Here is a 56,453-nt window from a genome sequence, read left to right as displayed (position 1 = left end):
GCGCGATCCGCGGCCATGCGTGATCATGCTCATCGGAGAGTCGTCCGATTCGAGCGTGCCCAGGGAGTGGCCCGATGAGCGAGCTGCACGTGCTGCTGGTGCCGGGCGGCTCGAAAACCGGTCCGTGGCACTGGCAGCAGTGGCTGGCCGCGCGGCTGCCCGATTCGGGCGCGGTCGTGACCACCTGCCCGTCGCCCGCGGAATCGCACGATCCGCTCGCCGCGCTGCGCGTCCGGCTGGCCCGCACACCCCCGGAAGCGGAGCTCGCGGTCGTCGCCCACCGCCGCGGCGCCGCGTTGTGGCTGCGGCACGCGGCTACGCTGGGGGCGCGGCGGTCGGCGGCCGACGGAGTCCGCCGGGCCGATCGGGTGCTGCTGGTCGCGCCGGACGACCAGGTGCGGGCGCCGGGATCGCGGGCGGACGTGCTCGGGGAACCGGACGCGCCGGCGCTGCGCGAAGCGGGTGGTCCGACCCGGCTGGTCGTCGGAGCCGACGACCCGGCGTCGCCGGTGGGCGCGGCGCACGCGTTGGCCCACCGGTTGCGGGTCGAACTCGACGTTCTCGCCGAGGGCCGAGGGCTGGACACGGCCGCGGGTTACGGGCCGTGGCCCGCGCTGCTGCGCTGGGTGCTGTACGGCTCGGTGCCGGTGGCCGACCGGTTCGATTCCGCGCCGTGCGCGGCGGGCTGGTCGCCGGTTCCGGAGGGCGTGCGCTGATCCGTCCACCGCGGACGGGCGGCGGCCACCGAGCCGGAGCGCTCACCGTCCACCGGAGACTCCTGGTGCGAGGCGGGTGAGCTCTCCGTGGCGCAGGGGGCTTCCGGTAGCGCCGACGGCCATTGGCACGATGAACGGTTCGGGGAGAACGAAGCGGAGGTGCCATGCAGCGCGGGGAGCCGCGGAAAGTCCCGATGCCAGACAGGCGGACCTTGCTCACTTCCGGCCTGGTCGGAGCAGGTGCGTTGGGGCTGGGGCTGAGCAGCGACTCCGGGGGCGCGGTGGTGCCGCCGCAGCCCGTTCCGCTGGCGAAGCAGACCAACGTGTCGGTCGAGACCGTGCACTCGCAGGCGCGCAACCGCGAAGTGGACCTGGTCACGATGTATCCGAGCGGGGTGCCCCGCGCCGGGCTCCCGGTGTGCCTGCTGCTGCACGGCCGGTTCGGTGACGCCCGCAGGTCCTCCGGTGGGGTGCCGGCGTGGTTGACCGCGTCGGTCAAGGCGGGCAAGGTGCCGCCGTTCGCGATCCTCGCCGTCGACGGCGGCGGCAACAGCTACTGGCACCAGCGTTCCGGTGACGATCCGATGTGGATGTTGCTGGACGAGGTGCCGCGCTGGCTGGGGGAGCGCGGACTCGGTGGGAGGGACGGCCAGCCGTTCGCCGTGGCGGGCATCTCGATGGGCGGTTTCGGGGCGCTGCTCTACACCCGCCGCCGCAACGAGCTCGACAGCCCGGTCAACGCGACGGCGGTGGTGTCGCCCGCGCTGATCACCAGCTGGCCGGAGATGGCGCGGCGGCGCGCGTTCGTCGACGAGGCCGAGTGGAGCGCGATCGACCCGATGCGCCACGTCGCCGCGTTGGAGGACGTGCCGCTGGGGGTGTGGTGCGGCACGCGGGACAGGTTCATCAGCGGGACGCGCAAGTTCGTGCGCAAGGCCAAGCCCGAGGTGGCATCGGTGCGGACTCCCGGAGGCCACAACAGCCGCTACTACCGGTTCGCGCTGCCGGAGGTCGTCGACTTCATCGGCGGCTACGCCCCCGACATCGCCGACCACGGCTGACCGCTCGTCGTCCGACTCCTGTTGCGGTGGGGGTCGGCAGCGGAACCTCAGCGGCTTCCTCGCTGCAGGATCGGCTGCCCGACCGGCGGAGCGGATCGTTCGGCGAGGACTCCTACGAGACCGAGGTCGGGGTTCGTTCGATGATGCGGTGGGCCCCGGTGTAGACGTTCATCGAGGTCCCCCGCAGGAAGCCGACGAGCGTCATGCCCTGCTCCTCGGCCAGTTCGACCGCCAGCGAGGACGGCGCGGAGACCGCGGCCAGTGCGGGGACTCCGGCCATGGCGGCCTTCTGGACCAGTTCGAACGAGGCCCGGCCGGAGACCATGAGGACGCAGCTCTCCAGCGGCACGCGGCGTTCCAGCACGGCCCAGCCGAGGACCTTGTCGACGGCGTTGTGCCTGCCCACGTCCTCCCGGCACACCAGCAGCCGGCCCTCGGCGTCGAACAGCGCGGCGCCGTGCAGCCCGCCGGTGGAGTCGAACACCTTCTGCGCCGCGCGCAGCCGGTCCGGCAGGTCCGCGAGCGTCTGGGGGCTGATCAGCAGCGGATCGTGGGCGGGGGAGTGGCGGGTGCTCAGCCGCACCGAGTCCAGCGCCGCCTTCCCGCACACCCCGCAGGACGAGGTGGTGTAGAAGTTGCGCTCGATCGAGGTGTCGGGCGGTTCGACGCCGGGTGCGAGCAGCACGTCGAGCACGTTGTAGGTGTTGCGCCCGTCCGGTCCGGGGCTGTCGCAGTAGCGGGCGCTGCGCACGTCCTCCCGGTCGGCGATGACGCTCTCGGTGAGCAGGAATCCGTGGGCGAGCTCGATGTCGTTGCCGGGGGTGCGCATCGTGACCGACAACGCCCGGCCGTCGATGCGGATCTCCAGCGGCTCCTCGGCGGCCAGTGTGTCCGGCCGGGTGCGGGACCCGTTCTCGGTCACGCGGAGCACTGGTCGGCGGACGGTGACTCGTCCCATCGCGGCCTCCTGGGTCGGCGCTGCTCGGATGCCGTGAACCAGTATGCGCCGCTTGCGATGGCCTCCCGCGGGTGCGGTCCACCAGGTGCGCGTCGTCGGATCGGTGCGGTGGGCTGATCGGGTCGTGCTGCTCCATTCGGGTGTGAGGTGGGTGTGCTCGCGCGGAACCTTCCGGTTCGGTCGGTGCGGGTCGCTAGGGTCTCGCCCGGAAAGCCGGATGCGCGCGGTGCGCCCGCGCAACCCCGCCAGCAACAGCAAGGACCTCGATGCCCGACAGCAGTGCACAACCCCGCCTGAGCCTCCGCTTCGTCGAGTCGGACGTGCCCATCCAGGAACCCGTCACGAAGTTCGGCGGCCAACCGGTGTGGCTGCAAGCCCCGGCGTGGCCGATGTCCGCGGCCCTCGGCAGGCCGATGCGCTTCCTCGGGCAGATCCGGCTGCCGGGTGAGCAGGTGCGGCTGGCCTACCTGTTCCTGACCGAGGACTACCCGGAGGACTACGAGGACGTCGTGGACACCTTCGAGCCGGACGGCGGGGAGAACGCGTTCTTCGCGCAGCCCGGTGAGCCCGCGGAGTTCTACCCGGTCGCGACGATCGCGAAGGGGCCGACGTTCGGACCGGACCACCGGGTGGAGACCGAGCCGTTCGACGGCGAGGTCGACGTGGACGACTTCGCCACCAGGCTGTTCGGGGCGCCGCAGTGGTTGCAGGGCGACGAGTCGCCCGGCGAGCCGTTCCGGTTCATCGGGCAGTTCGACACCGCGGGCGACCTGCCGTTCGACGTGAACTTCGGCGATGCCGGGGTGGGGTACGCGTTCCTCGACGAGTCCACCGGGCAGGGACGTTTCCTCTGGCAGTGCAGCTGATCGCTGCGGTTCGGACGGCCGGAGCCGCCGGGTGTGGTCGGCTGTGGCGCCGGGTACGGCTCCGGCATGGCACGAGACCGGCTCGACGAGTACCGGGGCAAGCGGGACCTGGCGAAGTCCGGCGAACCGTCCGGCGGGTCCGCGGCAGCGCGCTCCCGCTTCGTGGTGCAGCGCCACGAAGCGTCGACGACGCACTTCGACTTCCGGTTGGAGGTCGGTGACGTCCTCAAGTCGTGGGCGGTGCCGAAGGGGCCGTCGACGGACCCGGGGCAGAAGCGGCTGGCCACGCCCACCGAAGACCACCCGCTGGACTACGCGTCCTTCGAAGGCGTCATCCCGGAGGGGGACGGGGCGGGCACCGTCGTGGTGTGGGACACCGGGCCGTATCGGAACCTGACCGAGCACCGCGGCGCGCCGATCGACGTGGACGACGCGCTCGAACGCGGGCACGTGAAGGTGTGGCTGGAGGGCGCGAAGCTCACCGGCGCTTTCGCCTTGACCCGCACGCCGATGCGCGGCCGGGAGCAGTGGCTGCTGGTGAAGGTGGACGACGAGGGCGCCGACCGCGGCGGCGATCCGGCTCGCGGACGCCCGGAATCGGTGCTCAGCGGGCGCACCAACGACGACGTGGCCGCCGACGCCGACCGGGAGCGCTGAGCGCGGTGGCCGACGCGGAACTGCTGGAGGTCGGGGGCAGGAGAGTCGACCTCACCCACCCGGACAAGGTGCTGTACCCCGGCGAGGGCTACCGCAAGCGGGACGTCGCCGACCACTACCGGCGGATCGCCGACCGGATGCTGCCGCACCTGCGCGGGAAACCGCTGACGCTGCGGCGTTTCCCGGACGGGGTGGGTTCGGAGGGCTTCTTCCAGAAGGAGGCTTCGCGCCACTTCCCGGACTGGGTGCGGGTGGAGTCCGTCCCGCGGCGCGGCTCGGCGGAACCGGTGCACCACGTCGTTTGCGACGACGCCCCGACCTTGGTCTACCTGGCGGCGCAGGCCTGCTTGGAGTTCCACGTGGGTTTGGCGCCGGTGGACGACCTGGACCGGCCGCTGCTGGTCGTGGTGGACCTCGACCCGCCGCCCGGTTTCGACGTGGGTGAGCTGCGCGCCGTGGTGCGCGTATTCCGGGACCGGTTCACCGACGCCGGCCTGGAGCCGTACCTGCAGGCGACGGGAGGCAAGGGCTTCCACGTGGTGGCACCGCTGGCCGGGCGGCGCGCTTTCGACGAGGTCCGCGCGGCGGTGCGGGAACTGGCGCAGGACGCGGTGCGCGACGACCCCGGCCGGTTGACCACCGAGCAGCGCAAGGACCGCCGTGGGGACCGCCTCTTCCTCGACGTCGGCCGCAACGCCTACGGGCAGACGATGATCGCGCCGTATTCGCTGCGGGCCCGCGACGGCGCACCGGCTGCGACGCCGCTGGAGTTCGCGGAGTTGTCCAAGGCCGCTCCTCAGACCTACGGGCTCGGGAACCTGCCGCGCCGGGTGGCGCGGAAAGCCGATCCCTGGGCGGATGTCCACGACGACGGCGCCGACTTCGGGCGACTGCCGAAGTCGGCCGGTTAAGACCGGGGTTCGGCGCCCGGCGCCTCCGATCATTCGACGTAGGAGGTGCGTTCCGAGTGCAGGGCGTGCTGCGCCCGTCGTAGCCGGTCGTACATGTCGGGCCGCAGCAACGCCCTGGCCTGCACGGCCGGGACGAACCGGAAGCGGGTGATCTCCGGGTCCGAGATCCGCAGCGCCTCGACGCTGTCCGGGTGCAACCGTCCGCCGTCGAAGATGAACAGCAGCTGGTCGTCCCACGGGCCGTGCGGGCGCACCCAGTCGATCAGCAGCGGGCGACCCACCGACAGGCTCAGGCCCAGCTCCTCGTTCACCTCGCGCACCGCGGCGCGGCGGGGCGACTCGTTGGCCTCGGCCATGCCGCCGGGCAGGTCCCAGTAGTCCTTGTAGCTCGGGTCGACAAGCAGCACGTGGTCGTGCCGGTCGCGCACCAGCACGTCGGCGGCGACCCGCTTGCGGGCCTGCCGGGCGTTGCCTTGCGCGAGGTGGGCGTCCTGCGCGGAACTCGGCTCCAGACGGTCCTCCTCAAGCGGAGTCGCGGAGCGGGTACGCGGCGCGTGCGGCGAAGAAGTCGGCCACGCCGGGAACCCGGTGGTGCGGCAGCAGCGAGGTCGCCAGCTCGTCGAGCCTGCCGTGCACGCGCGCCGACGACAGCGCGCTCGCCTCGACGAGCACGGTGGTCCCGGTGTCCGCGGCCTCGTCGTGGCGGCCGGCGTCGGAGAGCACCTGCGCCAGCGCCAGCAGGCTCAGCGCCCGGCTGCGCACCCGCTCGGACGGCCGCAGCTGCACGGCTTCGCGCGCGTGCAGCTCACCTCGGCGCAGGTCGCCGAGGCTGCGCCAGCACTCGGTGGTCTCGCTGGCCAGCGAAGCGTGGTCGAACGGGGCGATCCAGGGACATGCGTCGTCGTTGCGCGCCAGGCGTTCCTGGGCGAAGGCGAGCTGGTGCTCGGTGCCCGCCCGGTCGCCCTGCAGGGCTAAGGCCCTGGCGTGCAGCGCGTGCAGCCGCGTCACGAGACGGCCGGTGCCCTCCGTGTTCATGGTGTGGGTGAGCCCGTTGAGCGCGTAGTCCGCGGCGGCCTTCGACTGGCGCATCTCGGTGGACAGGTGGGACAGCGACGCGCAGACGTTCGCCACCAGCGCGTGGTTGGCGGCGGCGGAGGCGAGCCGGTACGCGGTGAGGAAGTGCTCCCGCGCGGGCACGTCGTTGCCGCTGTCGTGCGCCATCCACCCGGCGAGTTCGATCATCGAGGCCGCCGCGGACAGCACGTCCGCGTTGTCCTGCTTCTGCTGCACCAGCGGCATGACGACGGTGTTGAAGTAGTGCCGCACGGTCTCGTAGAGGTTGCCGCCCCCGACGCGCCGGTCAGCGGACTGGAACGAGGCCGACACGACTCGGATCGCCTCGACGCTGGTGGCGGGCATCCCGGTGCCCGGAGTCGACGGCGGGGCGAGCGAGCCTCTGGGGCGGAATCCGAGGGTGGCGTCGTCGGCCGCGCCCAGCACCGCGCGCAACGCGGCGCGGTAGGCGGCGGTCGGCCAGCGCACCGCGCCGCGTTCCCACTTGGCCACGTGGTGCGCGTCGAGGTCGTAGCGCTTGCCCGTCGTCTCCAGCAGGTAGCCGTTGACCGCGGCGGCGAGTTCGGCGCGGGACAGCGGTTCGCCGGGCGCCAGGCGTGAGGGCTGCGCTTCGCGGGCGCGGCGAAGCCGCTCGTTGCGCTCCGGTCGGCGCCGGTCGTGGGGGGTGCGGGACATGTTGATCAGCCTCCCAACGGATACAGAGTGTATCCACTCAATTCCACACAGTCGCCGATCTTGCCCCAAGTTGCCCTGAACGGCCCCGGCGGGTAGGCCAATCGCCGAGGCCACCGGATGTTTCGGCACGTTCCCCGGGTTGCCCCGAGGTGTTCCCTGTTGCGCCGGCGCGGCGGTGCCGATGCTGTGGGTATGCGGCGACGAGGTGATCGGCCGGTCCGGGTGACCGATGTCCACGATGGACGTGACCACTTCGTGGGGGATGTCGAGATGGCCGAGGGGTTGGCCAGGGGACGAGGGCTGTACCGGGCGCTGTGCGGCCTGGTCGTGCTGACCGCGGAGATGTCGCGGCCACTGGCCCGCCCGTGCCCCTGGTGCCTCGCGACGCTTCCGCGTCCCGCTCGCCGCACCACCGGTGTCCTGAGCGTTCTGCTGGGGCACCGGATGCCGGTCCGAGCGTCGTGCCGCGGCACGTTGTCCCCCCGTGGGACGGCGATCGGGCCCGATCGGCACGGGCGGTGACCTCGGACGCGCGCCCCGCCCGTGCCGATCCCTTGCTTGGACGGCTCGTTCTGCTCGGGTGGTTCCGTGGCGGAACTTCAGCGTCCTTCTCGCTGCGGGATCTTTTTCCCGAGTGGCTCCGCCACGAGGGAAAAAGCCGTCCTGGCGAGAAGACAGCTGAGAACCCGCGGGTGAGCGGCTTTTCGACGTGGGCTAAAGCGCTTCGCGCTTTACAGGCACGGCCTTCGGCCGCAAGGCAGGCTTTGCTTCGCTCGCCCACTGCACGGCTTCGCCGCAAAGGCACGGCCTTCGGCCGTGATGCGCGGGTTCGCGATCGCCGTGGGGGCGAGTCGATCTCCGGCAGGTCGCGCGGTGGTGGGCGGTCGAGGTGCCACCGCGCGACCTGCCGGGGTGTCAGTCGGTGACCCGTTCCAGGCGGATGATGATCGCCTTGGAGACCGGGGTGTTGGACTTCTCCGCCACCGAACCCAGCGGTACCAGCGGGTTCGCCTCCGGGTAGTAGGCGGCGGCGCAGTCACGAGCCGTGGGGTAGGCGACGATGCGGAACCGCCCCGCGCGCCGTTCCTCCACAGTGGACTCTCCGGTGGGGCCGGGCTCGCCGGGCCACTCGGAGACGAGGTTCACCAGGTCGCCGTCGGCGAAACCGAGCGCGGCGATGTCCTTCTCGTTGACCATGACCACGCGGCGGGCGTCCTCGATGCCGCGGTAGCGGTCCGAGAGCCCGTAGATCGTGGTGTTGTACTGGTCGTGGCTGCGCAGCGTCTGCAGCAGCAGCCTGCCCTCCGGCAGCACCAGCGGCTGCGGCTCGTTCACCGTGAAGTTCGCCTTGCCGGTGGTGGTGGTGAACGTGCGGCTGTCCCGCGGCGGGTGCGGCAGCACGAAGCCGTCCGGTTCGCGGACCTTCGCGTTGTAGTCGGTGCAGCCGGGCACCACCTCGGCGATGTGCCTGCGCACCGCGTCGTAGTCCTTCTCGAACTCCTCCCAGCGCACCGGGTGCCCGTCGCCGAGCAGCTTCCGGGCCAGCCGGGAGATGATCGCGACCTCGGAGAGCAGGGCGTCCGACGCCGGTTCGAGCCTGCCTCGGGAGGCGTGCACGACCGACATCGAGTCCTCGACGGTGACGAACTGCGGCCCGGACGCCTGCACGTCGCGCTCGGTGCGGCCCAGCGTCGGCAGGATCAGCGCCGTGTCGCCCACGACCGCGTGCGAGCGGTTGAGCTTCGTGGAGACCTGCACGGTGAGCCCGCAGCCGCGCAGCGCCCGCTCGGTGCCCGCGGTGTCCGGGGTGGCGGACACGAAGTTGCCGCCCACGGCGAAGAACGCCTTCACCTCACCGGCCTGCATGGCGTGCAGCGCGTCCACGGTGTCGTAGCCGTGCTTGCGCGGCATGGGGATGCCGAACTCGGCTTCCATCGCGGCCATGAACGGCTCCGGCATCTTCTCCCAGATGCCCATCGTCCGGTCGCCTTGCACGTTGGAGTGGCCGCGGACCGGGCACACGCCCGCACCCGGCTTGCCGATCATGCCGCGCAGCAGCAGCAGGTTGACGGCTTCGCGGATCGTCGGCACGGCCTTCTTCTGCTGGGTGAGGCCCATCGCCCAGCAGATCACGGTCCGCTCGGATTCGATGAGCATCCGCGCGATCGTCTCGATCTGCTCGCGGGACAGCGCGGTGGCCGTGAGCGTCGCGTCCCAGTCGATGTCGGTGGCCTGCGCGAAGAACTCGTCGAAGCCGTGGGTGTGCTGCTCGATGAACTCGCGGTCCAGCACGGTGCCTGGGGCGTCCTGCTCGGCCTGCGCCAGCAGCGCGGTCAGCGCCTTGAACAGCGCGAGGTCGCCGCCGATGCGGATCTGGGCGAACTCGTCGCACAGAGCGGTGCCCTTGCCGGCGACGCCGCGCACGTTCTGCGGGTTCTTGAACCGCATCAGCCCGGCCTCGGGCAGCGGGTTCACCGCGATGATCTTGCCGCCGTGGCCCTTGACCTTCTCCAAGGTGGAGAGCATCCGCGGGTGGTTGGTGCCCGGGTTCTGCCCCACCACCATGACCAGGTCGGCGTGCTCGACGTCGGCCAGCGACACCGAGCCCTTGCCGATGCCGATGGTCTCGGTCAGCGCCGAACCGGAGGACTCGTGGCACATGTTCGAGCAGTCCGGCAGGTTGTTCGTGCCGAAGCTGCGCACCAGCAGTTGGTACAGGAACGCGGCCTCGTTGCTGGTGCGCCCGGAGGTGTAGAAGGCCGCCTCGTCCGGGGAGTTCAGCTCGCGCAGCCCCTCCGCGACGACGTCGAGCGCCCCGTCCCAGCCGATCGGCCGGTAGTGGGTGTCGCCGGACTGCTTGATCATCGGCTGGGTCAGGCGCCCCTGCTGCCCGAGCCAGTACTCCGACTTGCCCGCGAGCTCCTCGATCGAATGCCGCGCGAAGAAGTCCGCGTCGACCCGCCGGGTGGTGGCCTCCTCGGCCACTGCCTTCGCGCCGTTCTCGCAGAACTCGGCGACGCTGCGCTTGTCCCCGTCGGCCTCGCGCGGGTCCGGCCACGCGCAGCCCGGGCAGTCGAAGCCGGAACGCTGGTTGAGCAGCGGCAACGTCTTGATCGTGCGACCCGCGCCCATCTGTTCCCAGCTGCGGCGCAGCGACACCATCACCGCCTTGACGCCTGCGGCGTGGTCCTTCGGGTCGTGGGTGGACAGCGCCGACTCGTCGATGTCCTGTTCGGGGGCTTTGCGCGACATGGCCACCAGGGTCCTCCTTCATGGTCGCGGGAGCACTCCCCGCGTGGCGTGGTTCACACGGCCGGCGCAACGCGGGAGGTGAGGCCCGGTAAGTCGGCTGAAGGCGGTTCGTAGAATCGGTGCGTGACACAAACCAGCGCCCCTCTCCCGGAGACCTCCTCCGGGACCGCACAGCCCCGTGAACTTCCGTCGAGCTGGAACCCGGCCGACGTCGAGGCCGAGCTGTACCAGCGCTGGGTAGCCGCCGAGTACTTCACCGCCGACGCGACCAGCGACAAGCCGCCGTTCTCGATCGTGATCCCGCCGCCGAACGTGACCGGCAGCCTGCACATCGGCCACGCGTTCGAGCACACCCTGATGGACGTGCTCACGCGGCGTCGCCGGATGCAGGGCTACGAAGCGCTGTGGCTGCCCGGCATGGACCACGCCAGCATCGCCGTCCAAGCTCTGGTGGAGCGGGAGCTCCGCGAGGAGGGCGTCGACCACCGCGAGCTCGGCCGGGAGAAGTTCCTGGAGCGGGTCTGGGAGTGGAAGGAGCAGCACGGCGGCTCGATCCTGTCCCAGATGCGCCGCCTCGGGGACAGCGTCGACTGGAGCCGCGAGCGCTTCACGATGGACTCGGGGCTGTCCCGCGCGGTTCAGACGATCTTCAAGAAGCTCTTCGACGACGGCCTGATCTACCGGGCGGAGCGTCTGGTGAACTGGTCGCCCGCGATGCGTTCGGCGATCTCCGACATCGAGGTGGAGCACCGCGAGGTCGAGGGCGAGCTCGTCTCGATGCGCTACGGCTCCGGCGACTCCGAGATCATCGTGGCCACGACCCGCGTGGAGACGATGCTCGGTGACACCGCCATCGCGGTGCACCCGGACGACGAGCGCTACCGGAACCTGGTCGGCACTCGGGTCGAGCTGCCGCTGACCGGCCGCACCATCCCGGTCGTCGCCGACGAGCACGTGGACCCCGAGTTCGGCACCGGCGCGGTCAAGGTGACCCCCGCCCACGACCCGAACGACTTCGAGATCGGCCAGCGCCACGACCTGCCGATGCTCACCGTGATGGACGAGCAGGGCCGCATCGCCCACACCGGCACCGAGTTCGACGGCATGGACCGCTTCGAGGCCCGCGTCGCCGTCCGCGAGGCGCTGCGCGAGCAGGACCGCATCGTCGCGGAGAAGCGCCCCTACCTGCACAGCGTCGGCCACAGCTCGCGTTCCAAGGAGCCGATCGAGCCGCGGCTGTCGTTGCAGTGGTTCGTCAAGGTCGGTCCGCTGGCGCAGGCCGCGGGCGACGCGGTCCGCGACGGCCGGGTCGCGGTGCACCCGCCGGAGATGGCCAAGCGCTACTTCGACTGGGTCGACAACCTGCACGACTGGGCCATCTCGCGGCAGCTGTGGTGGGGCCACCGGATCCCGATCTGGTACGGCCCGAACGGCGAGGTCGTCTGCGTCGGCCCCGACGAGGAGCCGCCCTCGGGCGACGGCTGGCGCCAGGACGAGGACGTGCTCGACACGTGGTTCTCGTCGGGCCTGTGGCCGTTCTCCACGATGGGCTGGCCGGAGCAGACCGCGGACCTGGCGAAGTTCTACCCGACGAGCGTGCTCGTCACGGGCTACGACATCTTGTTCTTCTGGGTCGCCCGGATGATGATGTTCGGCCTGTACGCGATGGACGGCGTGGCGCCGTTCAACGTGATCGCGCTGCACGGCATGGTCCGCGACGCGCACGGCAAGAAGATGTCGAAGTCCGCGGGCAACACGGTCGATCCGCTGGAGTGGATGGACACCTACGGCACCGACGCGCTGCGGTTCACCTTGGCGCGCGGCGCGAACCCGGGTGCGGACGCGCCGATCAGCGAGGAGTGGGTCGCGGGGTCGCGCAGCTTCTGCACGAAGCTGTTCAACGCCACCAAGTTCGCGCTGATGAACGGTGCCCGCGTGCCGTCGGCGCTGCCGGACCGCGCGGAGCTCACCGACGCGGACCGCTGGATCCTGGACCGCACCGACCAGCTCACGTCCGACGTGGACGAACTGCTGGAGGACTTCCAGTTCGCGAAGTCCACCGAGGCGCTCTACCACTTCACCTGGGACGAGTTCTGCGACTGGTACGTGGAGCTGTCGAAGGTCCAGATGGACGGCTGCGGGGACCGCGCCGAGCGCACCCGCGAAGTCCTCGGTCACGTGCTCGACGTGCTGCTGCGCCTGCTGCACCCGACGATCCCGTTCGTCACCGAGACGCTGTGGACCACGCTGACCGGACGTGAGTCCGTGGTCATCGCGGACTGGCCGAAGGCCGCGGGCACGCCCGCGGACGAGGGCGCCGCGCAGCGCATCGTCTCGGCCCAGAAGCTGATCACCGAGATCCGCCGGTTCCGCTCCGACCAGGGCTTGAAGCCCGGTCAGCGGGTGGCCGCGCGCCTCGGCGGGCTGGACGAGCTGGAGCTGTCCGGGCACCTGCCCGCGGTGCGGTCGCTGGCGAAGCTCAACGAGCCGGGGGAGGACTTCACGTCCTCGGCGTCGCTGGAGATCGGCCTGACCGGCGGGACCGCGACGGTCGAGCTGGACCTCTCCGGCGCGGTTGACATCGCGGCCGAGCGCAAGCGGCTGGAGAAGGACCTCGCGGCGGCCCGCAAGGAGCTGGAGGGCACCGAGAAGAAGCTCGGCAACCCGTCCTTCACCGACAAGGCGCCCGCCGACGTGGTCGAGAAGATCAAGGTCCGCCGCGACACGGCGCAGACCGACATCGCCCGGATCGAATCCCGCCTGGCGGCCCTGCCCCCGGCGTGAGGTGGTTTGAGTGAACGGCCCGTTCGTCCAATCCCGTTGGGCGAACGGGCCGTTCGCTTCTGGGGGCATCGGCGGGGGAGCGGATCATTCTTCCGAGACGGCTGCCGCGGAGAGCTGCGCCAGCGCTCGCCTTCCCGCCTCGACGACGCACTCTAGTGTTTCGCGGCCGAGCAGCAGGACGAACTCGTCCCGGCCGAAGACCAGCGTGATCCGGTCGTTGAGCTCGTCCACCTCGTGCCGCAGCGTCACATCCGCCTCCATGTCCACAAAGGACTCGACGGACACCTTGGTGTCGAAGTACAGGGACATGCTGCGCCTCCGGGGTTCTGGTCCGATATCGGAGTTAAGCTTAAAGTCCGATATCGGACTTGTGTATCAACTGATCGAATGAGATCCTTTGATCTCGCGAGGAGGTCGGCTGATGGGCCGAGTTCGACAGACGTTGGAGCGCCGCCAACTGGGACTCGCGTTGCGGAGGCTCAGGTCGGAAGCTCAGCGGACGAGGCAGGAAGCATCGGAGGTTCTGGGCAAGGTCCGATCGCGGGTTGCTGAGCTGGAGGACGGCAAGAGCACGATCACCCCGGGCGATCTCGACTCACTGCTCGATCTTTACGGCGTAAAGGGCGATGAGCGCTCAGCGGTCCTTGCACTGGCCGCAGAGGCGCGCAAGCGACAGCCTCGACGGCCCTACACCGACGCATTGCCGCGCTCGTTCCAGCGTTTCGTCGACCTGGAAGCGAGCGCTGTGGGCATGTGCAGCTACGAGGCGGCGATCGTTCCGGGCTTGCTCCAGTGTCCCGACTACATTAGGGCGCTCATGGCGGACGGTGACGGCGTGTGGTGGGACGCGTCGGATGACGAGGTCGAGCGACGGACTGATGCACGTCTGAACCGGCAAGAGAAGGCGTTCGGTGCTGAAGCTGCGAAGGCCCTGCACTTCATAGTGACCGAAGAGGCGCTTCGGACGGTCGTTGGTTCGGAGGAGGTCATGCGTGCCCAGCTTCGGCACCTCCGTGAGCTCTTGGAATTGCACGATGACCTCACCGTCCAGGTTCTGCCGTTCGGCACGCGGAATCCGGCACGGGGTGGCGGCTTCACCGTGTTCGAGTTCGGAGACAAGGGCGGGCCGGTGGGGTTCTCCTCCGCCACTTTCGGCCCGTCCACCTACTTCGACGGTGACTCGGACGTCTCTCTGCTGCGACATGCGTTCAAGGGCCTCGCTGAACTGGCGGTCACGAGGGACGAAGCGCCGAAGTTGATCGAGCGGCTGGAAGAGGAGCTGTGGCTGTGACACGTGGTGCGGATAGCGGATGGTTCAAGAGATCCCGAAGCTCTGGAGCGAGCGATAACTGCGTGGAGGTGCGGATCTCCCCCACACGGTCGGTGTGCGGGATTCCAAGGAGCGTTCAGGCCCGGCGTTCGCGTTCTCGCTATCGACCTGGGGTGCGTTCCTCGCCGAGGCGAAGGCGGCGCGCTTCGATCGGTGATCATTTCTAGCGGCATTCGAGGAGGCGTGATGGACACGGGTTGGTTCAAGAGCAGCAGGAGTGCGGCTGCCAGTGACAATTGCGTTGAGGTGCGGATTTCCAGCAACGGGGCGGGTGTCCGGGATTCCAAGGAGCGTTCGGGCCCGGCGTTCGCGTTCCGGTTATCGGTCTGGGGTGCGTTTCTCGTCGAGGCGAAGGCGGGGCGCTTCGATCGCTGACCTGCGTTCGACGGCGTCCATCGAGGAGGCGTGATGGACACGGGTTGGTTCAAGAGCAGCAGGAGCTCCGGCGGAAGCGACAACTGCGTGGAGGTGCGTCTTCCGGCACGGGCGGTCAGCGTGCGGGACTCGAAGGAGGCAGGTGGCCCAGTGCTCGCCTTCTCCTCGATGTCGTGGGCGGTGCTCTTGGACGCGGCCAAGGCGGGGAGATTAGACGTGCCTCGGTGATCGGGGTAGTTGCTCAGCCGGGCTTTCCGGTAGATCGGTCAGTCGGTGCGTTGCTGACGGCGAACGTGCCGTCAGCGGTGGTCCCACGCAGCAAGTCGCACACGACGGGCAGTCGTGCGCGCGTGACGCTCGGCGCGCTCGTCGTCGGTCAGCTCGGCCGCCAATCGCCGGTATGAATCGTCGATGGTTTGGACGCTGTTGGACTCGGTAAGCCGGAATCGAGTGCCCAGCGTGCCGGTGCAGAGGTCGTGCGCGTCGCTCATCACGTGATCCTAGATCGGCAAGCTCTGACTGCTGATCACGATGATCCCCCATGGGCGTGGCGGCCAGGCGTCCAGCTCTCTAGCACGTTCCTCGCCGAGGCCAAGGCGGGGCGCTTCGACCTCCCGGCGTGACGGGAGTGGTGGTTGAGGTGAACGGCCCGTTCGTCCAACGGGATTGGACGAACGGTCCGTTCACTCCCAACCTCCTGGGGGCGCGGGCCCGGGATGTGCACCCTCCGACGTAGACTTGAGCTGGACGTTTGTCGTCGGGGTAGGGGAGTGTGCCAGTTGTCCGGCACCGAGTCCGGTGCGCTGCACGAGCTGCGCGTCGTGGAGGCCGAGCTCAACGAGCGCTGGCCGGAGACGAAGATCGAGCCGTCGTTGGATCGGATCAGGGCGCTCACCGACCTGCTGGCCGATCCGCAGCGCAACTACCAGGTCGTGCACATCGGCGGCACGAACGGGAAGTCGTCCGTCTCGCGGATGGTCGACGCGCTGCTCACGCGCATCGGCCTGCGCGTCGGGCGTTACACCAGCCCGCACCTGCAGCTCGCCACCGAGCGCATCAGCATCGACGGCGCGCCGATCAGCCCGGACGCCTACGTCGAGGCCTACCGCGACATCGCGCCCTACGTCTCCATCGTGGACTCGAACCACGACGTGAAGATGTCGAAGTTCGAGGTGCTGACCGGCATGGCGTTCGCCGCGTTCGCCGACGCCCCGGTCGAAGCGGCGGTCCTGGAAGTCGGCCTCGGCGGCGGCTGGGACGCCACCAACGTCGCCGACGCGCACATCGCGGTGCTCTGCCCGATCGCGCTGGACCACGCCGACTACCTCGGCACCGATCTCGCGGGCATCGCGAGGGAGAAGGCCGGGATCATCAAACCCGAGTCGGTGGTGGTGCTCGCCGCGCAGACCGCCGAGGTGCAGACGCCGATCATGGAGCGGATCGCCGAGGTCGACGCCACCGTGGCCCGCGAAGGCAACGAGTTCGGCGTGCTCTCGCGGACCGTCGCCGTCGGCGGGCAGATGCTCAAGCTGCAAGGGCTCGGCGGCACCTACGACGAGATCTTCCTGCCGCTGCACGGGGAGCACCAAGCCCGCAACGCCGCGCTGGCGCTGGCGACCGTGGAGGCGTTCTTCGGGGCCGGAGCCGACCAGCAGCTCGACGTCGAAGCCGTCCAGGAGGCGTTCGCCGGTGTGATCACGCCCGGTCGCCTGGAGCGGGTCCGCGCCGCCCCGGCCGTGCTCGTCGACGCCGCGCACAACCCGCACGGCGCCCGCGCGCTCGCGGACGCGCTGAGCTCCGAGTTCTCCTTCCGCCGCCTCGTCGCCGTGATCGGCGTGCTGTCCGACAAGGACGTGCGCGGAGTGCTGCGGGAACTCGAACCCGTCGTGGAAGAAGTCGTGCTCACCAAGAACTCCTCGCCGCGCGCGATGGATCCCGACGAGCTCGCGGCCCTGGCCAAGGACATCTTCGGCCCGGACCGCATCGTCGTGGAACAGCGCTTGGACGACGCCGTGGAGACCGCCATCCAGATGGCGGAGGAGACCACCGGCGACTCCGACACCGTCTCCGGTGGCGGCGTGGTGATCACCGGGTCCGTGGTGACCGCCGGTGAAGGGCGAGCACTGTTCGGCAAGGAGCCATTGTGACCGAGTCCGGATCCGAGCCCCAGTCCTTCTGGTCGCTGCCCACCGCGCCCGAAGGCGTGCGCGACCCGTGGAAGGGGCTGCGCGGCATCATGGCGGGCACCCTGGTGATGGAGTTCATCACCTTCGGGCTCGCACTTCCCGTCGTGTGGCAGTTCGGCGGTGGCGTCACCGGCATCGGGTTCGCCGTGGTCGGCGCGCTCACCGTGCTCATGCTGATCGCCGGGTTCACCCAGCGGAAGCCGTGGGGGCTCGGGTTCGCGCTGGTGCTGCAGGTCGCGATGATCGCCTGCTACCTGGTGCACCCCGCCGTGGGAATCATGGGACTGCTGTTCGCGGCGGTGTGGGGCTACATGCTGTACCTGCGCCACGACGTCGCGAAGCGGATGCGCGAAGGCCGCTTGTTCGACCAGCTCGGCCACCCCGAGGGGTATCCGCCGGAGCAGTGATCGAGCACCCGCCGAACCGGTCGCCGTTCGGCGACGGCACCTGATCGTGTCCTTGGCAGCCGTGTTGATCATCGGTATCCATGGCGTATGGAGATCAACAACGATGTGGTGGCGAATCAGATTCCTCAACTGGTGACGCGGAAATTCCAGCTCTCGACGTTCGAACTGGGCGAGCCGCGCGCCGGGATCGACGTCAACGACAACGCCGCGCTGCTGGAATGCCTCGACACCGATCAGTGGAGCTGATCACGCGATGTCGATGACCGCCCGGCCCTGGATCTCGCGGCGGTTCAGCGCGTCGTAGGCGTCCTGCACCTCGTCGAACGCGAAGCGGCGGCTCACCGCGTCCTGCGGGCGCAGCTGCCCGCGGGCCACCATGTCCAGCAGCACCGGCATGTCCCGCTGCGGTTTCGCGCCGTAGGAGCCTTTGATCTGCAGCTTCCGGCGCGCGATGGTGGCCAGGTCGAACTCGCCGACGCTGCCCTTCGGGGCGATGCCGACGACCACCACCTGACCGCCCTCCACCACCGAATCGCGGGCCACGCCGAACGTGGCCGTGCTCCCCAGCGCCTCGAAGGCCACATCGACCCCGCGGCCACCGGTCAGCTCGCGGATCGCCTCCGGAGCGTCCACATCGGACGAATTCACGGTGTGCGTGGCGCCTAGCTTGCGGGCCGCTTCGAGCTTGTCGTCGGCGATGTCCACCGCGACGATCATCGAGGCGCCGAACAGCGCCGCCAGCTGGATCAGCGAACTGCCCACGCCGCCGGCCGCGACCACCGCGACCGCGTCGCCCACCCGCACGTCGGCGGCGTGGCGCAGCGCCCCGTAGGCGGTCATCGTCGAACAGCCCACCGAGGCCACATCGGCCAGTTCCACCTCGTCCGGCACCTTGTACACCGACGTCGCGGGCGTCACCGAACGCTGCGCGAGCCCGCCCATCGAGTACATCCACACCGGCTCGCCGCCAGGCCGGAACAACCGGGTCTGCCCGTCGTAGAGCAGGCCCTTCGCCCGGTTGTGCGCGAAGAACTCCAGGCAGATCTCCGAATTCCCGCGCGTGCACTGGGCGCAACGGCCGCACGGCATGATGAAGCTGGTCACCACCCGGTCGCCGACGCGCACCCCGCTCACCTCCGGCCCGACCTCGGAGATCACCCCCGCGACCTCGTGCCCGAGCACCGCCGGAGTGGGGAACGGCAGCTCTCCCTTGAGCACGTGCAGATCCGAGTGGCAGGCGCCGCACGAGAGCACGTCGATGGCGACCTCGCCGGCCTTCGGATGCGGGTCGGCGATCTCCTCGATGGTCATCGGCTCGTTCACGGCGGTGTGCACGGCTGCGCGCATCCGGACCTCCTCGTTCGGACCGGCCGGTCGGTACGGCCGCAGCCGAACCTAGTCGGCGAGCTCGGGCCGCACCAGGGACCGGAGGTTCAACTGTTCGTCGCCCGCAGGTCGCCGGATGGCCGCCTGACTCGGCTAAAACCGGCACATGAGTGCGATGAATCGACGTGACCTGCTGCGACGGGCGATCACCGGAACCGGTCTGGCGGGCGCCGGACTGCTGCTGCCGTCGACGGCCGGTGCCGCCCCGGCGTTCGTGCGCGGCGGACGGCCGGTGCTCACGCACGGCGTGCAGCTCGGCGATCCGCGGCCGGACGGGGTCGTGGTGTGGACCCGCGCGGACCGGCCCTCCCGGATGGTCGTGGAGGTCGCGCGGGACGCGGGCTTCCGCGACGCGCGGCGGGTCCGCGGGCCGCTGCTCACCCCGGAGACCGACGGCACGGGGAAGCTGCTGCTCGACCGGCTCGCCCCGGGGCAGCGGTTCCACTACCGCGTCAGCGCCGAAGACCTCGACGGCCGCGTCACCGGCGAACCGCTCACCGGGCACTTCCGCACCGCCGCGCGCGGACGCGAGGACGTGCGGTTCCTGTGGTCCGGTGACGTCGTCGGCCAAGGCTGGGGCATCAACCCCGATGTGGGCGGCATGACCATCTACTCGGCGATGGCCCGTCGTGACCCGGACTTCTTCCTGCACAGCGGCGACACCGTCTACTCCGACGGCCCGCTGGAGGAGACCGTGGCGCTGCCGGACGGGGGGACGTGGCGCAACCTCGTCACCCCGGAGAAGTCCAAGGTCGCCGAAACGCTCGCCGAATACCGCGGGCAGTTCGCCTACAACCTGCTCGACGAGAACGTGCGCCGCTTCGCCGCCGACGTCCCCCAGCTGGTCCAGTGGGACGACCACGAGGTCACCAACAACTGGTACCCCGGCGAAATCCTCGATTCCGAGAAGTACGCGGAGAAGCGCGTCGACGTGCTGGCGCGGCGCGCGTTCCAGGCGTTCCACGAGTGGCAGCCCGCCCGCCGCGTCGACGCCGTCGACGGGCGCGTGTACCGGAAGGTCTCGCACGGGCCGCTGCTGGACGTGTTCGTGCTGGACATGCGCAGCTACCGGGACGCGAACTCGCCCGGCACCACGCCGGAGCGGATCCTCGGCGAGCAGCAGGCCCGGTGGTTCGTCGACGAACTCGCCCGCTCCCGCGCCACCTGGAAGGTCGTCGCCGCGGACATGCCCCTCGGGATCGTGGTGCCCGACGGCGACACCGACGTCGAAGCCATCGCCAACGGCGCGCCCGGTGCGCCCGGCGGCAGGGAAGCCGAGATCGCCTGGGTGCTGCGGGAGGTCAGCCGCAGGCGGGTGCGCAACGTGGTGTGGCTGACCGCGGACGTGCACTACACCGCCGCCAACCACTACTCGCCGGAGCGCGCCGCGTTCACCTCGTTCGACCCGTTCTGGGAGTTCGTCTCCGGGCCGCTACACGCCGGGGCGGGCCCGCCGAACGACCTCGACCCGACGTTCGGGCCGGAGACGGTGTTCGTCAACGCGCCCGCGGCCACCGGAGGGTCCCCGCTGGAAGGGTTCCAGCACTTCGGCGAAGTCAACATCGACGGCGGCAGCGGCAGGCTCACCGTGGACCTGCGCGACTCCTCCGGTGCATCGCTGTGGTCCGCGGAGCTGGACCCGCAGCGCTGAACCCGATGGCGCGGTGCTCGGCTCGCCGGACTCGGCCCGAGGCGGTGCCGGTGATCACCACCGTCGAGGTCACCGGCCTTCCCGGTGCCGCTCGGCCGCCCCGGGCCCGATCGGTTCACCTGCGCCGATACCCTTTTGCGCAACACGGGCGCGGCGACTCGGGACAGGCCCGCGCCCCCATCCGAAGGAGAAAATCGTGAGCGAGCGCACCCTGGTCCTGGTCAAGCCCGACGGGGTCGAGCGCGGCCTGGTCGGCGAGGTCATCGGCCGGATCGAACGCAAGGGGCTCAAGCTGGTCGCGCTGGAGCTGCGCCAGGTCGGCGAGGAACTCGCCAAGCAGCACTACGCCGAGCACGACGGCAAGCCGTTCTTCGGCTCGCTGCTGGAGTTCATCACCTCCGGCAAGGTGCTGGCCGCCGTCGTCGAAGGCCCCCGCGCCATCTCGGCGTTCCGCCAGCTCGCCGGCGGCACCGACCCGGTGGACAAGGCCGCGCCGGGCAGCATCCGCGGCGACTTCGGCCTGGAGGTCCAGTTCAACCTCGTGCACGGTTCCGACTCGCCCGAGTCCGCCGAGCGCGAGATCAAGCTCTGGTTCCCGGAGGTCTGATCACTCCCGGCGGTGCGGCCCCCGGCCCCGCAGCGGGTCGAGGCCGCACCGCATCCGCCTCCACCGGGACCTCTACCCTGGGCGGTGTGAGTGTGGAGTCCGTGTTCGACCGCCTGGAGCCGCTGCTGCCCCGCGTCTCCAAACCCGTGCAATACGTGGGCGGGGAACTCAACGCGACCGTCAAGGAGTGGGACGCCACCTCCGTGCGGTGGGCGTTGATGTACCCCGATGCCTACGAGGTCGGTCTGCCCAACCAGGGCGTCATGATCCTCTACGAGATCCTCAACGAGCTCACCGACGTGCTCGCCGAACGCACCTACGCGGTGTGGCCGGACCTCGAAGAGCTCATGCGGGAGAACGGGATCCCCCAGTTCACCGTGGACGGGCACCGCCCGGTCGGCGCGTTCGACGTGCTCGGCGTCAGCTTCGCCACCGAACTCGGCTACACGAACCTGCTCAGCGCGCTCGACCTCGCGGGAATCCCGCTGCACGCCGTCGACCGCACCGAGGAGAACCCCGTGGTGCTCGCGGGTGGGCACGCCGCGTTCAACCCGGAACCCATCGCCGACTTCGTCGACGCAGCGGTGCTCGGGGACGGTGAGGAATCCGTCCTGGAGATCACCGACGCCATCCGGCGCTGGAAGGACGAAGGCCGCCCCGGCGGACGCGACGAGCTGCTGCTGCGCCTCGCCGAGAGCGGCGGCGTGTACGTGCCGAAGTTCTACGACGTGCGCTACGCCGAGGACGGCACCATCGCCGAAGTCGTGCCGAACCACGAGCGCGTGCCCTACCGGGTCTTCAAGCGCACCACCATGGAACTCGACGAGTGGCCGTACCCGAAGCAGCCGCTGGTGCCGCTCGCCGAGAGCGTGCACGAGCGGATGAGCGTCGAGATCTTCCGCGGCTGCACCCGCGGCTGCCGCTTCTGCCAAGCAGGGATGATCACCCGCCCGGTGCGGGAGCGCTCGCCCCAGGGCATCGGTGAAATGGTGCAGAAGGGCTTGGAAGCGACCGGTTTCGAAGAGGTCGGGCTGCTCTCGCTGAGCTCCGCCGACCACTCCGAGATCGCCGACGTCACCAAGGGCCTCGCCGACCGCTACGAAGGCTCCAACACGAGCCTGTCGCTGCCCTCTACCCGCGTCGACGCGTTCAACGTGGACCTCGCCAACGAGCTGTCCCGCAACGGCCGCCGTTCCGGGCTCACCTTCGCACCCGAAGGCGGCAGCGAACGGATCCGCCGCGTCATCAACAAGATGGTGTCCGAAGAGGACCTGATCCGGACCGTGTCCGCCGCGTTCGCCAACGGCTGGCGGCAGGTCAAGCTCTACTTCATGTGCGGCCTGCCCACCGAAGAGGACGAGGACGTGCTGCAGATCGCCGAGATGGCCAAGGAGGTCATCCGCGCCGGTCGGCAGGTCAGCGGGCGCAAGGACATCCGCTGCACCATCTCCATCGGCGGATTCGTGCCGAAACCGCACACCCCGTTCCAATGGGCCTCGCAGTGCGACCCGGACACGGTGGACGAGCGGCTGCGCAAACTCCGGCAAGCGGTCAACTCCGACCGCAGCCTCGGCCGCAACATCGGCATGCGCTACCACGACGGCAAGCCCTCGCTGGTCGAAGGACTGCTCTCCCGCGGAGACCGCCGCCTGGGCAAGGTCATCGAACGGGTGTGGCGCGAAGGCGGCCGGTTCGACGGCTGGAACGAGTACTTCTCCTACGAGCGCTGGACGACCTGCGCGGCCGAAGAACTCGCCGAGCTCGGCGTGGACGTCGCCTGGTACACCACCCGCGAACGCACCGAGCACGAGATCCTGCCGTGGGACCACCTGGACTCCGGGCTGGACAAGGAATGGCTCTGGGCGGACTGGCAGGACGCACTGGAAGCGCGGGAACAAGACGACTGCCGGTGGACGCCGTGCTTCGACTGCGGGGTGTGCCCGACGATGGGGACCGATATCGAGGTCGGGCCTTCTGGGCGGGTTTTGCTGCCGATCAGCCCGGTGGGGCAGGGCTCCCCAATCCAAAACCCGGCTTTTACTGAGTGAGCTTTTCGGCTCGTTTTGCTCGGGTGGTCGGGTGGCGGAACCTCAGCGGCTTCCTCGCTGCGGGATCTTTTTCCCTCGTGGCTCCGCCACGAGGGAAAAAGCTGTCCTCGCGAGGAAGCCGCTGAGAACCCGCGGGTGGGCGGCTTTTCGACGTGGGCTATGCGCTGGCGCGCATACGAGCACGGCCTTCGGCCGCCAGGCAGGCGGGCTTCGCCGCCTACAGCACGGCCTTCGGCCGCTAGGTGCGGATTCGCTTGTGCTTTGGGGTTTGGCGTTCGGCGGCTTGCGGGGGCTCAGTTGGTCACTGCGGTGAGGGCGTCCACCAGGCCGTGGCCGTAGAAGCCGTTGTAGGCGGCGTAGCCGCGGCAGAGGGCGTCTTGGGCGCCGTCGGTGTTGAGGTCGTAGTCGCGGGGGCAGGTCAGGGGGCGTGCCGCCTCTTGCAGCATGCGGCTCAAGTCCGCTGCGCCCGCCTGCGGATGGCGTGCCGCCAGCAGCGCCGCCACTCCGGCGACGTGCGGGGCCGCCATCGAGGTGCCGCAGGTCGAGCGGTACTCGCTCGGGACCGTGGAACGCACGCATCCGCCGACGTGCTGCTCACCGCCCGGGGCGGCGACGTCCACCGCGCCTAAGCCGTACGAGCTGTAGCCGGCCTTCACCGCGTCCGGGCCGACCGCGGCGACCGACACCACCCCGTCCAGATCCGTGGGCACCGCGTCGCACACCGCTCGCTGCTGCGGCGGGACCGCGGTGAGGTCGGTCCGCTCGTTGCCCACCGCGGCGACGGTGAGCACGTCCCGCTCGGTCGCGTAGTCCACCGCCCGGCGCACCGCCTCCCGCGGCACCGGCGACCCGGCGCGGGTGCAGCCCAGCTGCGCGGACTCCACCAAGAAGCTGCTGTTGACCACGTCGATGCCGTGCTCGGCGGCCCACACGAACCCGCACACCGCCGACTCCGGGTGCACGTAACCATCACCGTTGACCACGCGGACCGACGCGATCCGCGACGCCGGTGCCACCCCGGTGACGCCGTGGCCGTCGTCGGCGGCGGCGATGATGCCCGCGACGTGCGTGCCGTGCGCATCGCCCTCCGGCGGGTCGGTCAGCTCCGGGTCCTCCGGGGTGAGGCAGTTCGCCGACCGCTCCGGGTCCAGCGCCGCCGCCAGCTCGGGGTGCGCCGCGTCGACCCCGGAGTCCAGCACGCCGACGACCACGTCCGAGCTGCCGCGGGTGATGACGTGCGCCTCCTGCGCGCGGATCTGGCGCAGGTTCCACTGATCGTCCTGAGCGGGCCGCTCCCCGGGCTCGGCGTTCTGGCTCTCACCTGCCTCGATCCGGTCGGCGCGCACCTGCCGCTCGGCGCTGTAGGCGCGGTCCGGTCCCATCCGGATCCCGAAACCGGGATCCGCCGAGTCGACGATGCCGACACCGATCTGCCCGTAGTACGCCGCGATCGAGCCGCACTGCGCCGCGGTCTCAGCAGCGGCCGACGCGCGGGGGAGACCTGGTTCGAACAGCACGACGTAGCGCGTGTCGAGGCCGTCCTCAGCGCAGGACCCGGCGGGGTCCGCGACGGCTGAAGGACCGGAACCCGCCAGCAAGCCAGCGATCAAGAGGCTCGTGGCCGCGGCGCCGGCCCGCCGGACGAAGGGCACGTCCAACCTCCAACGTGGCCGGGCGAACGCCCGATGCTCGCGACGGTAGCCACCGCGCACCGGGAGGAACAAGGGCCGGACGAACATACCGCGCGGTGCTCGGCGGCCGGAGCGGAACCAGGCGGTACCGTCGTGGCACGGCTGGGCCCGTCGGATCGGGGCGGATCCGGCCGGTGCGGATCAACGATCGGCCGACTCGTGCGGCCACCTCCGGGAGGAGCCTGGTGAGTCGTCGCGACCACCCCAACCCGTCGGCGGCGCCGGTGCAGAAGCTGCGCCTGCGCTACGCCAAGCGGGGACGTCTGCGGTTCAGCTCGCATCGCGACCTGGCTCGGGTCTTCGAGCGGGCGTTGCGCCGCGCCGGTGTGCCGATGGCGTACTCGCAGGGCTTCAGCCCGCACCCCAAGGTCTCCTGGGCCGGTGCGGTGCCGACGGGCGTGGGCAGCGAAGCCGAGTACGTCGAGCTGCAGCTGGTGCGGCAGGTGGACCCGGAAGTGCTGCGCGAGGAGCTGAACCGGGTGCTGCCGCCCGGCATGGAGCTGGTCGAGGTCGTGCAGGCGGGGCCGGGAGCGTTGGCGGAACGGCTGGAAGCGAGCCGTTGGGGGATCGAACTGCCCGGTGTCGCGGTGGAGCCGCTGCGCTCCGCGGTGGCGAACCTGCTCGCCGCCGAATCGGTGGAAGTGGAACGCATGACCAAGGACGGGCGCCGCACTCTGGACGCCCGTGCGGCCATCGTGTCGGCGGAAGTCCTGGACAGTGCAGATCCGGATGCGCTGCGTGACCGATTTCCCGCTTGCGTCGCCCAAGTGGACGATTGGCCCGAGGGCCGTGCACCGTATGGGATACTCGTAACGGTCGTGCGGCAGACAACACCCGTCGTTCGACCCGACGATGTGCTGAACGCCTTGCGCGTCGTCGCCGATCTGGACCCGTCGACGGCCGCGCGAGCGACCCGGTGGGAACAAGGTCGGCTCGACGACGAGGGAGGGCTCGCCGACCCGTTGACCCTGGACAGGGCGACGGCCGGAGCTCACCGGGGGACACTCCCGGCCGGGTGACGGGCGAAGGCGCGGACACCGTCGGACCCGCCGTGGGACTTCCCGGTTCACCCAGAGCCGGGACGGAGGGGACCAACAGAATTGCCGTCGCCCACGGGCGACGGAGACCGCAGAACGCACATGCTCCTGTGCGGCCGCGTCCACGGACGCGCCCGGGGGCGGAGGAGTTGAATGTCGAACAGGGAAACGCCCGCTGGGAACACCAGCGGGCCATCGTCCACATCCACGCAGGAAAGCGGCTCGGGCACTTTCGAGTTGCCCGCGAAGCTGCGGGTGCACGCGCTGGCGAAGTTGCTGGGGGCGAGCAGCAGGGAGGTCATCACCACCCTGGACGCGCTCGGCGAACCGGTGCGCAGCGCCCAATCCAACATCACGCGCGAGGTCGCGCTGCAGGTGGTGCAGGACCTGCGCCCGGAGCAGATCGCCGACGGCGAACCGGCGGACTCGGACGCGGCGATGCCGCAGGCCGAGCAGTCCGGTCGCGCCGACCAGCAGGAGACCGCCGCGGCTGAACCCGCCGCCGAGCCCGAACGCCAGGAGGGCGCCGAGGCCGCCGGGTTGAACCCGGTGTTCGCGGCCCCGCAGGCGATGTTCCTCGCTCCGGAGCCCGTCGCCGCACGTCCGGCGCCCGCCGCGGCGAAGCCCGCCGTCGAGCAGCCCGCCGAGGCGCCCGTCGAGCAGCACGACGCCGACTCGGAAACCGCCGACGTCGACGAGTCCGCCGACGCCGACACCGACGGTGACGACGACGACCAGGGCGGTAGGCGCCGACGCCGTCGTGGCCGTCGTGGCCGGGGCCGCGGCAAGGGCGGCGACGGCGACCAGTCCGACTCCGGCGAGGAGCAGGACGACGAAGGCGGTCGCGACAACGCCGACAAGCAGGGCAAGCAGGACAAGCCCGCCAAGCAGTCCCGCAAGGAGGCGCGCAAGGAGGCCGGTCGCAAGGGCTCCGGCGACGACTCCGCCGAGACCACCGACGGCAACCAGGACGCGAAGCCCGCCGACGCGCCCGCCGGCGACTCCGACGGGGACTCCGGCGACGACGGCAACCGCCGTCGCCGTCGTCGCCGTCGCCGCAAGGGCTCCGGGGACGACGACGGCCAGAACCGGGACGACGACCCGCCGAACACCGTCGTGCACGTCCGCGAGGAGCGGCAGGACAACGGTCGCCAGGAGAGCAGCGACGACGAGGTCCGCGCGATCAAGGGCTCCACTCGGCTGGAGGCCAAGCGCCAGCGCCGCCGGGACGGCCGCGAAGCCGGTCGCCGCCGCGCGCCGGTGCTGTCCGAGTCGGAGTTCCTCGCCCGCCGCGAGTCGGTGGACCGCCGCATGGTGGTACGCGAGAACGGCGACCAGACGCAGATCGCGGTCCTCGAGGACAACGTCCTCGTCGAGAACTTCGTGACCGCCTCCGGTTCCGGGTCGCTCGTCGGCAACGTGTACCTGGGCCGGGTGCAGAACGTGCTGCCCAGCATGGAGGCCGCGTTCGTCGACATCGGCCGGGGCCGCAACGCCGTGCTCTACGCCGGTGAGGTCGACTGGGACGCCGCCGGGCTCGCAGGCAAGGCGCGCCGCATCGAGCAGGCGCTGTCCACCGGTGACAGCGTGCTCGTGCAGGTCACCAAGGACCCCGTCGGGCACAAGGGCGCGCGGCTGACCACGCAGATCAGCCTGCCGGGCCGATTCCTGGTGTACGTGCCGGGCGGCGGCGCCACCGGCATCAGCCGGAAGCTTCCGGACAACGAGCGCAAGCGGCTCAAGGAGATCCTCAAGCGGATCGTCCCGGACAACGCCGGCGTGATCATCCGCACCGCGTCCGAGGGGACCTCCGAGGAGGCCCTGGACCGCGACGTGCGCCGCCTGCAGGCGCAGTGGGAGATCATCAAGGAGAAGGCCGACACGCCGAAGGCCCAGGCTCCGCAGCTGCTCTACGAAGAGCCGGACCTGCTGATCAAGGTCGTGCGGGACCTGTTCACCGAGGACTTCTCGTCGCTGGTCGTCCAGGGCGGCGACGCCTGGGACACCATCGAAGCCTACGTGCAGCACGTGGCGCCGGACCTGATGAGCAGGCTCACCAGGCACGTCGGCAAGAACGACGTGTTCACCGAGCAGCGGATCAGCGAGCAGATCGCCAAGGCGCTGGACCGCAAGGTGTGGCTGCCCTCCGGCGGTTACCTGGTGATCGACCGCACCGAGGCGATGACCGTCATCGACGTCAACACCGGCAAGTTCACCGGCTCGGGCGGCAACCTCGAGGAGACGGTCACCCGGAACAACCTGGAAGCGGCCGAGGAGATCGTGCGCCAGCTGCGGCTGCGCGACATCGGCGGCATCATCGTGATCGACTTCATCGACATGGTGCTGGAGTCGAACCGGGACCTGGTGCTGCGTCGCCTCACCGAATGCCTCGGGCGGGACCGCACCCGGCACCAGGTGGCCGAGGTGACCTCGCTCGGGCTGGTGCAGATGACGCGCAAGCGGGTCGGCACCGGTCTGCTCGAGGCCTACAGCAGCACCTGCGAGCACTGCCGCGGCCGGGGCCTGCTGGTCTCGACGGACCCGGCCGTGCACCAGCACGCTCAGGGCGGCGGCAACTCCGGTTCCGGCAACGGCGGCGGTGGCGGCGGTTCGCGCCGGAACCGCAACCGCGGCAAGCAGGAGACGCCGGAGTCGGACGGCTCGCAGCACGCCGAGCGCAACGGCGTCGTGCAGGACCAGGCGGCGAAGGACTCGCAGGCGGGCAAGCAGGACTCGGAGAAGTCGGACTCCGGTAAGCAGGAGTCGGGCAAGCAGGACTCCGGTAAGCAGGAGTCGGGCAAGCAGGAGTCGGGCAAGCAGGAGTCGGGCAAGCAGGACTCCGGTAAGCAGGACTCCGGTAAGCAGGAGTCGGGCAAGCAGGACTCCGACAAGCGCGGCTCCGGCAAGCAGGAGCGGGAGGCTCAGCCGTCAGTTCCCGCAGCGGCGTCCGCGGATCGCACGGCGGAGCCGCAGCAGCCCGCTCCCGCGAAGCCCGAGAGCACGCCTGCTCCGCAGTCGGCACCCGCGCGGCCCGCGGCGTTGGCCGAGCCGGAATCCGCCGCGACCGGCGAGACCAACGGCCGCTCCCGGCGGCGCAAGGTCAGCCGCCCTGCCGGTAGCGCGGGCACCCCGGTGGAGCCGGTGGTGATGACGGTGGCGGAGAAGCCGAGCGAGCCCGCGACGAACGGGGTTCCGGAGGTGCCCGCCCCGGCGACCGCCTCGGTTGCCCGGCGCCCGCGCCGTCGTGCGGCGTCGCGTCCCGCGGGTCCGCCGCCGGACGACGCCGTCCCCGGCAACGCCGAGGACGCCACCGCAGGAGCGAACTCCGAGAGCTGAGCACCACCCACGCCGCGGGCGGGCCGGGATTTCCCGGCCCGCCCGCGGTCGTTCCGGCCGGGGCGGCCGGAACCGCTCGCCCCAGTGCCGAGCCGCGCGGCGGCCGATTCGTTCAAGACAGGTGACCACGACCGGTTTAGCGTCCGGGTATGAGTGATGGCGCAACGGACACGCATCGGCTGGCGGCGGCGGAGCGGTTCATCTGGCTGACCGCCCGGGTGCTGGAGCAGCGCCGCTTCGAGTACCTGTTCGGCGCGGGCACCGCGGAGCGGGTGGCGGCGGCGCTGGAGCCCTACCGCTGCTCCGACGGCGGCTTCGGCTACGCCCTGGATCCGGACATGCGGGGGCCGGTGAGCCAGCCGCTCGGTGCGCACGCCGCGCTGAGCGTGCTCGGCGAGATCGGTCGCTGCACCCCGGAACACGCCGCGGGCATCGTCGACCAGCTGGTCTCCATCACCGGCGCGGACGGCGGCGTGCCCGTCGTCGACCCGTCGCTGCGCGACCAGCCGCACCCGCCGTTCATGCCGGTCGAGGACGAGCCGTTGAGCGAGCTGCTGTCCACCGCGCTGCTCGCGGGCGAACTGCACCGGAACTCCTTCGAGCACCCGTGGCTGCCGGGCGCGACCGAGTTCTGCTGGCGGCGGATCGACGCGCTCACCGAGACGCACCCCTACGAGGCGCACGCCGCGGTCGCGTTCCTCGACCACGTGCCGGACCGGGATCGCGCCGTCGCGGCGGCGGCCCGGCTCGGCGAGCTGGTGCGAGAGCAGCGCATCGTGGCGCTCGACCCGGCGAACCCCGAGCGGTCCCACCTGATGCCGGGCTACGCGCCCGGTGAGTGGCACTTCGCGCACGACTACGCGCCCCGCCCGGACGGAGTGGCGCGCTCGTGGTTCTCCGACGAGGAGATCGCGGTGAGCCTCGACGCGCTGGCGGCGGCGCAGCAGGACGACGGCGGGTGGCAGATCCGCTGGCGGCGGTGGGCGCCCGGCACCGAGCTGGAATCCCGCCCGCGGGTCACGATCGACGTGCTGCGGACCCTGCGCGCGTACGGCTGCTGAGCAGTTCGGCGGCGGTGAGCCCGGACAACCGCCGCACCTGCCTGCTCAAGTGGGCTTGGTCGGCGTACCCGGCGGTGGCGGCGAGCTCGGTGAGCCGAGCGGCGTCGAGGGAACGGGCGCGCTGGAAGCGGAGCACGCTCACCAAGGTGCTCGGCCCGTAGCCGACGGCCGCGGTGAACCGCCGCCGGAGATGCCGGGGAGAGAGGCCGAGGTGTTCGGACAACGCCGCCACGCTCGGTGGTCCCGGAGCACCGAGCAGCCGCACCGCCTCCGCGACGGCCGCGTCGTGCCGGTACTCGGGCAGCCGGGTGCGGGCGAGGTGCACCAGCAGGTCCGAGGCTTCAGCGGCCCGCGCGGTCGCCGCGAGCCGTTCCAGCACCGGCCGGGCTCTCGGCCCCCACAGCTCGCCCAGCTCGACCCGCCGGTCGCGGAGTTCGGCGGCGGGCACCTCGCCGAGCAGCAGCCGCGCCGCGCCGGGGCGCATCCGGAGCCCGGCGATCCCGCCAGCGGCCAGCGGCACGAGCCGTGGTCCGGTGTCGGGTCCCGCCATTTCGAGCACGCCGTCGCGCCAGATCAGGTCGAGGCACCCGTCCGGCAGGACGCGCTGCACGTGGCCACCGGACGGCACTTCCTGCATCCATCCGCAGCTGACCGCCTCGTGCAGGGCACCGGGAACAGGGTGCTCGACGTAGGGGGCCACGACCTCATGCTGCCGTAGGCATGTCGCGCACCGGGCCGCAGGCGGTCGTCGCGCTGCGGGACCGCATGCGCCGGGAACGAGCCGCTGCTCACCCGGTCGTTGCGAAGCGCACGAGGTCGAGCTCCGTGGCCCCGGTCAGGCCGGGGTAGTGCGCGTCGAGCGCGGTGCGCAGCTCGGCCAGGTTCGCGAAGCCGTCGAGCACGGCGTCCTGCTCTGTCAGCTCGGCGACGGTCCTGTGCTCGACCTCGGTCACCTCGGCCGCCAGCGTGGTCGCGGACCCGCCGTCGTGCTCGAAGATCAGCCGGATCGGTCCCGGCACGACGGGGTCGTGCACCCGGACCGTGCTGCGCTTGGTGCCGTTGCGGACCGCGTCCAGGTAGCCGTCCCACAGGTGCAGCGCGATCGGCGGGGCGTCCGGTTCGTAGTCCTGGTAGTCGTACGGGAACGGGAGGAGGTCGGTGATCGGCACCGATTCCAGCCCGTTCTCGCCCCGGATGATTGCCCGCGCGTCCGGGTAGTAGTCGAACAGCTGCTGCCTGCACCGGCCGCAGGGCGGGATGACCCGCATGCCGCGCGCCAGCACCGCGACGATCGTCGTCAGCGGTGCCGCACCGGAGGCCGCGGCCTGTCCGATCACCACCGGTTCCGCGCACGGGCCTCCGGTGAAGTGCGAGACGTTCATCCCCGTGAACACCGCGCCCGTGGCGTCGTAGGCGGCGGCCGAGACCTGGTGGTTCTCGTTCAGCGTCGCGCCGTCGAGCACCGCCGTCGCCCGCCGCACCAGTTCGAGCTCCCGATCGGTCAGCATGGACCGGATACTAGGTCGCGTGACGAGCGCTGTCCGCTCGTTCTCCGGTGTGCGGCGGGGAATCGGCGGACGGAGTCGGACGGATCAGGCCGCGGAGCGCACGGCCGTCGTGGTGTCCGCGACGAGGTCGGTGACGTCCTCATCGCGCCCGGTGCGGTGCAGCACGAGCTCGGCGAGCAGCCCGGTGGAGATCATCTGCACCGAGAAGATCTCCAGCAGGATGCCCAGCGTCAGCAGCGGCCGGGTGCCGATCGAGTTCTCGGTGAACACCCACACCCCGGTCAGGTACAGCAGGATCAGGGTGCCGAGCGAGCCCGCGACCACGCCCAGCCCGCCGAACAGGTGCGCGGGCCGGCGCCCGTAGCGGGTCAGCGCCACCACCGTCAGCAGGTCCAGCGCGCCGCGCACGTAGCGCTCCAGCCCGTACTTCGACGTGCCGTGCTCGCGCGCCCGGTGGTGCACCGGCAGCTCCCGCACCCGGTACCCCAGCTGGTGGGCCAGCGCCGGGATGTAGCGGTGCAGCTCGCCGTACAGCGGCACCCGCCGGTACACCTCGGTCCGGGCCGCCTTGAGCCCGCAGTTGTGGTCGGACAACCGCAGGCCGGTGATCACGCCGGTCATCCAGTTGAAGAACTTCGACGGCAACCGCTTGCCCAGCGGATCCTTGCGCTGCGCCTTGTGCCCGCTGACCAGGTCGGCTCCCGCGTCGAGCTCCGCGAGCAGCCGCGGCACCTCCGCCGGGTCGTCCTGCAGGTCCGCGTCGAGGGTGACCAGCAGCCGCCCGCGCACCTCGGCCACCCCGGCGGCCAGCGCGGCGGCCTTGCCGAAGTTGCGCCGCAACAGCAGTCCCCGCACCCGCGGGTCCACCGCGGTGTGCTCGGTGATGACGCGCCAGCTGTCATCGGTGCTGCCGTCGTCGACGATCAGCAGTTCCCAGCTGCGCGACTGGGCCTCCATCGCCGCGGTGATCTCGGAGAACAGCTTCGGCAGGCTCTCACCCTCGTTCTTCGCCGGGGCCAGCAACGACACCTCGACGTCCGCAGTGCGTTCGCTCATGACGCCACCTTCGGGTTCTCGGTGAGGGGACGGGCCCACCAGCCGTCCGGGAAGCGGAACGCGACGCGCAGCGGGCCGGTGCTCGTCGCCGGGGCCACCGCGCGGTAGCCGAGACCGATCTCGATGCCGACGGTCTGGCTTTCGGCGTCGGACCGAGGGATGTCCACGACACCGCCTCCGACGACGCGACCGGCCTGGTCCAGCACCGCGACGCACTCGGCCCGTTCGATGCCGGAGATCGCCCAGCCCTTGAGCATCCGCGCGCCGCCCTGGATCTGGTCGGTCTCCACGTTCAGGATCACGTCCCACCCGGCCGGGCGGGGTTCGCGGTAGCTGCCGACGCTCGGCACCCGCCAGCCGGAGGTGTCCACCCGCGAGCCGATCTCGGTGCCGTCGCCGCAGCCCAGCGTGAACTCCTCGGAGAACGGGTAGTGCCCCAGCGCCCGCATCCGCGGCAGCAGCCGTTCGGGGGAGGGGAAGCGATCGGTGAACGCGTCGGTGGCGCCGACCTTGGCGGCGACCGCGAGCAGCTGCTGGTTCGGCGCGTCCTCGCGCACGGTCTGCGCCATCGGGGCGCCCAGCGCCACGGTGCTCAGCACGGTGGTGAACACCGCTACCGACCGCACCGCGGGCCAGCGGGCCCACGCCACGGTGATCACGAGCACCGCGATCCACAGCGCGGCGGTCATGCTGTTGTAGCGGCTCTGCAAGCCCGCGGACTCGCCGAACGCGGCCCGCGAACCGGAGATCATCACCGCGCAGCCCGCGGCGTACACCGCCAGGCCCCACCAGGGAGCGCTCGCCGAGCGGTGCTCGGGACGCAGGCAACCGGGCAGGTGCACGGCCAGCAGCGCCAGCCCGGCGACCCCGGCGACCAGCGCGAGCGAGGGCTCGGTGCCCGTCCACACCATGCCGAGCATGCTCAGCCCGGCCAGCAGCGCCTGCGCCGGGTCGTCGGTCGGGGAAGCGCCCCCGCCGCCCTGCGGGCCGCGCAGCACCAGCCAGGTAGCGACCACGACAACCCCGACGATCATCGGCGTGGCGACGCGCGCACGCCGTTCGCCGCGCAACCACGCCACCAGCGACAGCGCCGGCCACACCGCGAACGAGGTGCCGTAGCTGATCGAGGCCAGCAACCCCAGCACCACGGCGATCGGAAGCCGTCCTCGCTGCATCGCCAGCAGCGCACCGAGCACCAGCAGCATCGCCAAGATCCACGAGGCGCCGCTCATCGAGCGCACGAAGTTGTGGATGCCGTGCGGGTTGAACACCAGCGTCGAGGTCGCCAGCACCAGCGCGGCGCGCTGCCACCGGCCGAGCGAAGCGGGCAGCATCGCCCACACCAGCAGCACGCAACCCACGCCGAAGGCCAGCACCACCAGTCCCAGCGGATGGTTCAGGCCGTGCCCGAACCGGGCGCTGAGCCAGAACAGCAGGCTCGGCAGCACGAACGGGTGCTCGTTGCGGAAGCCGAACAGCGCTTCCGGCCGCAGCGAGCCGTCCTCACCGGTGATGTCCAGCAGGACCCACCAGTAGTCGTAGAAGTGCAGCTGAGGTGAGCGCAGCACTTCCCGGAGCATCATCAACGGCGGTACCAGGGCCGACAGCAGCAGCAGCCGAGGGCCGAGCGGTCCTTCGCGGAGCCGCTGGAAGCGGTCGCGCGGCAGGTCGTCGACGTCCCCGGACGATGCGTGCTCGCCCCGCCCCGAAATGGACTCGGATGCGATCTCGGTCACGCGCTTTCCCCATGTCACGGTCGAACGGCGACTCACCGTAGCAAGCGGCGTGCGCGCGTTCGGGCGTTTGTCCGGACATCGCCGGTGACGGTCTTCTCCCGCGCCTTCCGGCTGGTGCGCGGCCTTTCCCGATGATCGTCGAGCCACCGGCGAGGCGCCGTTGCCCCACCCGGTTCTCCGGTGGTGCGGTGGTGTGGAATAAGCTGACCACCTGCCCGCTCCCGGCGGCTCGGACCCCTAGCGGCCGGGCGTCATCGGGCGGTCTGTATGCTGTGTGAGCACTTCTCGCCGCCGGACGGGCGGAGAGGCAAAACGCCTGTGGAACCCGGTGTGCCCCTCGTGGGGACGAGGGTCGCGACACAGGAACCCCCCGAAGCCCGGCCTGGCCGGGCGGTAGGAACTCCGGCTCGCCGGAGAGGGCGTCAACGGGTGAACCAAGCGAACCGAGTAGCAGGAGACTTCCGACTCATGTACGCGATCGTCAAGACCGGCGGCAAGCAGTACAAAGTGGCGGTCGGGGACGTCGTCGAGGTCGAGAAGCTCGAAGGCGACGCCGGCACCGAGGTCACCTTCCCGGCTGTTCTGGTCGTCGACGGCACCGACGTCACCGCCGACGCCAACGCACTGGCGAAGGTCTCGGTGACCGGGAAGCTGGTCGAGCAGACCAAGGGCCCCAAGATCCGCATCCACAAGTTCAAGAACAAGACCGGATACCAGAAGCGCCAGGGTCACCGTCAGAAGTTGACTCGCGTTGAGGTCACCGGCATCACCAAGTGAGGACCTGAGTAGTCATGGCACATAAGAAGGGCGCATCCAGCTCTCGTAACGGCCGCGACTCGAACGCTCAGTATCTGGGCGTGAAGCGCTACGGCGGCCAGGTCGTCAAGGCCGGCGAGATCCTGCTTCGGCAGCGCGGCACGAAGTTCCACCCCGGCCTGAACGTGGGCCGCGGCAAGGACGACACGCTGTTCGCTCTCTCGGCCGGCGAGGTCGAGTTCGGCAGCAAGCGCGGTCGCAAGACCGTGAACATCGTGCCGGCCGAGGTCGTCTGACCCGGCTCTCGGCACAGCACTTTCCCGACGAGGGGCGGGTCCGGTTCGCAAACCGGTCCCGCCCCTCGTTCGCGTTCGCGTTCGCGGGCGCTCTGATGTCCGCACTGTCTGTACCTGGAGGGACTCGTGTCGCGGTTCGTTGACCGCGTGACCATCCACATCGCCGCGGGCGATGGGGGCAATGGCTGCGCCTCGGTCCACCGGGAGAAGTTCAAACCGCTCGGCGGCCCCGACGGCGGCAACGGCGGCCGGGGCGGCGACGTGCGGCTCGTCGTCGACTCGGGCGTGCACACGCTGCTCGACTTCCACCACCGGCCGCACGCGAGCGCGTCCAACGGCAAGCCGGGCAAGGGCGGCCACCGCAACGGTGCGATCGGCGAGGACCTGATCCTGCCGGTGCCGGACGGGACCGTGGTGCTCACCGAGGACGGCGAGGTGCTGGCGGACCTGATCGGCCCCGGCACCACGTTCGTGGCCGCCGAAGCCGGCCGGGGCGGTCTCGGCAACGCCGCGCTGGCCTCGAAGGCCCGCAAGGCCCCCGGTTTCGCGTTGCTCGGGGAGCCGGGTGAGCAGCTCGACCTGGTCCTGGAGCTGAAGTCCGTCGCCGACGCCGGTCTGCTCGGATTCCCCTCGGCGGGCAAGTCCTCGCTGATCTCGGTCGTGTCCGCCGCGAAGCCGAAGATCGCGGACTACCCGTTCACCACGCTGGCGCCGAACCTCGGCGTGGTCACCGCGGGCGAGACGGTGTTCACCCTGGCCGACGTGCCCGGTCTGATCCCCGGCGCGAGCGAAGGCCGCGGGCTGGGCCTCGACTTCCTGCGCCACATCGAGCGGTGCGCGGTGCTGGTGCACGTCGTGGACTGCGCGACGATGGAGCCGGGGCGCGATCCGCTGTCCGACGTGGACGCGCTGGAATCGGAACTGGCCCGCTACACGCCCGCGCTGCAGGGCGAGCACGGCGACCTCGCCGACCGGCCACGGCTGGTGGTGCTGAACAAGATCGACGTGCCGGAGGCGCGCGAGCTCGCCGACTTGATCCGGCCGGACCTGGAAGCCCGCGGCCTGCGCGTGTTCGAGGTCTCCACGGCCAGCCACGAAGGCCTCCGCGAGCTGACCTTCGCGCTGGCCGAGGAGGTCGAGCGCTACCGGGCGTCGCTGCCCGAACCCGAACCGGCGCGGGTCGTGGTGCGTCCGCACGCCATCGGCGACTCCGGATTCACCATCGAAACCGACCCGGAGGACGACGCGGCGTTCGTCGTGCGCGGAGAGAAGCCGGAGCGGTGGGTGCGCCAGACCCAGTTCGACAACGACGAGGCGGTGGGCTTCCTCGCCGACAGGCTCGCGAAGCTCGGGGTGGAGGAGGCGCTGGGCCGCGCCGGCGCGGAGCCGGGCAGCCAGGTCACCATCGGCAGCGTGACCTTCGACTGGGAGCCGTCCACCCCGGCCGGCGTCGCCGCGATGCTCAGCGGGCGAGGCACCGACAACCGCTTGGACTCGACCGATCGCGTGGGTGCTTCTGAGCGCAAGGCGGCGAAGAAGGCACGTCGTTCGCACCTCGACGAAGAAGGCGGCTACATCGGCGATGCGGGAGCCGAGGAGGACGCATGACCGACGAGGTGGAGCTGTCGCCGACCCGCAAGTCGATCGCGGCGGCGCACCGCCTCGTCGTCAAGGTCGGATCGTCCTCGCTGACCACGTCGAAGGGCGCGTTGGACCAGGCGCGCCTCGCCGCGCTGGTGGACGCCGTCGCCGCCCGCGTCGATGCGGGCGGCCAGGTGGTCGTGGTGTCCTCCGGGGCCATCGCGGCCGGGATCGCACCGCTGGGACTGCGCCGCAGGCCGCGTGACCTGGCCACGAAGCAGGCCGCGGCCAGCGTGGGGCAGCAGGCGCTGGCGCACGCCTACGCCGAGTCCTTCGCCCGCTACCGCCGCACCGTCGGGCAGGTGCTGCTCACCGCCGACGACGTGGTGCGGCGGGCGCACTACCGCAACGCGCAGCGCACGCTGAACCGCCTGCTCACGCTGGGCGTGGTGCCGGTGGTCAACGAGAACGACACGGTCGCCACCGCGGAGATCAGGTTCGGCGACAACGACCGGCTGGCCGCGCTCGTCTCGCACCTCGTCGGCGCGGACGCGCTGCTGCTGCTGTCCGATGTGGACGCCCTCTACGACGGGGATCCGCGTGGTGGGGGCGCATCGGTGATCCGCGAGGTCACCGGTGCGGGCGATCTCGACGGGGTGGACGCGGGCGGCTCGGGGACCGGGGTCGGCACCGGCGGCATGGCCTCCAAGGTCGAGGCCGCCAGGGTCGCGTGCACCGCGGGCATCCCGGTGCTGCTGACCTCCGCCGCGCAGGCCGGTCGGGCGCTCGGCGACGCCGACGTGGGCACCGCGTTCGCGGCCACCGGCACCCGGCTCTCGGCCCGCCGGTTCTGGCTCGCGCACGCCGCGGGCGCCCGCGGCCGGTTGTGGCTGGACGACGGGGCGGTCGCGGCCGTGGTCCGGCGGCGGCGTTCGCTGCTCGCGGCCGGGATCACCGCGGTGGAGGGCGCGTTCGACGGCGGTGACGTGGTCGAGCTGCTCGATCCGTCCGGGATCGTGGTGGCGCGTGGTGTGGTCGCCTACGACGCGGGCGAACTGCCCGACCTCATCGGCCGCTCGACCCACGAACTGCCCGCGGAGCAGCGCCGCGAGGTCGTCCACGCCGACGACCTGGTCGCACTGCGCTGACGACGCGCGCGCTCAGCGGAGTTCGGTGCCCTTGGTCTCCGGCAAGGTGCGGATCACCAGGAACGCGACGACGGCGCTGACTGCGATGTACCAGAAGAACGCGGTGGACGCGTTGACCGCGGCCAGCCCCTGGATCACCAGCGGAGCGGTGCCGCCGAAGACGGCGACCGTCAGGTTGTACCAAGCCCCGATGCCCAGGCCGCGCAGCTCCGTCGGGAACAGCTCCGACATGATCGCCGGGGCGATCGACGTCATCGCCGTGTAGAGGCCGACGCCGATGCAGAAGACCACCAGCAGACTGCCGAGCCCGGGGCGGACCAGGGCCGACAGCGGCACGATCAGCACCGCCGTCGCAGCCGACCACGCCAGCAGCTGCGGTTTGCGCCCGAAGCGGTCCGAGAGCACTCCCATCGGGTACTGCAGGGCGATGAACAGCGCGGTGGCCACCGACAGCGCCAGGAAGACGTCCGTGGCGTCCGCGCCGCGGGTCTTCACCGCGAACGGGGTCAGCGCGCTGAAGAACGTGTAGTAGCAGAGCGTCGAGAGCATGCTGAAGCCGATCAGCTGGCCCACCGCCTTGGGGTGCAACCGCAACGTCGTCCGCAGCGGTTTCGCGAGGGCGCGGGCCTTCTCCCGGTTGTCCTCGAACTGCTCGGTCTCCTCCAGCGAGCGGCGCAACCACACGCCGATCAGCCCCAGCACGCCGCCGATCACGAACGGGATGCGCCAGCCGAAGTCGGTGAGCTGCTGCTCGCTGAGCACCGAGGTCAGCAGGAAACCCAGCAACGAGGCGATGAGCAGCGCGGTGCCGGTGGAGATGTAGAAGAAGGCGGAGTAGCGCCCGCGCCTGCTCGCCGGGGCGATCTCGGCCAGGTAGGCCGACGCGTTCGACACCTCACCGCCCAGCGACAGGCCCTGCCCGATCCGGGCCAGCACGAGCAGCGCGGGTGCCGCCCAGCCGATCAGGTCGAAGGTCGGCAGCACCCCGATCAGCAGCGAACCGCCCGCCATCAGCGCGATCGTCAGCAGCATCGCCGTCTTCCGGCCGCGCAGGTCGGCGAACCGGCCGAGCAGCCAGCCGCCGAGCGGGCGGAAGAAGAACGCCAGCGCGAACGTGGCGAGCGTGTTCACCAGCGCCAGCTCACCGGGGAAGAAGCGGCTCGCGAAGTACACGCTGAACGCGCTGTAGATCGTCCAGTCGTACCACTCGATGGCATTGCCGATGCTGGCCGCGACGAGCTTGCGCATCGGCAGCCGATGCCGCTCGGGCACGGATGTAGCCGTCACCGTCCGCCCCTCCCCGAATCGATCCCCCACACGGGCTAGTGGGTCGGATCACACTAAAGCGCTCGGTGCCCGCCTGGAAACCCTTCCCACCAACCGGACCCACCGTTTCGCGTGAAACACCCCGATCGCCACCCACCCCCAGCGATCTCCCGGCGAACGTCCGAGGGGACACCGCCCGTCCGCGACATCGCAGCGAGGCGGTGACGTCCGTGGCATAGGTGGTGGTGCGAGGGAGCGGGAGGTAGGGGAGGGGTTCAGCCGGTGGAGGCGAGGGTGAACGGCAGCACCGCCGGGGCGCCCGCGAGCCGCAAGGTGCGGGCGACGATCGCCGAGGTCCAGCCGGTGTCGGTGTAGTCGTCCATCAGCAGCACCGGGCCGTCCAGCTCGGCGACCTTCGGGGCCAGGTCCTCCGGCACCTTGAACTGCCCGCGCAGCGAACCGACGCGCTGCGCGCTGTTGCCGCGCTTCGGCGTCGTCGCCGGATTCGTCGCCACCTCGCCCAGCAGCGGCAACCGGCCGATCGTGGCGATGCGCTGCGCGAGGGTGCGCACCAGCAGCGGCCTGCTGTTCGAGCCGATCGAGATGACGCCCACCGGCCGCTGCTCCCACTCCCAGGACGCCAGCACCTTCACGCAAGCCTGGAACAGGTCCTCGGGCAGCTCCTGGTCCGCAACACCGGTGCCGAGCAGTTCGCGCAGCCGGTTGCCCCAGCCGATGTCGGTCAACCGGCCCACGGCCCGGCCCGGTTCGGCGCGTTCCCCGGCGGGCAGCCTCCCGGAGACCGCCAGGCCCAGCGCCTCCATCCCGCTCGGCCACATCTTGCGCGGTTCGAACTCCACGCCCGGCCGGTGCAGCCGCTCCTGCGCCTGCTGGACCACCTGCTCGTCGACGTCGGCGGAGCGGTTCTCCCCGGTGCAGTTGTCGCAGCGCCCGCACGGTTCGGCGTACGGGTCGTCGAGCTGGCGGCGCAGGAACTCCATCCTGCATTCGGTGGTGGCCAGGTAGTCCAGCATCGCCTGCTGCTCGGAGGCCCGTTCCGCGGCGATGCGCCCGTAGCGTTCGGCGTCGTAGCTCCACGGTTCCCCGGTCGCTTCCCAGCCGCCCTTGACCCGCCGCACGGCGCCGTCCACGTCGAGGACCTTGAGCACCATCTCCAGCCGGGACCGGCCCAGTTCGACGCGGGGCTCCAGCCCGGCCGTGGACAAGGTGCCCCCTTCGGCAAGGGCGTCCAAGATCGAGCGGACGGTGCCCTCTGGCGGGAACGCCAGCGACGCGAAGTAGCGCCAGATCTCCTGGTCCTCCGGCCCGGGAAGCAGCAGTGCCTCCGCGCGCCGCACACCACGACCGGCGCGGCCGATCTGCTGGTAGTAGGCGATCGGCGAGGACGGTGCACCCAGGTGCACCACGAAACCGAGGTCGGGCTTGTCGAAGCCCATGCCCAGCGCGGAGGTCGCCACCAGCGCTTTCACCCGGTTCGCCAGCAGGTCCTCCTCCGCGCGCTGCCGCTCCTCAGGGTCGGTGCGACCCGAGTAGGAAGCGACCTCGAAGCCCTGGTCGCGCAGGTACCCGGCGACTTCGTCGGTGGCCGCGACGGTGAGCGTGTAGATGATCCCCGAGCCGGTCATCTCGCCGAGGTTGCTCGCCAGCCACGCGAGCCGCGCCTGCGCCGTCGGCAGCCGCAGCACGCCGAGCCGCAGGCTCTCCCGGTCCAGGGTGCCGCGCAGCACCAGCGTCTCCTGCGGGTCGCTGAACTCGCCGCCGACGCCGAGCTGGTCGGACACGTCCTGCACCACGCGGTCGTTGGCGGTGGCCGTCGTCGCCAGCACCGGGACACCTTCGGGCAGCTCGCCCAGCAGCGTGCGCAGCCTGCGGTAGTCGGGGCGGAAGTCGTGGCCCCAGTCGGAGATGCAGTGCGCCTCGTCCACCACCAGCAGGCCCGCGCTGTGGGTGAGCTCCGGCAGCACGGTGTCCCGGAAATCGGGATTGTTCAGCCGTTCGGGGCTCACCAGCAGCACGTCCACGTCGCCGACGGCGACCTGCTCCTCGATGGACTGCCAGGCCTGCGGGTTGGCCGAGTTGATCGTGGCGGCGCGCACGCCCGCGGCTTCGGCGGCTTCGACCTGGTTGCGCATCAGCGCCAGCAGCGGCGAGACGATCACCGTGGGACCTTCGCCGAGTTCCCGCAGCAACGCGGTGGCCAGGAAGTACACCGCGGACTTGCCCCAGCCGGTGCGCTGCACCACGAGCGCGCGCCGACGATGCAGCACCAGGGCCTGGATGGCGCGCCACTGGTCTTCGCGCAGTTCCGCATCCGGACCGGCCAGCGCACGGAGCCGTTCATCGGCGAGTTCCCGCAGGGCTTGTTCGTCCACGCCTCGATTCCTACCGGATGGCGCCGACGTGCCCGGCACCGCCCGTCGCTTCGTCACCAGCGGAACTCGGTTGCGGGCGCCCACTAGGCTGGTCGCGTGACGACGAGCATCGAACCCACCGACGCCCAGCAGGCGGAGACCGCCGGCGACGAACTCCGTGACCAGGTGCGCGACGCGGCTCGGTCCGCTCGGGACGCCGCCGCCGAACTGGCGCTGCTGCCGCGGGGCGCGAAGGACGCGCTGCTGCACGCGATGGCCGATGCGCTCGTCGCGCGTGCCCCGGAGATCTTGGCGGCCAACGAGCTCGACGTCGCGCGCGCGGAGGACAACGGCACCGCCGCCGGGCTGATCGACCGGCTGCGGCTGAGCACCGACCGCGTCGGGGGGATCGCCGAGGGGCTGCGCACCGTCGCCGGGCTGCCGGACCCGATCGGCGAGGTGGTGCGCGGCAACGTGCTCGCGAACGGCTTGCAGCTCCAGCAGGTCCGGGTGCCGCTGGGCGTAGTCGGCATAGTCTACGAGGGCCGTCCCAACGTGACCGTGGACGCCGCCGGGCTCACGTTGAAGTCCGGCAACGCCGTGCTGCTGCGCGGTTCCGCGTCGGCGGAGCAGTCGAACACCGCGCTGGTCGCGGTGCTCAGCGAGGTGCTCGTCGAGCACGAGCTGCCCGCTGCCGCCGTGCAGCTGCTGCCCAGCCACGACCGCGCCTCGGTGCGGCACCTCATCACCGCGCGCGGCCTGGTGGACGTCGTCATCCCCCGCGGCGGTGCGGGCCTGATCGCCACGGTCGTCGAGCAGTCCACGGTGCCGACGATCGAGACCGGTGTGGGCAACTGCCACGTGTACGTCGACGCGCACGCCGACGCGGACACGGCGCTGCGCATCCTGCTCAACTCCAAGGCTCGCCGTCCGAGCGTGTGCAACGCGGCGGAGACGCTGCTGGTGCACCGGGACGTCGCCGCCGAGTTCGTGCCACGCGCGGTCGCCGAGCTGCGCACCGCCGGGGTCACCGTGCACGGCGACGACGAGTTCGTCCGCCTCGGTGGTTCCGGTGTGGTCGCCGCCGAAGAGCACGACTGGGACGCCGAGTACGGCTCGCTGGACATCGCCGCCGCCGTCGTGGAGTCGCTGCCCGCGGCGACCGAGCACATCCGCGCCCACGGATCCGGGCACACCGAGGCCATCGTGACCAGCGATGTCCGCGCCGCGCGCCAGTTCACCGCACGGGTCGACTCGGCCGCGGTGATGGTCAACGCCTCCACGGCGTTCACCGACGGCGGCGAGTTCGGGATGGGCGCCGAGATCGGCATCTCCACGCAGAAGCTGCACGCCCGCGGCCCGATGGGGCTGCCCGAACTCACCTCCACGAAGTGGCTCGTGTTCGGCGACGGGCACGTGCGGCCCGCGGGCTGAGCCGCGGCGGGCGCAGCGTGTGATCAGTCACCGTCCTGCTGCTCGTCGGCGCTACCTGGGAGGTCGCTGGATTAGGCTGTGCAGTCATGTCTCGTCGGCGCCGTATCGGGGTCATGGGTGGCACCTTCGACCCGATCCACCACGGTCACCTTGTGGCGGCCAGTGAAGTGCAGGCCCAGTTCGGCCTCGAACAAGTGATCTTCGTGCCGACCGGCCAGCCGTGGCAGAAGGGCCACGACGTGGTCAGTCCGGCCGAGGACCGCTACCTGATGACGGTCATCGCCACCGCGTCGAATCCCCGGTTCCTGGTGAGCCGGGTCGACGTGGACCGCAGCGGCCCCACCTACACCGCGGACACCCTCAGCGACCTGCGCGCGCTGTACCCGGACGCCGAGCTGTACTTCATCACGGGCGCCGACGCGCTGGAGCAGATCCTGTCCTGGCACCGGGTGGAGGAGCTGTTCGAGCTCGCGCACTTCATCGGTGTCACGCGCCCCGGCTACTCGCTCGACGACGCGCACCTGCCGCAGGGTTCGGTGTCGCTGGTGGAGATCCCGGCGATGGCGATCTCCTCCACCGGCTGCCGCGAACGCGTGAACGCGGGCCTGCCCGTCTGGTACCTGGTACCCGACGGAATCGTCCAGTACATCACCAAGCGCGGCCTCTACCGCGCCGAAGACGGCTCACCGGCACCGGAGTGGGGACCGTGACCGGTCGTCGGGTCGGGCCGGATCATGCGGCGGCGCTGAGGTCCAGTGCCATCAGGACGTCGTCGACGTAGTTCCCCTGCAGGAAGAACTCGCCCCGCAGGATTCCTTCGACCCGGTAGCCGTGCCGGTGGTACAGCGTTTGAGCGCGGGGGTTGGAGCCGAGCACCTTCAACGTGATCCGGCGTGCGCCGCGCGCGACGGACTCCCGCCGGATCGCGTGCAGCAACGCGGTCCCCACGTCGCGTCCTTGGTGCTCCGGGGCGACCGAGCACCCGTAGATCACTTGGACGTGGGCGGTGGCGAGTCCGATCTTGGGATGGGCGAGTGAACTCGGGACCAGTTTCGCGAAACCCAGCGGACGCGCGTTCTCGACGGCTACGAGGACGTTCTCGGGGAGGGTCGGCTCGGTGAAGACGGGGGCATCGAGCGACGGCCGTGGAAACACCGACGATTCCCAAGACCATGCGCCGTGCACGATTCGTGAGAGTTCCGGCTCGTCGCCCGGAACTGCGGTCCGCATTCCCGCCCGCCCCTCTCGTTGACCTCGCATCCAGTGTCCGAATCGGCGCAACCGATTATCGAGATCGGCGCATCGGAGCAACTGCCGCGGGGTCGCGCACCTGTTCGGAAGTTCCGAAGTCGTGAACTCTGCGGAACGCGTCGTGGTGGTCCACGTCCCGTGCGCACCCCGGTGGTCGTAATGGGTGTGGTGGGGCTGGCTATCCTGGGGCGCGTGGGCGGAACCGTGCCCGCCTGAGAGGAGTGACGTGGCAGCCACTGAGGAAGCCCGCAGGCTGGCCCTCGTCGCGGCGCAGGCCGCGGCGGACAAGAAGGCGAACGACCTCGTGCTGCTCGACGTCTCCGAGCAGCTGGTGATCACCGATTGCTTCGTGATCGCCTCGGCGCCGAACGAGCGCCAGGTCGACTCGATCGTCGAGGCCGTCGAGGAGAAGATGCGCGCCGCGGGCACCAAGCCGGTGCGCAGGGAAGGCGCCCGCGAGGGGCGCTGGGTGCTGCTCGACTTCGTCGAGGTCGTGGTGCACGTGCAGCACGCCGACGAGCGTTCGGTGTACGAGCTGGAGCGGCTGTGGAAGGACTGCCCGCGCATCGACTTCGTCGACAGCGCCGTTCCGGCTGAGCAGCAGGACGGCGTCGAGTGAGCTTGGATCGCCTGGTGCTGTGGCGGCACGGCGAGACGGACTACAACGCCGCTGGACGCATCCAGGGGCATCTCGACACCTCGCTGACCGAGAACGGCATCGCGCAGGCGCACCGGGCGGCCCCGGCGATCGCGGCGTTCGAGCCGGAGGTCGCCGTCGGGTCGGACCTGCGACGGGCGAGCGCGACCGCAGCCGCGTTCACCGAGGTCTCCGGCATGCCGGTGCGGCAGGACAAGCGGCTGCGCGAGACGCACTTGGGCGAGTGGCAGGGCCTCAGCGGCGCTGAGGTCGAGCACGGCTGGCCGGGTTCGATGGCGGTGTGGCGGTCCGATTCGACTTGGGCTCCGCCCGGCGGCGAGTCCCGCGTGGAGGTCGCCGAGCGCGCGTTCGAGGTCGTCGACGAGCTCGACTCCGCTCACCGGGCGACCGCGCTGGTGTGCGCGCACGGCGGGCTGATCACCGGTTTGACGGCCCGGCTGCTGGAATGGCCGGTGGAGATGTGGCCCGGCCTCGGCGGGGTCTCGAACTGCCACTGGGTGGTACTGACGCGGCACGCGGTCACCGGTCGCTGGCGGCTGACCACGTACAACGGCGGCATGCCTGCCTGAGCGCCTGGTCACCCTCGAGGGTGCGCGCGGCGGCCGGACCTTAGGGTTGCGCGCGTGTCCGTAGCCGTCATCACCGATTCGACCGCGTACCTGCCGACCGGATTCGCGCAGCGGCACGCGGTCCAGGTGGTACCGCTGCACGTCAGCGTGCAGTCCGCCGAGCCGGTACCGGAGCACGAGTTCGATTCGGGGCGGCTGCTGGCGGCGTGGGACCGCAAGCAGCGGGTGACGACCTCGGGCGCGAGCGTCGGCGAGTTCGCGGCGGCTTACCGGGAGGCGTTGTCCGCCGGCGCCGACGGGGTGGTCTCCATCCACCTGTCCCGCCGCTTGTCGGGCACCTGGGACGCCGCGCGGCTGGCGGCGCGGGAGGTCGACCCGGAGCGGGTGCGCGTCGTCGATTCCCGATCCACCGCGATGGGGCTGGGTTTCGCCGCGTTGGGCGCGGCGGAGAGCGCCCGCGGCGGGGCGAGCCTGTCCGCGGTGGAGAGCCGGGCCGCGTTGATCGCCCAGCGGACCAGGACGTTGTTCTCGGTGCAGACCTTGGAGCACCTGCGCCGCGGCGGCCGGATCGGCGCCGCGGCCGCCGTGCTGGGCACGGCGCTGGCGATCAAACCGCTGCTGCACGTGCACGACGGTCGGGTGGAGCTGCTGGAGAAGGTGCGGACCACGGCGCGTGCGCACGCCCGGCTGCTCGACCTGGTGTGCCGGCCCGCGGAGGAGGGGCCGGTGTCGGTCGCGATCCACCACCTGGCCGCTCCCGAGTGGGCGGAGCGGCTCGCGGAGCAGTTGCGCAAGCACGCGTCGGCGGCGTTGGAGTGCGTGGTGTCCGAGGTGGGGCCGGTGGTGGGGGCGCACATCGGGCCCGGAGCGCTGGGTGCTGTGGTGCTGCCGGGAGGCTGGCGGCCTACCGCTTGATCCTGCGATTCATTCCGATGAATAGCGGATACATCTGCTTTCGAGTGAATTCGACGGTCGAGTTTTCCACAGGTCATCGATTCATCCACAGATCCTGACATTGGGTCTGGTCGCGGCCGGAACGGACTTCTAGCGTCGATGGCATGGCTGCCACCACCCGCCTCCGCGGAGTTCTCCACGATCCCCCCGAATCCGCGACCACCCCGCGCGCTCGCCTGCTCGCGCTGAAACAGCAGGCCGATCGTGAGTCCCGAGCGCAAGAGCGGGATTCCCACCGACACGGCGACACCGCGGATCCGCTCGATTCCGGAATCGAGCACGATTCGCGCGCCGGCCCTGAATCCCCCGGACGGCATTGCGCCACGGCGCAACCGGACACCCGAACCCGGCGGGTGCTGCAGCGGTGGCTGCCCGAATCCGTGCTGGGGGCCAGGCTCGACCCCGGTCGCGCGGGACGGCTCGGGCTGCTGCTCGCGGCGGTCCTCGCCCTCATCGTCGTCATCGTCACCACCTGGGTGGATCGCCCGGTGGCCGAACCCGCTCCGAGCCCGCCGCTGCCCGTCCCAATGGCACCGGCCGCCCCGGCACCACCCGCTCCGCCGCCGGACCTGGTGATCAGCGTCGTCGGCGAGGTCGCGCGCCCCGGCCTGGTCACCGTGCCGTCCGGCGCCCGCGTGGCGGACGCGCTGGAAGCCGCGGGCGGCACGAACGCGGGAACCGACATCACCGCGCTCAACCTGGCTCGGCGGCTGGCCGACGGCGAGCAGCTCTACGTCGCCGTCCCGGTACCACCGGGCGCGAACGCCGGGCAGGTCCAGCCGGGTCCTGGACCAGGGACGTCGTCGACGAAGGTCGACCTCAACACCGCTACTGAGGAGCAACTCGATGCGCTGCCCGGAGTCGGCAAGGTCATGGCGGAACGGATCGTGCAGTGGCGCACCCGGCACGGGCGCTTCAGCTCCGTCGATCAGTTGCAGGACGTCGAAGGCATCGGCGACACCCGGTTGTCGAAGCTGCGCGAGCTGGTCCAGGTGTGAGGGCGACGTCCTTCCCGCACTCGGCGCTGCTCGACCTGCGGCTCGTTCCGGCGGCCCTCGTGACCTGGGCGGTGACGCTGGTCGGGCTGCTCGGCGGCTGGGTCCCGGCGACGGTCCTCGCGTGCTCGTCGGCGGTGCTGCTGGTGGTGGCGTGGTCGGTGCGGGGCCGGGCGTGGCGCAACGGCCTGCTCGCGGTGCTGATCATCGCCGGTGTTGCCGGCGCGGGCATCGCGGTGCGCGCCCACGCGGTCAGCACGCACCCGTTGCGCGTCGCGGCGCAGCAGGGCGAGCGGGTGACGCTGCGAGCCACGCTCGCGGAACCGCCGCGTCCGCTGCAGGGCGCGTCCTACGGCGCGCGGCGTGCCCAGGACCGTTCCTTGGCGCACGTGCGGCTGAGCTCCGTCGACACCGGCGAGGGGCGGACCCGGGTCGGTGGCAGGGCGCTGCTGCTGGTGCCCACGGCGCAGTGGCGGACCTTGATCGCGGGCCAGGAGATGACGGTGACCGGGAGGGCGGTTCCACCGCGCGGCGGGGAACTGCTGGCAGCCGCTGTCCAGGTCAACCGGCCGCCGGCCCAGGTGCTCCCGCCGCCCGGCTGGCAACGGGTGGCGGAAGACCTCCGCGAAGGACTGCGCTCGACTTCGCGAGGGGTGCTGGGCCCGGCCGCCGCCGGTCTGCTGCCCGGACTGGTGGTCGGCGATACCGGTCGGCTACCGCCGGAGATCGTGGAGCAGTTCGACACCGCGGGGCTGACCCACTTGATGGCGGTCTCCGGGGCGAACCTCGCCATCGTGTGCGGAGCGGTGCTGCTGGTGCTGCGGCTGGCTGGAGCAGGACCAGTGCTCTCCTCGGTGGGCGCCGCGCTGGCGATGGCCGGATTCGTGGTGCTCGCCGGGCCGGAGCCGAGCGTGCTGCGGGCCGCCGTGATGGGCGCGATCACGTTGTTCGCCCTGGCGATGGGACGGGAGCGCTCGGCGATGCCCATCTTGTCGGCCAGCGTCATCGGCCTGCTGCTGCTCGCTCCCGGCTTGGCCACCACGGTGGGCTTCGCGCTGTCGGTGGCGGCGACGGCCGGGCTGGTCGTGCTGGCGCCGGTGTGGGCGGGCGCGATGCACGCCAGGGGAGTGCCGGTCGGGATCGCCGAGTCGCTGGCGGTGCCGGCGGCGGCGCACTTGGTCACGGCTCCGCTGGTGGCGGCGATCTCCGGGGAGGTCAGCCTCGTCGCGGTGGCGGCGAACCTGCTCGCCGGGCCGCTCGTCGCGCCCGCGACCGTGCTGGGCGTGGCGGCCACGGTGCTGGCTCCGATCTCCGCTCCGTTGGCCACCGCGCTGGTGTGGCTGGCGGGCCCGGAGCTGGAGTGGGTGCTCGCGGTGGCGCGGCACGCGGCGGCGGTGCCGGGCGCCTCGTTCGGCTGGCCCTCGGGGGTGCTGGGCGGGGCGTTGCTAACGGTGCTCTCGGTGATCGCCCTGATCGTGCTGCGCGGTCGCATCGCCCGGCTGGTCCTGGTGAGCTTGGTGCTGATCGCCGTGGTGGTGGTGATCCCGATCCGGCACCAGGTGGCGCCGTGGCCGGTGCCGGGCTGGGCCCTGGTGGCCTGCGACGTCGGGCAGGGCGACGGCCTGGTGCTGGCCACCGGGCGCGACCGCGAAGCGGTCGTCATCGACACCGGGCCGGACCCGGTGCTGATGGCCGAATGCCTGCGACGGTTGCGGATTCGCAGCGTGCCGCTGGTGCTGCTGACCCACTTGCACGCCGATCACGTCAGCGGGCTCCCGGCGGTGCTGTCCGGGCGGCGAGTGGGTTCGGTCGCGGTCGGCCCGCTGAACGAACCCGCTTGGGCGGCGCGGGAGGTGCGGGCGACCGCTCGCGCGCACGGGGCTCGGGTCCTCCCGCTGCACGCGGGGCAGCGGCTGCGCTGGCCGGAGCTGGTGCTCGACGTGCTCGGCCCGCGGGGCGAGTTGGCGCGGACCAGGTCAGCCGACGACGCCAACGACGCTTCGTTGGTGGTCAAAGCGACGACTCCGGCCGGTCGCGTGCTGCTCACCGGGGACGTCGAACTGCCCGGCCAAGCCGAACTGCTGTCGGCGGGGGTCGATCTCCGCGCGGAGGTGCTCAAGGTGCCGCACCACGGTTCGCGCTACACCACGCCCGCGCTGCTCACGGCGGTGCGCCCGCAGCTCGCCGTGATCAGCGTCGGAGCGGGCAACGACTACGGCCACCCCAGCCCGTTGATCATGGACGCGCTGATGCGGATGGGAGTGCGGATCCAGCGGACCGACGAGTCCGGGGACATCGCCATCGTTGCCGAAGGGGAGGGCCGCGAGGTCGTCGAGCGTGGGGATCCGGTGCGGCCGGACGAGAACTGACCTGCCGGTGGTCGTGCGAGTCCCGTGGGCCGCGGCGCGCCGCGGCCCACGGGCGGCGATCACAGGCCCAGCGCCTCGTTCACCGCGTCGGTGCTGGGGGCGACCGTGGCCTTCGGCCCGACCTGGTCCTGCACGGCGTCCAGGGTCTTGAGCCCGTCGCCGGTGATCAGCAGCACCGTCTCCTGGTCCGGGTCGATCTTGCCCGCTTCGATGAGCTTCTTCGCGGTCGCCACGGTGACGCCACCGGCGGTCTCGGCGAAGATGCCCTCGGTCCGGGCCAGCAGCCGGATGCCGGCCACGACCTCCTCATCGGTGACGTCCTCGATGGCCCCGCCGGTGCGGCGGACCGCGTCGAGCACATAGGGCCCGTCCGCGGGCGCCCCGATGGCCAGCGAGCGCGCGATGGTGTCCGGGCGCACCGGCTGCACCACGTCGTGGTCGCTCTTGAACGCGGTGGCGACCGGGGAGCACCCGGTGGCCTGCGCACCGAAGATCCGGTAGGGGCTCGGCTCGACCAGGCCGGTCTGCCCGAGTTCGCGGAAGCCCTTGTCGACCTTGGTCAGCTGGGAACCGGAGGCGATGGGAACGACGATCTGCTCCGGCAGCCGCCAGCCGAGCTGTTCGGCGACCTCGAAGCCGAGGGTCTTGGAGCCCTCCGAGTAGTACGGCCGCACGTTGACGTTGACGAACGCCCAGTCCTCGTGCTCGGCGGCGAGTTCGGTCGCCAGCCGGTTCACGTCGTCGTAGTTGCCGTCCACCGCGAGCAGCGAGCCTTCGTAGACCGCGCTCATCAGGATCTTCGCCCGCTCCAGGTTGGAGGGGACGAGCACCACGGAGTCCCAGCCCGCGCGGGCCGCGGCGGCGGCCACGGCGTTGGCGAGGTTGCCGGTGGAGGGGCACGCCAGGACCTTGAAGCCGAATTCGCGGGCGGCTGCCAGCGCCACCGCGACGACCCGGTCCTTGAAGGAGTGGGTCGGGTTGCCGGTGTCGTCCTTGATCCAGATCCGCTTGACGCCGAGCGCCTTCGCGAGATTGTCGGCGCGCACCAGCCTCGTACAACCGGGCTCGGTGTTCGGGTGCTCCTCGACGTTCGTCGGCACCGGCAGCAGCTTCTTGTAGCGCCAGATCGACCGCGGTCCGGACTCGATGTCCTCGCGGCGGATGCGCCCGAAGTCGTAGGCGACCTCGAGGGGCGAGAAGTCCTCCAGCGAGACGAACTCGGGTGCCAGGGGCTGGCGGTGGCCCTCTTCCTTCGACACCAGTTCGACGGCGGGACCCAGGTCGTAGGTCTTACCGGTGGAGTTCGGGGCTTGAGCGGCAGCAGTCATCGCGAGGTCCTTTCCTCATCTGTCCCGCGGGCGGGTCGGAGTTGGCACCAATTTCTTCGACTGCCTCGCGAGTGCCGCGAATGGTCGAGATGGTTGCCGGGGCTTCATCGGGCCGTTCCCTCTGCCCCTCTGGATGAGCTATTCGGTTGTGGCGGCAACGTTACGGGAGGGCGCCGCGTCCTGGCCAGCACGGTCCAGCGCACGGGAACGATCCGCGGTGTCGCAGGGTCATGCGACGATGCCCCTATGAGTTCTCCGTCGGTGGTCTGCGATCCGCTGCATTTGATCCTCGGGGACGAGGAACTGCTGGTGGAGCGCGCCCTGTGGGAGGCGGTCGGGGCGGCCCGCGCGGCAGACCCGGAAACCGAGCTGCGCAGGATCAAGGTGAGTGAACTCACCCCGCCGGAACTCGACGAGTTGCTCAGCCCCTCGTTGTTCGCGGAGGGCCGCGTGGTGGCGCTGGAGGCCGCGCAGGACGCGGGCAAGGAGATCGCCGAAGCGATCTTGTCCCACGCCCGGCAGCCCGCGGACGGCGTGGTGCTCGTGATCGTGCACAACGGCGGTGGTCGCGGCAAGAACGCGAAGGAACTGCCGAACGCGCTGCGCAAGCTCAACGCCCGGGTCACCGAATGCAACAAGATCACCAAGGGCTCGCAGCGCGAGTCGTTCGTCAAGGACGAGGTCCGGCGTGCGGGCGGTCGCATCGACGCCGCCGCGGTGGGCGCGCTGATCGAAGCGGTCGGTTTCGACCTGCGTGAACTGTCCTCTTCTGCTTCGCAGCTGGTCGCCGACACCGGCGGCAAGATCGACGACGCGGCGGTGCACCGCTACCACCGCGGGCGTGCCGAGGTGACCGGCTTCGTCGTGGCGGAGAAGGCCGTGACCGGGGACCGGGCCGGAGCGCTGGAGGCGTTGCGGTGGGCGCTGCAACTGGGTGTGGCGCACGTGCTGATCGCCGATGCTCTGGCCGACTCGGTGCGCACCATCGGCCGGGTCGCCGCTTACGGCCGGGGGGATCCGTTCCGGCTCGCCGGAGAGCTGGGCATGCCCGCGTGGAAGGTGAAGAAGGCGCAGGGCCAGGCGCGGGGCTGGAGCAGCGCCACGGTGTCCGAGGCGCTGCGGGCGGTCGCCGCGCTCAACGCCGACGTCAAGGGCATGGCCGCCGACGCCGACCACGCCTTGGAACGCACCGTGCTGCGCTTGGTCGACCTGCACTCGTCCCGGAACTGACGCGAATCGCCACACGGACGCGTCCCGGGAGCCGAGCTCGCCGCCGAGCGGACAGCCGCGAGCGGCCCGTGGCGGGCACTCGGCGCCGCACAGCGAAACGGGGCCCGCTCCCCGGAGGGAACGGACCCCGCTGTCAGCCTGCGACCGGTCGAGAGCGAACCCGACCGGTGCCGCGTGGCTCAGAGCTCGTTGGCGACCTTGGCCAGCGCCGACTTCTTGTTGGCGGCCTGGTTGGCGTGGATGACGCCCTTACCGGCGGCCTTGTCCAGCGTGCGCGAGGCGGCGCGCTGCAGCTCGAGGGCCTTGTCCTTGTCGCCGGCGGCAGCGGCCTCGCGGAACTTGCGGATGGCCGTCTTGATCGACGACTTCGCCGACTTGTTGCGCAGGCGGTTGCGCTCGTTGGTCTTGATCCGCTTCATCTGGGACTTGATGTTGGCCACTGCGGGCGCCTCTTTCCTCGATCGGACTCGTCGTGCCGCGCTGTATCGGCGCTGCCGTGCCGGGTCGAGCGGACCTCGGCGCGAGCAGCTTTCCTCCCTGGCGGAATGCCGCACGGCACGGTCGGCAATCCTAGCAACGCCGCACCGGGCGCTCCGCTTCGGTCCTGGCTGCGAGGACGCTCACAAGCGGCGCCCTCGTCGGTGGCCGGCCGCATAGGGTCACCCGTCGTGTTCACCGCATTGGGCTGGCCCGGCTTCGCCGAACTGTCGCTGGCCGGGTTGATCTTCCTCTGCTGCGCGGCGTTCCTCGCCGGCGCGGTGGACGCCATCGTCGGCGGCGGCGGCCTGATCCAGTTGCCGGCGATGCTGCTGCTGGTGCCGGGTGGCGACCTGATCTATTCCTTGGGCACGAACAAGCTCGCCGCCGTCGCGGGGACCGCTGCCGCCGCGCGGACCTACGCCAAGCGGACACCGGTGCCGTGGCGCAGCGCGCTGCCGATGGCGGCGGTGGCGTTCGTCGGCGCGCTGGGCGGCGCGATGTTCGCCGCCGCGCTGCCGCAGGCGGTGCTGACCGGTGTGGTGCTGGTGGCGCTGATCGCGGTCGGGATCTACACGTGGCGCAAACCGGACCTCGGTTCGGTGGAGGCGCCCCGGTTCGGTCCGGCTCGGCAGACCCAGGTGATGGTGGCGGGCGGCGCGGCGATCGGGTTCTACGACGGCATCGCCGGCCCCGGAACCGGCTCGTTCCTCGTCTTCCTGCTCGTCGGCCTCGTCGGTTTCGCCTTCGTCGGGGCGTCCGCGACGGCGAAGATCGTCAACGTGGCGACGAACCTCGGCGCGCTGCTGTTCTTCATCGCCGCGGGCAAGATCCTGTGGGGTCTGGCGCTGGCGATGGCGGTGAGCAACGCGACGGGCAGCGTGCTGGGTGCGGCGATCGCGTCCAGCCGCGGTTCGGTGTTCGTGCGCAAGGTCTTCCTGGCCGTCGTGGTGGCCTTGGTGGCGAGTCTCGGGTGGAAGCTCGCGTCCGGGATCTGAGCCTCCCGGAGGCCGGTTCCGATCGGGCCGCGGGGCAAGGCGTCACCGCTGCTGCGGAGGGCCGCGACATGCGCGGGTTGAGATCGAGAACACCGGCGGGTCGCGGGAATGATCCGGCCCTGGGTGTGGTTGTATGAGTCGGCCGATTTTTGTGTTCGTGTTCGACACGCTCGCGAAAGTTGCGGGCGCGACTCTGTCCTGAGCGCAAGCTGGAGAGTTCGCCGTCTGGACTAGGCCCCGTTGTCCGCACAGTGCGGGCATCGGTACTCATCAGCTGTGAGGAGACAGAGATGGCACAGGGCACCGTGAAGTGGTTCAACTCCGAGAAGGGCTTCGGCTTCATCTCGCCCGACGGTGGCGGCCCGGACGTGTTCGTCCACTACTCGGCGATCGACGGCTCCGGCTTCCGCACCCTGGAAGAGAACCAGACCGTGACCTTCGAGATCACCCAGGGCCAGAAGGGCCCGCAGGCCAGCGGCGTTCGCCTGGTCTGAGAGCGGTGATCCGCTCGGCGGGTCCCCCACCCTCGTGGTGGGGGGCCCGCCGTTTTTTCGCCCCGATGCGGCCGAGGCGGTACAACCGGACCCATGGAGGTCCTCAACAGCCGCATGATCCTTCGTCCGCTCGACCCGGAGCGCTCGCTGCGCTTCTACCGGGACGTGCTGGGCCTCGCGATCTCCCGTGAATTCCCGGGAGGCACCGTGTTCTTCCTGGGCCAGGGGTTCCTGGAGTTGTCGGGCCGAGGTGAGCACGGACCCAGCCCCGATCAGGTGCTGTGGTTGCAGGTGCGCGACCTGCGCTCGGAGTTCGGTCGGCTCAGCGGGCTGGGCGTTGCGGTGGAGACCGCGCCGGTCCGTCAGCCGTGGGGCCTGGACGAAGCGCGGATCGCCGACCCGGACGGCATGCGGATCGTGCTCGTGGAGGTCCCGCCGGACCATCCGGTCCGCGCCGACCAGCGTCCGCGGTGAGCTGACGGGGCCGCGCCCCGGATCCGGGCATTCGGAACTGGGCATAAGGGGCTGCCCGCGGCGTGGGACGATGTGGTTTGAACGCGCGCCCCGCGAGGACCCCGAGATCCCAAGGAACACCGAGTGAGCAGCTTCGCCGACAACACCTTCACGGACCCGGAGCGCATCCGGAACTTCTGCATCATCGCGCACATCGACCACGGCAAGTCGACGCTGGCGGACCGGATGCTGCAGCTCACCGGGGTGTTGGGGGAGCGGGCGTACCGGGCGCAGTACCTGGACCGGATGGACATCGAGCGGGAACGCGGCATCACGATCAAGGCGCAGAACGTGCGCCTGCCTTGGGAGAAGGACGGTGTCGAACACGTCCTGCACATGATCGACACTCCGGGGCACGTCGACTTCACCTACGAGGTGAGCCGGTCGCTGGCCGCGTGCGAGGGCGCGATCCTGCTGGTCGACGCCGCGCAGGGCATCGAGGCGCAGACGCTGGCGAACCTGTACCTGGCGATGGAACACGACCTGCAGATCATCCCGGTGCTCAACAAGATCGACCTGCCCGCCGCGGAACCGGACAAGTACGCGGCCGAGCTCGCCCACATCATCGGCTGCGAGCCCGCCGATGTGCTCCGGGTATCGGCCAAGACCGGCGAGGGCGTCGGGGCGGTCCTCGACGAGGTGGTCAGCCAGATTCCGGCTCCCGAGGGTGATCACGACTCGGCGCCCCGCGCCATGATCTTCGACTCGGTCTACGACACCTACCGGGGCGTGGTGACCTACATCCGGGTGGTCGACGGCAAGATCACGCCGCGGCAGCGCATCCGGATGATGTCCACCAACGCCACGCACGAGCTGCTCGAGGTCGGCATCATCTCGCCGGATCCCAAGCCCTCCGCCGGGCTCGGCGTCGGCGAGGTCGGCTACTTGATCACCGGTGTGAAGGACGTCCGCCAGTCCAAGGTCGGCGACACGGTCACCGCGGAGCGCAAGGGCGCCGTCGAGGCGCTCGGTGGTTATCGCGAGCCCAAGCCGATGGTGTACTCGGGCCTGTACCCGCTGGACGGCTCGGACTACCCGATCCTGCGGGAAGCGCTGGACAAGTTGCAGCTCAACGACGCCGCGCTGACCTACGAGCCGGAGACCTCGGGCGCGCTGGGCTTCGGCTTCCGCTGCGGCTTCCTGGGGCTGCTGCACCTGGAGATCACCCGGGACCGGCTGGAGCGCGAGTTCGGCCTGAACCTGATCTCCACCGCGCCGAACGTGGTCTACCAGGTGAAGCTGGACGAAGGTGAGGACTTGGAGGTCACGAACCCGTCGGACTGGCCGGAGGCCAAGATCGGCGAGGTGCACGAGCCGATCGCCAAGTGCACCGTGATCGCCCCGTCCGAGTTCGTGGGCACGATCATGGAGCTGTGCCAGAGCAGGCGCGGCCGG

At 70.9% G+C, this 56,453-nt stretch carries 53 protein-coding genes and 1 riboswitch (1 of these 54 only partly in view); of the genes, 36 read left to right on the top strand and 17 right to left on the bottom strand.

The window, feature by feature from the left end; all coding sequences use genetic code 11:
* The first annotated feature begins 74 nt into the window (after window positions 1–74).
* Window positions 75–716 (top strand): RBBP9/YdeN family alpha/beta hydrolase, encoded by a 642-nt coding sequence (locus tag OOZ19_RS15700; RefSeq protein WP_266090837.1) that lies wholly within the window; start codon window positions 75–77, stop codon window positions 714–716.
* A gap of 194 nt (window positions 717–910) precedes the next feature.
* On the top strand, window positions 911–1,777 hold the full coding sequence (locus OOZ19_RS15695; RefSeq protein WP_266090836.1) for an alpha/beta hydrolase: 867 nt from the start codon (window positions 911–913) through the stop codon (window positions 1,775–1,777).
* 112 nt (window positions 1,778–1,889) lie between these two features.
* Here the strand turns inward: OOZ19_RS15695 and fdhD are convergent, their stop codons facing one another.
* A complete protein-coding gene (gene fdhD / locus OOZ19_RS15690) occupies window positions 1,890–2,735 on the bottom strand; it encodes a formate dehydrogenase accessory sulfurtransferase FdhD (RefSeq protein ID WP_266090835.1) in 846 nt (281 codons plus the stop codon).
* Window positions 2,736–3,001: 266 nt separating this feature from the next.
* On the opposite strand from fdhD, the gene OOZ19_RS15685 reads away from it, so the two are divergent.
* The 3 genes from OOZ19_RS15685 (at window position 3,002) to ligD (ending at window position 5,169) form a co-directional block, all read left to right on the top strand.
* A complete protein-coding gene (locus OOZ19_RS15685; RefSeq protein ID WP_266090834.1) occupies window positions 3,002–3,601 on the top strand; it encodes a YwqG family protein in 600 nt (199 codons plus the stop codon).
* 66 nt (window positions 3,602–3,667) lie between these two features.
* Complete coding sequence (locus tag OOZ19_RS15680) at window positions 3,668–4,258, top strand: DNA polymerase ligase N-terminal domain-containing protein (protein WP_266090833.1); 591 nt, start codon at window positions 3,668–3,670, stop codon at window positions 4,256–4,258.
* Between the two features lie 5 nt (window positions 4,259–4,263).
* Window positions 4,264–5,169, top strand: coding sequence for a non-homologous end-joining DNA ligase (ligD, locus tag OOZ19_RS15675; RefSeq protein ID WP_266090832.1), 906 nt, complete (start codon window positions 4,264–4,266; stop codon window positions 5,167–5,169).
* 29 nt (window positions 5,170–5,198) lie between these two features.
* Here ligD and OOZ19_RS15670 read toward each other — a convergent pair whose 3' ends face one another.
* A complete protein-coding gene (locus tag OOZ19_RS15670) occupies window positions 5,199–5,681 on the bottom strand; it encodes an NUDIX domain-containing protein (protein ID WP_266090872.1) in 483 nt (160 codons plus the stop codon).
* 10 nt (window positions 5,682–5,691) lie between these two features.
* Entirely contained in the window at window positions 5,692–6,918 is a 1,227-nt protein-coding gene (locus tag OOZ19_RS15665; RefSeq protein ID WP_266090831.1) for an NsdA family TPR-like regulatory protein, read from the bottom strand.
* Between the two features lie 270 nt (window positions 6,919–7,188).
* Here OOZ19_RS15665 and OOZ19_RS15660 point away from each other — a divergent pair, with 270 nt between their 5' ends.
* The gene (locus OOZ19_RS15660) at window positions 7,189–7,440 is read left to right on the top strand and encodes a hypothetical protein (protein WP_266090830.1); all 252 of its coding nucleotides are present in this window, start codon (window positions 7,189–7,191) and stop codon (window positions 7,438–7,440) included.
* Window positions 7,441–7,833: 393 nt separating this feature from the next.
* Here the strand turns inward: OOZ19_RS15660 and OOZ19_RS15655 are convergent, their stop codons facing one another.
* Window positions 7,834–10,170: an FdhF/YdeP family oxidoreductase gene (locus tag OOZ19_RS15655; protein WP_266090829.1), complete on the bottom strand. Its 2,337-nt coding sequence runs from the start codon at window positions 10,168–10,170 to the stop codon at window positions 7,834–7,836.
* A 123-nt stretch (window positions 10,171–10,293) separates the two neighbouring features.
* Between OOZ19_RS15655 and OOZ19_RS15650 the strand changes: the two genes are divergently transcribed.
* Window positions 10,294–12,954 carry a valine--tRNA ligase gene (locus OOZ19_RS15650; protein WP_266090828.1) on the top strand — a complete coding sequence of 887 codons (2,661 nt, stop codon included), beginning with the start codon at window positions 10,294–10,296 and terminating at the stop codon, window positions 12,952–12,954.
* Window positions 12,955–13,038: 84 nt separating this feature from the next.
* Here OOZ19_RS15650 and OOZ19_RS15645 read toward each other — a convergent pair whose 3' ends face one another.
* Complete coding sequence (locus tag OOZ19_RS15645) at window positions 13,039–13,263, bottom strand: hypothetical protein (protein WP_266090827.1); 225 nt, start codon at window positions 13,261–13,263, stop codon at window positions 13,039–13,041.
* 112 nt (window positions 13,264–13,375) lie between these two features.
* Between OOZ19_RS15645 and OOZ19_RS15640 the strand changes: the two genes are divergently transcribed.
* The 4 genes from OOZ19_RS15640 (at window position 13,376) to OOZ19_RS15625 (ending at window position 14,887) form a co-directional block, all read left to right on the top strand.
* Window positions 13,376–14,245: a helix-turn-helix domain-containing protein gene (locus OOZ19_RS15640; RefSeq protein WP_266090826.1), complete on the top strand. Its 870-nt coding sequence runs from the start codon at window positions 13,376–13,378 to the stop codon at window positions 14,243–14,245.
* Between the two features lie 94 nt (window positions 14,246–14,339).
* Window positions 14,340–14,441, top strand: a complete 102-nt coding sequence (locus tag OOZ19_RS30170; protein ID WP_266090825.1) for a DUF397 domain-containing protein — start codon at window positions 14,340–14,342, stop codon at window positions 14,439–14,441.
* A gap of 29 nt (window positions 14,442–14,470) precedes the next feature.
* A complete protein-coding gene (locus OOZ19_RS15630) occupies window positions 14,471–14,659 on the top strand; it encodes a DUF397 domain-containing protein (protein WP_266090824.1) in 189 nt (62 codons plus the stop codon).
* A gap of 33 nt (window positions 14,660–14,692) precedes the next feature.
* Window positions 14,693–14,887: a DUF397 domain-containing protein gene (locus OOZ19_RS15625; RefSeq protein ID WP_266090823.1), complete on the top strand. Its 195-nt coding sequence runs from the start codon at window positions 14,693–14,695 to the stop codon at window positions 14,885–14,887.
* Window positions 14,888–14,958: 71 nt separating this feature from the next.
* Here the strand turns inward: OOZ19_RS15625 and OOZ19_RS15620 are convergent, their stop codons facing one another.
* A complete protein-coding gene (locus tag OOZ19_RS15620; RefSeq protein WP_266090822.1) occupies window positions 14,959–15,150 on the bottom strand; it encodes a hypothetical protein in 192 nt (63 codons plus the stop codon).
* 288 nt (window positions 15,151–15,438) lie between these two features.
* On the opposite strand from OOZ19_RS15620, the gene folC reads away from it, so the two are divergent.
* From folC to OOZ19_RS15605, 3 genes are all read left to right on the top strand, one after another.
* A complete protein-coding gene (gene folC / locus OOZ19_RS15615) occupies window positions 15,439–16,806 on the top strand; it encodes a bifunctional tetrahydrofolate synthase/dihydrofolate synthase (protein ID WP_266090821.1) in 1,368 nt (455 codons plus the stop codon).
* On the top strand, window positions 16,803–17,252 hold the full coding sequence (locus OOZ19_RS15610) for a DUF4233 domain-containing protein (RefSeq protein WP_266090820.1): 450 nt from the start codon (window positions 16,803–16,805) through the stop codon (window positions 17,250–17,252). The genes folC and OOZ19_RS15610 overlap by 4 nt, the downstream gene beginning before the upstream one ends.
* Window positions 17,253–17,339: 87 nt before the next feature.
* A complete protein-coding gene (locus OOZ19_RS15605) occupies window positions 17,340–17,498 on the top strand; it encodes a hypothetical protein (RefSeq protein WP_266090819.1) in 159 nt (52 codons plus the stop codon).
* Here OOZ19_RS15605 and OOZ19_RS15600 read toward each other — a convergent pair whose 3' ends face one another.
* Entirely contained in the window at window positions 17,499–18,599 is a 1,101-nt protein-coding gene (locus tag OOZ19_RS15600) for a zinc-binding dehydrogenase (protein ID WP_266090818.1), read from the bottom strand.
* Between the two features lie 145 nt (window positions 18,600–18,744).
* On the opposite strand from OOZ19_RS15600, the gene OOZ19_RS15595 reads away from it, so the two are divergent.
* The 3 genes from OOZ19_RS15595 (at window position 18,745) to OOZ19_RS15585 (ending at window position 22,944) form a co-directional block, all read left to right on the top strand.
* Window positions 18,745–20,289: an alkaline phosphatase D family protein gene (locus OOZ19_RS15595; protein ID WP_266090817.1), complete on the top strand. Its 1,545-nt coding sequence runs from the start codon at window positions 18,745–18,747 to the stop codon at window positions 20,287–20,289.
* Between the two features lie 196 nt (window positions 20,290–20,485).
* Window positions 20,486–20,896 carry a nucleoside-diphosphate kinase gene (gene ndk / locus OOZ19_RS15590; RefSeq protein ID WP_266090816.1) on the top strand — a complete coding sequence of 137 codons (411 nt, stop codon included), beginning with the start codon at window positions 20,486–20,488 and terminating at the stop codon, window positions 20,894–20,896.
* Window positions 20,897–20,982: 86 nt separating this feature from the next.
* Window positions 20,983–22,944 (top strand): TIGR03960 family B12-binding radical SAM protein, encoded by a 1,962-nt coding sequence (locus OOZ19_RS15585; protein WP_266090815.1) that lies wholly within the window; start codon window positions 20,983–20,985, stop codon window positions 22,942–22,944.
* A 293-nt stretch (window positions 22,945–23,237) separates the two neighbouring features.
* On the opposite strand, the gene OOZ19_RS15580 is transcribed toward OOZ19_RS15585, so the two are convergent.
* Window positions 23,238–24,554 carry a S8 family peptidase gene (locus OOZ19_RS15580; RefSeq protein ID WP_266090814.1) on the bottom strand — a complete coding sequence of 439 codons (1,317 nt, stop codon included), beginning with the start codon at window positions 24,552–24,554 and terminating at the stop codon, window positions 23,238–23,240.
* 305 nt (window positions 24,555–24,859) lie between these two features.
* On the opposite strand from OOZ19_RS15580, the gene OOZ19_RS15575 reads away from it, so the two are divergent.
* The 3 genes from OOZ19_RS15575 (at window position 24,860) to OOZ19_RS15565 (ending at window position 30,069) form a co-directional block, all read left to right on the top strand.
* Window positions 24,860–25,654 carry a TIGR03936 family radical SAM-associated protein gene (locus OOZ19_RS15575; RefSeq protein WP_266090871.1) on the top strand — a complete coding sequence of 265 codons (795 nt, stop codon included), beginning with the start codon at window positions 24,860–24,862 and terminating at the stop codon, window positions 25,652–25,654.
* Between the two features lie 171 nt (window positions 25,655–25,825).
* Complete coding sequence (locus OOZ19_RS15570; RefSeq protein ID WP_266090813.1) at window positions 25,826–29,008, top strand: translation initiation factor IF-2 N-terminal domain-containing protein; 3,183 nt, start codon at window positions 25,826–25,828, stop codon at window positions 29,006–29,008.
* A 149-nt stretch (window positions 29,009–29,157) separates the two neighbouring features.
* On the top strand, window positions 29,158–30,069 hold the full coding sequence (locus tag OOZ19_RS15565) for a hypothetical protein (RefSeq protein ID WP_266090812.1): 912 nt from the start codon (window positions 29,158–29,160) through the stop codon (window positions 30,067–30,069).
* Here the strand turns inward: OOZ19_RS15565 and OOZ19_RS15560 are convergent.
* The 4 genes from OOZ19_RS15560 to OOZ19_RS15545 form a co-directional block, all read right to left on the bottom strand.
* Complete coding sequence (locus OOZ19_RS15560) at window positions 30,026–30,769, bottom strand: helix-turn-helix transcriptional regulator (protein ID WP_266090811.1); 744 nt, start codon at window positions 30,767–30,769, stop codon at window positions 30,026–30,028. The two genes, OOZ19_RS15565 and OOZ19_RS15560, sit on opposite strands and share 44 nt — an antisense overlap.
* Window positions 30,770–30,857: 88 nt before the next feature.
* Window positions 30,858–31,577, bottom strand: a complete 720-nt coding sequence (locus OOZ19_RS15555) for an ASCH domain-containing protein (protein ID WP_266090810.1) — start codon at window positions 31,575–31,577, stop codon at window positions 30,858–30,860.
* A gap of 84 nt (window positions 31,578–31,661) precedes the next feature.
* Window positions 31,662–32,633, bottom strand: coding sequence for a glycosyltransferase family 2 protein (locus OOZ19_RS15550; RefSeq protein WP_266090809.1), 972 nt, complete (start codon window positions 32,631–32,633; stop codon window positions 31,662–31,664).
* A complete protein-coding gene (locus OOZ19_RS15545) occupies window positions 32,630–34,369 on the bottom strand; it encodes a hypothetical protein (protein ID WP_266090808.1) in 1,740 nt (579 codons plus the stop codon). Before OOZ19_RS15545 ends, OOZ19_RS15550 begins: the two co-directional genes overlap by 4 nt.
* A gap of 468 nt (window positions 34,370–34,837) precedes the next feature.
* On the opposite strand from OOZ19_RS15545, the gene rplU reads away from it, so the two are divergent.
* The 4 genes from rplU to proB all read left to right on the top strand — a co-directional run bounded on the left by rplU (window position 34,838) and on the right by proB (window position 38,150).
* The gene (gene rplU, locus OOZ19_RS15540) at window positions 34,838–35,146 is read left to right on the top strand and encodes a 50S ribosomal protein L21 (RefSeq protein ID WP_184477668.1); all 309 of its coding nucleotides are present in this window, start codon (window positions 34,838–34,840) and stop codon (window positions 35,144–35,146) included.
* 14 nt (window positions 35,147–35,160) lie between these two features.
* Window positions 35,161–35,421, top strand: a complete 261-nt coding sequence (gene rpmA, locus OOZ19_RS15535; RefSeq protein ID WP_184477669.1) for a 50S ribosomal protein L27 — start codon at window positions 35,161–35,163, stop codon at window positions 35,419–35,421.
* A 114-nt stretch (window positions 35,422–35,535) separates the two neighbouring features.
* Entirely contained in the window at window positions 35,536–37,029 is a 1,494-nt protein-coding gene (gene obgE, locus OOZ19_RS15530; protein WP_266090870.1) for a GTPase ObgE, read from the top strand.
* On the top strand, window positions 37,026–38,150 hold the full coding sequence (gene proB, locus OOZ19_RS15525) for a glutamate 5-kinase (RefSeq protein ID WP_266090807.1): 1,125 nt from the start codon (window positions 37,026–37,028) through the stop codon (window positions 38,148–38,150). The genes obgE and proB overlap by 4 nt, the downstream gene beginning before the upstream one ends.
* Window positions 38,151–38,162: 12 nt before the next feature.
* Here the strand turns inward: proB and OOZ19_RS15520 are convergent, their stop codons facing one another.
* Window positions 38,163–39,398, bottom strand: a complete 1,236-nt coding sequence (locus tag OOZ19_RS15520; RefSeq protein WP_266090869.1) for an MFS transporter — start codon at window positions 39,396–39,398, stop codon at window positions 38,163–38,165.
* Window positions 39,399–39,691: 293 nt separating this feature from the next.
* Window positions 39,692–41,809, bottom strand: coding sequence for a RecQ family ATP-dependent DNA helicase (locus tag OOZ19_RS15515; RefSeq protein WP_266090806.1), 2,118 nt, complete (start codon window positions 41,807–41,809; stop codon window positions 39,692–39,694).
* Between the two features lie 96 nt (window positions 41,810–41,905).
* Between OOZ19_RS15515 and OOZ19_RS15510 the strand changes: the two genes are divergently transcribed.
* Together OOZ19_RS15510 and nadD are read left to right on the top strand one after the other, a co-directional pair.
* Window positions 41,906–43,222, top strand: coding sequence for a glutamate-5-semialdehyde dehydrogenase (locus OOZ19_RS15510; protein ID WP_416309440.1), 1,317 nt, complete (start codon window positions 41,906–41,908; stop codon window positions 43,220–43,222).
* 86 nt (window positions 43,223–43,308) lie between these two features.
* Window positions 43,309–43,932, top strand: a complete 624-nt coding sequence (gene nadD, locus OOZ19_RS15505; RefSeq protein WP_266090805.1) for a nicotinate-nucleotide adenylyltransferase — start codon at window positions 43,309–43,311, stop codon at window positions 43,930–43,932.
* A gap of 22 nt (window positions 43,933–43,954) precedes the next feature.
* Here the strand turns inward: nadD and OOZ19_RS15500 are convergent, their stop codons facing one another.
* Entirely contained in the window at window positions 43,955–44,377 is a 423-nt protein-coding gene (locus OOZ19_RS15500; RefSeq protein ID WP_266090804.1) for a GNAT family N-acetyltransferase, read from the bottom strand.
* Between the two features lie 322 nt (window positions 44,378–44,699).
* Here OOZ19_RS15500 and rsfS point away from each other — a divergent pair, with 322 nt between their 5' ends.
* From rsfS to OOZ19_RS15475, 5 genes are all read left to right on the top strand, one after another.
* On the top strand, window positions 44,700–45,092 hold the full coding sequence (gene rsfS / locus OOZ19_RS15495; protein ID WP_184477674.1) for a ribosome silencing factor: 393 nt from the start codon (window positions 44,700–44,702) through the stop codon (window positions 45,090–45,092).
* Window positions 45,089–45,700 (top strand): histidine phosphatase family protein, encoded by a 612-nt coding sequence (locus OOZ19_RS15490; RefSeq protein WP_266090803.1) that lies wholly within the window; start codon window positions 45,089–45,091, stop codon window positions 45,698–45,700. Before rsfS ends, OOZ19_RS15490 begins: the two co-directional genes overlap by 4 nt.
* A gap of 54 nt (window positions 45,701–45,754) precedes the next feature.
* Window positions 45,755–46,615, top strand: coding sequence for a DegV family protein (locus OOZ19_RS15485; protein WP_266090802.1), 861 nt, complete (start codon window positions 45,755–45,757; stop codon window positions 46,613–46,615).
* A 392-nt stretch (window positions 46,616–47,007) separates the two neighbouring features.
* The gene (locus OOZ19_RS15480) at window positions 47,008–47,652 is read left to right on the top strand and encodes a ComEA family DNA-binding protein (RefSeq protein WP_266090801.1); all 645 of its coding nucleotides are present in this window, start codon (window positions 47,008–47,010) and stop codon (window positions 47,650–47,652) included.
* The gene (locus tag OOZ19_RS15475) at window positions 47,649–50,018 is read left to right on the top strand and encodes a ComEC/Rec2 family competence protein (RefSeq protein ID WP_266090800.1); all 2,370 of its coding nucleotides are present in this window, start codon (window positions 47,649–47,651) and stop codon (window positions 50,016–50,018) included. Before OOZ19_RS15480 ends, OOZ19_RS15475 begins: the two co-directional genes overlap by 4 nt.
* Before the next feature lie 59 nt (window positions 50,019–50,077).
* Here OOZ19_RS15475 and thrC read toward each other — a convergent pair whose 3' ends face one another.
* Window positions 50,078–51,346 carry a threonine synthase gene (gene thrC, locus OOZ19_RS15470; RefSeq protein WP_266090799.1) on the bottom strand — a complete coding sequence of 423 codons (1,269 nt, stop codon included), beginning with the start codon at window positions 51,344–51,346 and terminating at the stop codon, window positions 50,078–50,080.
* A 12-nt stretch (window positions 51,347–51,358) separates the two neighbouring features.
* Window positions 51,359–51,486: riboswitch (SAM riboswitch) on the bottom strand.
* Window positions 51,487–51,592: 106 nt separating this feature from the next.
* Between thrC and holA the strand changes: the two genes are divergently transcribed.
* Window positions 51,593–52,576, top strand: a complete 984-nt coding sequence (gene holA, locus OOZ19_RS15465; RefSeq protein ID WP_266090798.1) for a DNA polymerase III subunit delta — start codon at window positions 51,593–51,595, stop codon at window positions 52,574–52,576.
* Window positions 52,577–52,755: 179 nt separating this feature from the next.
* Here the strand turns inward: holA and rpsT are convergent, their stop codons facing one another.
* The gene (rpsT, locus tag OOZ19_RS15460; protein ID WP_266090797.1) at window positions 52,756–53,016 is read right to left on the bottom strand and encodes a 30S ribosomal protein S20; all 261 of its coding nucleotides are present in this window, start codon (window positions 53,014–53,016) and stop codon (window positions 52,756–52,758) included.
* 228 nt (window positions 53,017–53,244) lie between these two features.
* Between rpsT and OOZ19_RS15455 the strand changes: the two genes are divergently transcribed.
* The 4 genes from OOZ19_RS15455 to lepA form a co-directional block, all read left to right on the top strand.
* A complete protein-coding gene (locus OOZ19_RS15455; protein WP_266090796.1) occupies window positions 53,245–54,051 on the top strand; it encodes a TSUP family transporter in 807 nt (268 codons plus the stop codon).
* A 290-nt stretch (window positions 54,052–54,341) separates the two neighbouring features.
* Window positions 54,342–54,545, top strand: a complete 204-nt coding sequence (locus OOZ19_RS15450) for a cold-shock protein (protein WP_184477684.1) — start codon at window positions 54,342–54,344, stop codon at window positions 54,543–54,545.
* A 93-nt stretch (window positions 54,546–54,638) separates the two neighbouring features.
* Window positions 54,639–55,019 carry a VOC family protein gene (locus OOZ19_RS15445; RefSeq protein ID WP_266090795.1) on the top strand — a complete coding sequence of 127 codons (381 nt, stop codon included), beginning with the start codon at window positions 54,639–54,641 and terminating at the stop codon, window positions 55,017–55,019.
* A 123-nt stretch (window positions 55,020–55,142) separates the two neighbouring features.
* Window positions 55,143–56,453 carry the 5' portion of a translation elongation factor 4 gene (gene lepA / locus OOZ19_RS15440; protein WP_266090794.1) on the top strand. 546 nt of this gene lie beyond the right edge of the window, so the window shows 1,311 of its 1,857 coding nt (coding positions 1–1,311); the start codon lies at window positions 55,143–55,145; its stop codon lies off the right edge, out of view.

The organism is Saccharopolyspora sp. NFXS83 (assembly GCF_026241095.1).
GTDB lineage: Bacteria > Actinomycetota > Actinomycetes > Mycobacteriales > Pseudonocardiaceae > Saccharopolyspora_C.
Note: the sequence above shows the minus strand (reverse complement) of the source record. Positions and strands in the feature narration are given on the sequence as shown.

Coding starts and splice junctions, on each gene's coding strand:
- OOZ19_RS15700 (WP_266090837.1), top strand. CDS start 75: ATGAGCGAGCTGCACGTGCTGCTGGTGCCGGGCGGCTCGAAAACCGGT.
- OOZ19_RS15695 (WP_266090836.1), top strand. CDS start 911: ATGCCAGACAGGCGGACCTTGCTCACTTCCGGCCTGGTCGGAGCAGGT.
- fdhD (WP_266090835.1), bottom strand. CDS start 2,735: ATGGGACGAGTCACCGTCCGCCGACCAGTGCTCCGCGTGACCGAGAAC.
- OOZ19_RS15685 (WP_266090834.1), top strand. CDS start 3,002: ATGCCCGACAGCAGTGCACAACCCCGCCTGAGCCTCCGCTTCGTCGAG.
- OOZ19_RS15680 (WP_266090833.1), top strand. CDS start 3,668: ATGGCACGAGACCGGCTCGACGAGTACCGGGGCAAGCGGGACCTGGCG.
- OOZ19_RS15665 (WP_266090831.1), bottom strand. CDS start 6,918: ATGTCCCGCACCCCCCACGACCGGCGCCGACCGGAGCGCAACGAGCGG.
- OOZ19_RS15660 (WP_266090830.1), top strand. CDS start 7,189: ATGGCCGAGGGGTTGGCCAGGGGACGAGGGCTGTACCGGGCGCTGTGC.
- OOZ19_RS15655 (WP_266090829.1), bottom strand. CDS start 10,170: ATGTCGCGCAAAGCCCCCGAACAGGACATCGACGAGTCGGCGCTGTCC.
- OOZ19_RS15645 (WP_266090827.1), bottom strand. CDS start 13,263: ATGTCCCTGTACTTCGACACCAAGGTGTCCGTCGAGTCCTTTGTGGAC.
- OOZ19_RS15640 (WP_266090826.1), top strand. CDS start 13,376: ATGGGCCGAGTTCGACAGACGTTGGAGCGCCGCCAACTGGGACTCGCG.
- OOZ19_RS15630 (WP_266090824.1), top strand. CDS start 14,471: ATGGACACGGGTTGGTTCAAGAGCAGCAGGAGTGCGGCTGCCAGTGAC.
- OOZ19_RS15625 (WP_266090823.1), top strand. CDS start 14,693: ATGGACACGGGTTGGTTCAAGAGCAGCAGGAGCTCCGGCGGAAGCGAC.
- OOZ19_RS15620 (WP_266090822.1), bottom strand. CDS start 15,150: ATGAGCGACGCGCACGACCTCTGCACCGGCACGCTGGGCACTCGATTC.
- OOZ19_RS15605 (WP_266090819.1), top strand. CDS start 17,340: ATGGAGATCAACAACGATGTGGTGGCGAATCAGATTCCTCAACTGGTG.
- OOZ19_RS15600 (WP_266090818.1), bottom strand. CDS start 18,599: ATGCGCGCAGCCGTGCACACCGCCGTGAACGAGCCGATGACCATCGAG.
- OOZ19_RS15595 (WP_266090817.1), top strand. CDS start 18,745: ATGAGTGCGATGAATCGACGTGACCTGCTGCGACGGGCGATCACCGGA.
- OOZ19_RS15570 (WP_266090813.1), top strand. CDS start 25,826: ATGTCGAACAGGGAAACGCCCGCTGGGAACACCAGCGGGCCATCGTCC.
- OOZ19_RS15565 (WP_266090812.1), top strand. CDS start 29,158: ATGAGTGATGGCGCAACGGACACGCATCGGCTGGCGGCGGCGGAGCGG.
- OOZ19_RS15555 (WP_266090810.1), bottom strand. CDS start 31,577: ATGCTGACCGATCGGGAGCTCGAACTGGTGCGGCGGGCGACGGCGGTG.
- OOZ19_RS15550 (WP_266090809.1), bottom strand. CDS start 32,633: ATGAGCGAACGCACTGCGGACGTCGAGGTGTCGTTGCTGGCCCCGGCG.
- rplU (WP_184477668.1), top strand. CDS start 34,838: ATGTACGCGATCGTCAAGACCGGCGGCAAGCAGTACAAAGTGGCGGTC.
- rpmA (WP_184477669.1), top strand. CDS start 35,161: ATGGCACATAAGAAGGGCGCATCCAGCTCTCGTAACGGCCGCGACTCG.
- proB (WP_266090807.1), top strand. CDS start 37,026: ATGACCGACGAGGTGGAGCTGTCGCCGACCCGCAAGTCGATCGCGGCG.
- OOZ19_RS15520 (WP_266090869.1), bottom strand. CDS start 39,398: ATGCGCAAGCTCGTCGCGGCCAGCATCGGCAATGCCATCGAGTGGTAC.
- nadD (WP_266090805.1), top strand. CDS start 43,309: ATGTCTCGTCGGCGCCGTATCGGGGTCATGGGTGGCACCTTCGACCCG.
- thrC (WP_266090799.1), bottom strand. CDS start 51,346: ATGACTGCTGCCGCTCAAGCCCCGAACTCCACCGGTAAGACCTACGAC.
- holA (WP_266090798.1), top strand. CDS start 51,593: ATGAGTTCTCCGTCGGTGGTCTGCGATCCGCTGCATTTGATCCTCGGG.
- OOZ19_RS15450 (WP_184477684.1), top strand. CDS start 54,342: ATGGCACAGGGCACCGTGAAGTGGTTCAACTCCGAGAAGGGCTTCGGC.
- OOZ19_RS15445 (WP_266090795.1), top strand. CDS start 54,639: ATGGAGGTCCTCAACAGCCGCATGATCCTTCGTCCGCTCGACCCGGAG.